Here is a 57,671-nt window from a genome sequence, read left to right on the forward strand (position 1 = left end):
CCGAGACGAACACCGCCTACCAGGCCATCGTGAACACCTTCAACCAGCATCCCGATCAAGAGTTCCGAGCCCGTGAGCTGCACGAACTCCTCGGCGTGCCCACCGACGAGGCATCCGTCAACATCACCCGCAGCCGCCTCGGACGCCTCACCCGCCAAGGCTTCCTCACTCAACCCGGACGAGGCCGCTACCAGAAGCGGACTTAACGTCCACTAAGACCGTCCACAGATGGGTGTGCCCCTACCAAGCGCCGATCCTGCGAGAGTCCATCGTCTTCCCGCTACGCTGCTGCTACCCGCCTGGGCACGTTGCCGTTCATACTCCGCCCGCACCTTCTCGGACACCTGGCAAGCATGCTCGACACAGTCCGGTCGCCACCTGATCAGCAGAGAGTTGTTCTCGCTGCGGTTGCAGTGGATGCACGCAAGAACCAGGTTCGCGGCTTCGTGTCGGCTGCCGAGCGTCAGGGACCAATGTGGTCGACGTCTCCGCCCGTCACCTGTCGGCCGCAGTAGACCCACTGGCCTTCAGCCCGGATCGCGGCGTACTCCTCTTCGGTCACGCGGTCCACCGAGGCGGTCCCGAAAATTCGTGCGCGGCTCGCGTTGCAATAGGCCCGGGAACGGTTGGTGCGAATCTCCGCTGGCACGCTCTGCCACTTGCATGGCCCGCATCGGCGATCGCGCCCCCAGAACGGGCTGTGACAGTCCACGCAGATCTTGTCCGTCGCTTCACAGCCAGGGCAGATGATCCGACTGCCCCGGAAGATTCGGTTGCCTTCCGGGCACTCCCGGCCCTTCGCCCGGCACGCGGAACACAGCCGGTGGGGAGCACATGGGCATCAGTCCAGCCACAGGTCCCGCGACGCTCCGTGATCAACAGGTCAGCCCGTCAGACTCAGCGGCGTTCGGGACGACGTCAACGTCGCACCCACCCCTCACCCATGAGGCCGGGCGACGGCGACTTCCAAGTATTGGAGGGCAGCGCAACCTCTCGGCGTAGGTCGGGCGGCGAGTCGCGCGAACGCGGAGTGGAGCGCCCCTCCTGGCCGACGTGTGGCGCATCGCTTCTCGCGGCGGCCAACTGCGGGAACACTGACGAGAAGACGCCTCCATCCCCTATCATCCGTTGCACGCTACACCTTTGGCCGGATCTAACGCCCCCTTGCCAGGATCAGAACACCCTTAAGGGTTCAACTCCCTTGGGGCATGTGATCAAATAGTGAAGGATGTGCGGCTATTCGCGCCTGGGGAGGGGCGAGCCGTGCGGGTACGTGGGGGGCAAGATCATGAACAACGGTGACGCGAACGGTTTCCGGCGCGGGGCTTTCATCCGGGTACCGGGCGGACCGGGAATCGGTAAGATCGGGGAGGTCGAAGGGGGACGCCTTCGCGTCGACTACTTCGAATCGCCGATCACGACGGTTGCGCACTCACAATGGGTGGCGGCTGCAGCGGCGCAGCGGGTGCTCCTCGACCGCGAGGAGCGTATCTGGTGGAAGAGCAGCAGCGGGGCGTGGAACGTGGGACGCGTCGTGCATGCCAGCGCGCTCGAGTACATCGTGCGGTTCCCCAACGCAGACTACGATCTGCCGGTTCCGGTGGACGATCTTTACGTCCGCTGGGATCGTCCGGTGCGGGATCCGGTGGCCAATCTCGCGGTGCGCGGAGGCAGCACAGCGCCCTTCCGGGACGCCCGCTTGCCGATGCTGCACAGCCTGGTGCGCCAACGGGGCGCAGCGGCCGGGATGAGCGCGTTCTTGTCCTCTTCGGTGGAGCTCTACCCGCACCAGGTAGAGGCTGCACTGACAGTGCTGTCCGATCCCGTCCAGCGGTATCTGCTGGCCGACGAGGTGGGTCTGGGGAAGACGATCGAGGCAGGCCTTGTCATCCGGCAGATTCTGCTGGACGATCTGGCTGCGCGAGTCGCGGTTGTCTGCCCCGCGGCGCTTCGCCGGCAGTGGCTGAGGGAACTGCAGGAGAAGTTCCTTATCGGGGACTTCCCGGTGGAGCGTCTGGTCGTCACCTCTCATGAGACTCCGCACAAGTGGCAGGCCTATGAGGGGTTTGCTCTCGTGGTCGTGGACGAGGCACATGCTTTGGTGGAGTCGGGCCCGCAGCAGTCGCCGTATCGGGAACTGTGCGCGCTTGCGCACTCGGCAAAGCGGCTGCTGCTGCTGTCCGCGACGCCCGTCACGTCGAACTACCTGACCAATCTGGGACTGCTGCACCTGCTGGATCCTGAGTTGTATGGGTGGGACCAACAAGCCGAGTTCGAGCAGCGTTATGCAATGCGCTCGGCCCTGGCAGACAGTGTCCAGTCATTGGATCCGGATTTGAACTACGTGATCCGCGACAGTCTCGAGGACATCGCGAAGCTGCTCCCGGACACCGATACTCGCTTTGCTCAACTCGCCCACGCTGTCGTGGCGTTGCTCGATGACGAGGACGAGTTGGTGGATGCCTCGGTGCGGGGTGAGTTCAGCTACCGAGTCGCGCAGGTGCGTGCTCATCTCAGCGAGACCTACCGCATCCACCGGCGGGTGATCCGCCATCGCCGCGAGGCGGTACTGCGGGAGAGCAGCGATCACGAGGTGGTAGGGCTGGCGTATGCGGTGCGCGGCCGAGCCCGCCCCACGCTCATCCCCGCTCCCGCCGGCGTGGGTGAGGCGGGGCCCGAGTTGGTCCTGCACTGGTGGAGTCAGGTGCGCGACCACTTGGACAACGAGGCAGCCGCGGACAGCAGGACCCCCTATGGCATGGTCCTAGCGGTCCTGACGGCGCGGGCGACGGTGCTGCGTGGCGACATCGTGGATGTGCTGCAGTGGCGCGTGCACGCTGACTCTGCGGCTGCAGAGCGAGCCGGTTTGAGCGCGCACGAGGTGGCCCTGCTGGCCGCGGCCCCGGTGGTGGCCGTCGAGCGCAGTGTGCTTAGCGACCTGGAAGAAGGAGAGCACTCCCCCACTCGGGAAGATCTGCGCGGGCTCGTCGATGCCCTGCTGCCGCAAATGCGGCACTTGAAGAAGTCGGTCATCTTCTGCGGTCCGGGGCAGTTGGCCGGCCACCTGGCCCAGTATCTGCACAGCCGTTTTGGTCGTCTGACGGTGGCCGAGCACACCCGGCGCCGGGAGCCTCAGGCGGCGGCGGATGCGCTCATGGCCTGGTCGGATGCCACGGGGCAAGCAGTGCTTGTGGCGGACGATTCCGCCGAGGATGGTTTGAACCTGCAGGTGGCCGACGGTGTGTTTCACCTGCGGCTGCCCTGGTCCGCCAACCAGTTGGAGCAGCGACTGGGACGCGTCGACCGCTACCCCGGCGTGCAAGGGAGCAGACAGGACGTGCCCGCAGCGCAGTTCCGTCTGGCAGACGAAAACGGCAGCGATGCCTCCTTCGCCGAGGCGTGGGCGACGCTGCTGACCGAGGGCTACCAGGTTTTTGACGCCTCCACGTCCACGCTGCAGGACGCCATCGCCCAGTCCCTTGACGGGGTGTGGGCGCAGGCCTTTGCCGCAGGGCCTGAAGGGCTGCTGGCCCAGCGGGAAGAGGTGCGTCGGCAGTTGCGGGCGGAGCAGCAGGAGATCGCCAAGATGGATCTTCTGGAGTCCATCCACACCGCGGGCCAGGGTCTGCGCAGTATCCCGGCCTCCTTGATCGATGCGGAAACGGACTGGAAGCAGTTCCAGTCGGCGCTGTTGCACTACTCCGACAGGGATGGCGGAGGAATCCGTCTGCCCCACGTGACGCGTTCGGTCGCTGGTACGCCGACGGTGCAGTTCGCGGTGGGCTCGGCGCACCCCTTGCTGGCGCCGCGGCATTGGCAACGGGTGCAGCAGCGGATCACCGATGATGCTCTGGCGTCAGGGGTGTTCAACCGTTCCGCCGCACTGCGCCATCCTGGCACCCGGTTGTTCCGGTTGGGCAATCCGCTGGTGGATCTGCTCAGTGAAGCCATCCTCAACGACGACCTGGGGCAAAGCGCAGCCTTTCGCCGCGTCGACCGTCACATGCCGCGCGGTCAGGAGCCTCAGCCGTACTACGGCTTTGACTTCCTCATAGAGGCCGATGTGGCCATCGCCCTGTCTTGCGTGGAAAGCAGTTCCGATGCACAGCGTGCGCTGCGTCGGCAGGCGGACCGCATCCTGGCTCCCTTCGTGCGCCGCATCTGGGTGGAAGGGGGCACCAACCGGGCGGTGACCAATCCGGCGCAGCTGGCATGGCTGAATGAGCCGTACAACAAGAGCAACGGTGACCGCAATTACAACAGTGCCCGTGCCGATGAGTACTTCGGCCTCTTTGGCGGGCAGGAGGCTGCCGCCTCCTTTGCCCGTGAGGCGTCGCAGGCAGCCCTGGGGGTCTTGCACCAGCACACGAATCTGGTGGCCACCTGCGAAGAAGCCAAGCAGCAAGCGTTGGAGGTGGCAGCAGTCCTCAACGCCCAGTGCGGTGCACGGCGCGCTGCCGGACACTTGGTGGGAGACACTGAAGGCCTGGTCACCGATGCAGCCACTTTGCAGGCCTTGGCCGAGGGACTGTCCCGTCCGGTGATCCGTATCGTGGCGGCCGTGTGTATCGTGCGGCGTGGCTTGGAGTACGTGCAGGCATGAGCACAGACGAGTGGGGACAGGCTCGGCGCCTGTTCGCGGCATGGCCTGCAGCAGGTGGGACCGCGGACCAGGCAGGCACAGTGCGCCGTCTGGGCGATGCAATGGCTGGACTCGGCAACGGCGAGAGCGGATGGCGTGACGTGGTCACGTTGACGCATCAAATCCTGCTGCGAGCCCGGGCCCTGGGCAACTCCAACGCCCTTCCGGTCCCTTTGCGTGCGGGGCTGCCGACGCGTGAACAGTGGCGCGAGGGCGGCTTGGACGTCGTCTTCGACGGCGAGCGGGTCTTGCTGCGTGGCGTGCCATGGGCGCCGGCGCAGGAGAGTACTGCGGCCGAAAAGGCAGCACTCGACCAGGTGCGTCACGCCGTCCTGGGGGCTGACTCCCCGATGCGGCGAGCGTTGGACAACACACCCTCCGACCCTTTTTGGACCCAGGTAAACGGCTACCACCACTACCTGTCCCGGGGGCAGCAGCAGGCTGCGCGTTCACTGGCGATGATGCCGCCGGGGGAAACGGCGGTCGTCTGTCTTCCCACCGGGCACGGCAAGACACCGGTGGCTCTGGCTGCGTGCTTGCTGGCCGGCGCCCACGGTGGCGTGTCGGTGCTCGTGGTTCCCACCGTAGTGTTGGCCATCGACATGGAGCGCCGCATCCGCAGCCTGCTCGCCCGCAGCAACCCCGAGGCCAAGCAGCGCCGGTATGCCTATGTCGGCTCGCTTGATGACAATGCCAAGCAGCAAATCCGCGACGACATCGTCTCCGGACGCCAGGGCCTGGTCGTGGCCTCCCCGGAAGCCGTGACCATGGGGTTGCAGGCAGCCCTGCTGGAGGCCGCCAGCGCAGGGCACCTGCACTACCTGGTTTTGGACGAGGCTCACCTGGTCGAACAGTGGGGCAACGACTTCCGCACGGCGTTTCAGTCCCTGGCCGCGCAGCGGCGCAACTGGATCAGCGCAGCCGGCCCACGGCGGGCCCCGCGCACCGTAGCCATGAGCGCCACCCTCACGCAGCAGCAGGTGAACACTCTAGAGAACCTTTTTGCCCGCCCGCGGCAGGCTAAATTGGTATGGGCGTCGGAGTTGCGCCAAGAGCCCGCCTACTTCATCGACTCCTTCCCCGTCGAAGAGGAACGCACCGAGGCTGTGCTGGAAGCAGTCACGCGTCTGCCCAAGCCCATGGCTTTGTATGTGGCCCGGCGTGAGGACGCCAGGCTATGGGTACAGCATTTGCGTGAAGCCGGGCTGCACCGCGTGGCCACCGTGCACGGTGATTCCACCGAAGACGAGCGGCGCACTGCTTTGACCGGATGGGCAGGAGGCAGCAACGACACCTCCGATGCCACGCAGTTCGACGTCATCGTGGGCACCTCGGCCTTCGGCCTCGGAGTCGATCTCACCGATGTGCGCACGGTGATCCACGCCTGCCTCCCAGAAACGGTGGACCGCTACTACCAAGAAGTCGGTCGCGGCGGGCGGGACGGCAGCCCCTCCCTGGCCTACCTCGCCACCACTGCGGCGGACCGAGGCATTGCCCAGAGCCTGAATCGCCAGAAACTCATCTCCGCCCCCACGGCGTGGGAGCGCTGGTGGGAAGGCATGTTCCTCCAGCGCCCCCGCACCGACAGCGACCTGTATCGGCTGAACATGACGCACCGGCCGGCACGCTTGGCCGAGGGCTACAAGCGCCACCGCAGTTGGAACGAGCAGATCCTCAACTTCATGGTGCGGGCCGGCCTGATCGAGATCCTGCCCCCCGCACCACCGCAGCGCACGCCGGGTGAGGACGACCAGGCGTGGGATCGACGGCTGGGCGCGTTCTACGAGGAGGCGCCCGATCTCGTCGACGTTGATCTCAAGGACGGGCAGACGAACAATCCCGCCTACTTCGCCGACGCCATCAACCGGGTTCGTCAAGACATCAAGGTGGCGCAGGACAGCGCGTTGCAACTGATGGAACAACTGCTCTTGCGGCGGCGGTGCCTAGCCGATGACTTGGTGGAGTACTACACCGTCCACGGGTATTTCACGATGCCAGCATGTCGCGGATGCCCTTCCTGCCGCCGCCAGGGCCTGCCGCCGGCTGGACCCGGGACGCTGTATCGCACTCCCCTGTCCCCCGACCCGGATATCGCCGAGTGGGCGCGCAGCAACGCTCCACTGCATGGGCTGCACCCTTACAGCCCGAGCCTGTGTCTGTACTGGCGCAGCGACGACGAGCGACGCACGGAACTGATGCCCATATTGGTGCGCCTGGCACGGGCCGGGGTGTCCTACTTCGGCGGTCCGGGTCTTAACCCGGCCCAGGCATGCGAGATCCAGGAAGAGGCCGGATCGACAGCTGTCGTGTTCGACTACGACGGCAGCCTCGTGCACGAGGTCCGGGGGCTGATGGTGTGGGTGGAGAAGGAAGTGGCAGCCGTCGTAAATGCTGAGGCGTGGACACGCCTGTCCGAGGGCGAGCCCGTCTATCTGCTGCACCCCGAGCAGGCGGAAGATCCTAGCCGGCCCGGCCGGCTTCTTCTCGACACGCACGTTACCGCGCTTCCTCTGCAGCATGCGAGAAAAGGGCTCTGATTATGCAGTTGCTCAACACTCCCACTCCGTCCCCGGCCATTATCTGGACGGTGGTGCGTTTCCTCGCTTCGGAAGGAAAACCCCTCCCCAAAAATGCGATCACCATGTATTTGGAGCCCGGAGAAGAAGCGAAGAACTCCGGCCCGGTCCATCATGCGCTGAGCACGCTGAGGGATCTGGGACTGGCTGTCGCAACCCAGGACGGCACATGGTCGCTGGCCGGTGGACTGGAAAAGATCACCGTCGACGACTACGCCAGATTCCAGAGACTCGCTCGTGCGGCAGTCTTGGGGGTTGAGGGCGAGGTGCCCGATCCACCGGAGGATATGCGCCGCGCCCTTGCCTGGATACTTACGAGGGACCCGTTCAAGGAGTCTTTCAACTGGGCCACCGTCGATCAACTGCACAATCGCTCCGCGCCGGATGGCGAACTGGTACTGACCAACGACACTCGGTGGCCCTCTTTTGCCACGTGGGGCACCGCCTTGGGCTTGATCGCGCCAGCGCCGTACACCGCCAGTCGGCACGTCCCGGACTGCACACGCGCCGTGCATCAGGTACTCACCGATGGACTCGAGCGCGGCCGTTCCACTGACTCCATGAGCGTTCTGCAACTGCTACGCCGACACCTGCCCGTGGTGGCCGGTGGGGAACTCGCCGCATCGCTGGGCTACACCCTTGATGCGCCAAAGGCGGTAGGTGCTGCTCTCTCCTTTGCCCTGATGCGCGGAGAGCACGAGGGATGGCTGTTGTTGGGGCAGGACTCAGACGCCTCCGTAGTCATCAACCTGCAGGACCCGGAGCGGTCGTCCGCACGTATTTGTTCATCCATCACCCTGCTGGAGGACGACGATGCCTGAGTTGCGCGACTACGTCTGCTGGGACATCGAGCGGGTCATCTCAACGATTCAGACCGAAGCGGTGGTGGCGTCCTCCGCAGTCTTCCTGGCTACACACACGCGTCTGCAGATCCAACGTGCGGAGATTGATGGCAGGTCGTTCAACAACACTGGCCAGCTGGTCAGGGAGAGGGACGTCCTGAAGGATTTTCTGGGACGGAAAACCGCAACGGGGACCGTGCTGATGCCGGTCGTCGGCGAGTCCGGTTCCGGGAAGTCCCATCTGGTCCGCTGGGTGCGGGAAAAACTCCCGGCCTCCGACAAGCGCAAGGTGATCTATCTTGAGAAGTCCAAGACCAGCCTGCGGCACGTGATCGAGTCGCTGCTGGACGGTGTCGACGACGAAGAGGTCGCCCAAGTCCGCGCGGATGTGAGCGCATCCACCAACAGCATCGACACGTCCACCTTGGCGCTGCGACTCATTAATGAACTGATGATCGCCCTGGCCGGGACCACGGCGGCCGAACTGCGGGGCAGACAGCGGCAACTGGCGGGCCCCAAGGGGCTGGCTCTGATCCTGCAGGACCCCGTCCTGCAGGATCAGATGCTGGCGGAAGGAGAGTTCATCCCCCGCTTCGCCGAGCACATGCTCAGCGACCGCGAAGCGGACGATGAACGCCCCGCCCACTTCACCGTTGATCACCTGCCACTGAATGTTACTGCCGCGATGGAGGGCGTGGCCGCACCCACCCGGGTCATGCTGCGGTTGCTGCTGTCGAAGCCGGAAATGCGCGAAGTAGCAGTGGGCATGCTCAACGAATACTGGGAAAAGTCCGTCCAGGCCACGTCGTCACTCGGCGGCGGCCGCGTCCTGGATGCGATGAAGAAAGTCCGTGAGATCTATGCACGGCGGGGCAAAGAAATTGTCCTGCTGGTCGAGGACTTCGCTCTGATCCAGGGAGTCCAACGCGATCTGCTGGATGCCATCACAGAGACGTCGCAGCGCGAAGGCCGGACTGTACTCGCCCCCATGCGCACCCTCATGGCGATCACCAGCGGTTACTTCCACGACTTGCCGGAAACAGCTATCACCCGGATCGAAGCGTCCACAGGCGGCCATGTCTACAACCTGGACCTCGTCCTGAACAACCAGGATGACGGCATAGAAGCGATCGCTTCCTTCGCCGGCCGCTATCTCAATGCCGCCCGCGTGGGACGGAAGGAATTGGAGGCCCACGCCGGGAAGTCGGTGCCCAACCAGTGCGATCAGTGCCCGGTTCGGGCCGCATGCCACGACGCGTTCGGGAAGTCCGCCGAAGGGTACGGCCTGTATCCGTTTAACCGGCCTGCCCTGCGCAGGACCGTCCACGCGGTCGCTCCGGCCGAGCAACCACACGCCTTCGTGCCACGGACCATTCTCAGTCGTGCCCTGATTCCGGTCCTGACCGAGGGTTACGACAGCATTCAGGAAGGCTCATTCCCCGACGAGCAATTCCGCAGTCGTTTCAAGAGCAACCGCGACGCCGACGATCTCCCTCTCGCCGGCCGAGTGCGCGAACAGATCGACGACCTCGACCAGGCCGAGGGTGCTCGCCGTGAAAAGCTCCTGGAATTCTGGGCCGACAGCCCCACCGAACTCATCAACCTCGAGCCTGGGATCGCCACCGCATTCTCCCTGCCTGATCTTTCTATCGACACCGATCGCACCAAACCACTCCCCCGGACACCCAGAACGACATCCACGCCCAAGCCTGCAGTGGACAGCCCCAGAAAAAGCGGGGAGCCGGCTCTATCGCGGAGCCTGCAAAAGCGTTTGGACGCGGTGGAGAGTTGGAGCACGGGCGATGGTCTGCCCACAACGGAAGCCTCTACGGTGCGTTCGGTGGTCTCACGTGCAGCCGTCTATCGTCAGGATTGGCTCAACCCGCCGGTGAAGCCGCTCGGAGTATCAGACGCTGTGCAGGCAGGCTGGAGTAACCGCGCCAACACCGTCTCCATCGAAGGAGCTGCCGCTCAGGCACTGGCAGGAGACGACTCACCTGTCATCTTCAAACGCACCGCCGCCAACTCTGAGTTCTTCAAGACTCTGATCCTGCTGAACGCTGAAACCCTTACGGCTGTACGCTCCCAGGATGTCGTGCGTTTGGCGAGCATGGCAGACCGCTACGCCCGCGTATTGCGCACACGGGTCACTGCTCAAGCCCAACTGAGTGACGACGATCTTGTATCAGGTTTGCGGGTGTCCCTGATGGGAGCGGCGCTCGCCGGCCACGCCCATCCCCACCTGCCCCTGGAGCAGTTGCACGCTGCCGCCTTCGATGCCGGTCAGTCCTGGCAGCGCGGCGACGGCTCGTCCCGTACCGAGATGTGGCAGCGGAGTCTGCACGCGCATCTGGCCAAGCGCGGGGCATTGATCGACACCCTGCGCGCAGCGCTCGGTGTGGGACAGGGCACGGGCGCGGTGCAGGTCATCGACGCCGCGCGGGCGTTGCCGTTGCTGCGTCGTGCCGCCGAGCAGTGGGAGTTGGACAGCATTGAACTGCCCCGGTGGGTGCAGGATGCGGCGCAACCGCTGGCAGGCTGGCGTGTACTGGTGCCCGCGCAGCATGCGCAGTTGGCGTCATTGCTGCACGACATACGGCAGTGCTTCCCGCGGGGCGAGCGCTCAGCAGACCTGCTCAGCCAATTGGACGCCTCACTACGGGTAGCAGCGGAGTTGGGGCTGGAAGGCGGTAGCCACATCCTGGCTATTCGGGCTCTCGTAGAGGAGAACGAGGGCGCGGACTGGTCCAGTTTGACGGTGCTGGAACGAGACCTGGCCAAGCTCACGGACGATCTTGAGGGGCCTGCCGCGTTGGCGGCTGCACTGCAGGGCGTCGTTCCCTCGAGAGACCCGCACCTTGCTGGCATGCATCAACTGTTGCGGTCAGCTGATGCGTTCCTCAGCGATGCGTTGCAGGCTGCCGAAGCGCGGGGGCAGACAGCCGCCAGTACCGCAAGTCAACAGATGGGAGCGTTGATGGATGCCTGGCAGCAGGTCGCCCAGGCGGCTTCGAGGGATGAAGCGTGAGCACGTCGGTGTTGGAGAAGGCGCGCGAACTACAGAATCAAGCCCGGCACATTGCCGAAGCGCAGAAGGATGCGGCGCAGCAAGAGCGTGTGGTGCGGCGTATCGACGAAGTCCGCATCGCATTGGAGAAGGCCACCGGCCAGGTGGGCATCGCCGGGCTACTCAAAGAGCGCACAGGGCAGTCGGTGGACTTGACGGCGTTGGTGAGCGCGTACCAGCGTTTTGAGACCAAGTCACGCGGCGGTCTTCCGGCCGACCGCGTGTTCACAGAGGCCCAAAAAGCGCTAGAGACCTGCGCCAAGGACATCGCCGCTGCGATCCGGGAGGTTTGGTGCGAGTGGGCTCGCACACGGATAAGCGGTGTGTCATCGGCACGTTTTGCGGCCCTGGCTCCGGCGGAGCGCCGGGAGGCCGAGACACTGTTGCGGGACATGCGCGGGTATGCCGAGCGCAGGAATGTCGACGGCACTGTGATCCGCTCCTTTTGCACTGCGTACGCAGACGTGCTGCGCCTGGTAGAGCATGCGCCCAGCGAAGTGCCCACAGAACTGGCCCAGTTGATCGAACGTGTCGACGCGGGCGGGTTGACGCTACGAGACCTGAGTTCGGATGACATCGAGTTGCTCCGCGCATACGATCAGGATGTTTGGATCTCTGTCACTCGAAAGGCGGACTGACGCTCGGTGGCTTCGCAGACGGCTCCCACCCGCGCGCTGCTTGGACGTGCGCTGACGGCACTGGAAGACCTTGAGTTGCCGCTTCTGTCCTGGGGGGTGACAGAGGGAGCCCTGGCCCGCGATGAGGTAGTGCGGGCGCTGTGGAACATGGCCGAGGCCGACCCCGAGGCCGCCGAGGTAGGGGGTGAGGGGCTGCTGGCGGCCCTGGTGCAGCGTCACCTGCTGTTCCGCCTGCCCGGTGGCCCCGAGCGCTACCGCACACGCCTGGCCGAAGGCGTGCGTTTGACGGCAACGCTGCGACAGTCCTTCGCCCCCCGGGGCTACCGGCCCGGGGGGCCACTGCCCAACCGGTGGTGGGAGCAAGGCCGGCGCCTGGTAGCGGACTATCGCCTACACGTCGCCGAACGCCGCTACCCCAAGCGAAACATTCCAGCAGCCGAGGCAATCGCCGAGTTGGCACAGATGCCCGGGTGGAGCGACCTGCACACTGAGGTGGCGCGCAGCCAGATCGGCACCTACGCGCTGTCCCGCTTCCAAGTCGACGCCACCAAAGCGGTCCTGCAGGGCCTACAGGCAGCCGACTCCCGCGGCATCGTGGTCAGTGCAGGCACCGGTAGCGGGAAGACGCTGGCCTTCTATCTGCCCGACTTCGCCGCCCTGGCCCACGACCGGCGCGCCAAGACCGTGCACACGCTGGCGCTGTATCCGCGAGTAGAACTACTGCGGGACCAACTGCGGGACGCAGTAGCAGGAAACCTTCGGCTTATCGAGCGAGGCTTGAGCGCGCCCCGCATCGGTGTGCTGTACGCCAGCACCCCTTGGGAGGGCAAGAACCTTACTGAGCCTGATCCCCGGCGCGCGGGGGCGGCCTGGCCTGCTTTGAGGGACGGATTCGTCTGCCCCTATCTCGCATGCCCCTCGTGCGAGGGCGGCCAGTTGGTGTGGTCGCGTCGCGACATCTCGCAGCAGCGCGAAGTGCTGCGGTGCGCGCAGTGCCGGGAATCCTTGCCCGCCGGGATGGTGGCGCTGACGCGGCAATCACTGTCCAACGACGCTCCCAAGTTGCTCTTCACCACCACGGAGATGCTCAACCGGGCCAGTGCCGGGTCTGCCTTGGGGCGGGTGCTGGGCTGGGTCCCGGGGGCGGGGCCGCGGGTGGTGCTGCTGGATGAGGTGCATACGCACGCCGGTTCAACTGGAGCACAGACCGGCTTGTTGCTGCGGCGCTGGCGCCACGCCCGGCGTACTCCAGTGACGTTTGTGGGTCTGAGTGCAACGCTGCGTCAGGCCGATCATTTCATGGCGCAGTTGACCGGTTTGGATGCGGAGAAGGTCACCTTGATCGAGCCGCTTCCGGCCGATATGGAAAGCGAGGGGCGCGAGTATGCGCTGGCGCTGCGGGGCGATCCGGTCTCGGGGGTGAGTTTGCTCTCGGTGGCGATCCAGACATCCATGCTGCATGGGCGTCTCCTCGACCACAGCGTTCCCCTGCAGCAGTCCCTGTTCGGCAGCCGCGGCTTTTTGTTCACGGACGACCTGGACGTCACTAACCGGCTGTACGACGACTTGCGGGATGCCGAGGGTGGCCAGATCGGCCGCCAGGGACGGCGCAAGGGCGGCGGCACGCCCAAACCGGTGTTGGCGGCGCTGCGCAGTCCGGATCTGCCGGCGCAGGATGCCCGGTACGAGGCCGGGCAGTCGTGGAACCTGCCTGAGCGCATAGGGCATCACCTCAGCCAAGATTTGACGCAACGGCCGCTGCTGATCGGGCGGACCTCCTCGCAGGACGCCGGGGTGGATGCGGAAGCCAATCTGGTCGTGGCGACCGCATCTCTCGAGGTGGGCTTCAACGATCCCCGCGTCGGGTTGGTGCTGCAGCACAAGGCCCCGCATGATGCTGCCTCCTTCCTGCAGCGGCGTGGCCGTGCTGGGCGTGAACGCGGCACGCGTCCCTTCACGGTGGTCACCCTGTCCGACTTCGGCCGGGACCGGTTGGCGTATCAGGGCTACGACGCGCTGTTCTCACCGGAAATCGCCGCACGAACCCTGCCTTTGGGCAACCGCCACATCGTCAAGATCCAAGGCGCCCAGGCACTCGTGGACTGGCTGGGCATCCGATTGCGTCAGCGTCGCATCGGGGTGGATGTGCGTCACCTGCTGACCGGGACCGCCGATCCCGATTCTGGTGAGAAGTACGTCCGCGCGCGGCAGCAGATCTGCACCGACCTTGCTGCCTTGCTGGACGGCGACGATGGGTTGCTGGCCGATCTGACCGTGCATCTGCAGCGGTCCTTGGCACTGGATGACGATGGTGTGCTGTCGCTGCTGTGGGAGCAACCTCGGTCGGTGATGCTGGCCGTGGCGCCGACGATCCTGCGGCGCCTTCAAGTGGGTCGGGACGCGGTGCACAATGATGCCGGAGCGGGCCCGTCCGCCTTCTTGCCAGAGTTCATCACCCGCTCGCTGTTCGATCCGCTGAATCTGCCGGAGGTGGAATTGACCCTCCCTTTCGCCACCGGCAGCGAAGAACGCCTCCCGGTGGGCCGGGCGCTGGCGGAGGCGGTCCCCGGTCGGGTCAGTCGCCGCTACGGCTATCAAAGCGACCGTCACCGTACCTGGCTGGAGGTGCCGGCCGGCGCGACGGACGTCACGATTGACCTCAAGGACATCGTCGAGCGCGACTTTCCCCAAGGCCGGTGGGACAGCGGCCGAGCAGACGTGGGTCGGGTGCTGGTCACGCGGCCTCACGTGATCAAGCTGGCTGCGCCGCCCGACGATGTGGCCAGCCACTCCCAGGGGCGTCCGCTGTGGGCGAGCGAGTTCGTGCCCAACTGGTCGGGTGGCCCCACCAAGGCTGCCGTGCCGGATCTGTCTGCCTGGCAGGGCCGGATTACGCAAGTGGGCTTCGCCACCCATGCGGCGGGCAACCCCCTTGAAGTGCGCCGAATGACCTACGGTGCCGCGTGCGACATCGCGCGGGGCACACCGACGTCGCGGGAGCAGGTGTCCGTGCGCTACCGCATGGACGGTGAAGCCGCTGCTCTGGGATTTGCCTCCTCCGTGGACGCTCTTCAGGTTCAGGTCGCGGCCCTTCAGGTCACCGCGCCGCGGGTGATGGAGCACCTTCGCTCACGACAGTGGCGTACGAAGGCGTTCACACGGGTCGTTGCTGAGGATGCGCGCATCGCAGCGCACGCCAATGTCTTCCAGCGGGGCTGGTTGGCACTTGTCTACCTGGCCGCGTTCGCCGTACGCGGCCTGCAGGACCACACGCCGCAGACGATCCATGCCGCCTTGGCGGGCGGGGCATGGCGCCAGGACGTCCCACAAATCATCCAGATGTTGTATCGGCAAGACCCGGCCACCGGCGCTACGCAGGCGGGAGCTGCTGACAGAGTGACGGCCGACTTGGTGGCGCTCAGCCAGCAAGTCGATGTGGTGCAGGCTATCGATGAGGCGGGGACGCTGCTCTTTTCTGCCGAGGTCGCCTCGGCCACCGCCGATCTGGCCCGTCGGGCCTACCGCGACACGTTGGCCGCAGCAATTCTCGAGACAGTGTTGCGTTCCTGTCCCGATGCGCAGGACGGTGACGTGACCATCGACGTAGAGGCCGGCAGCGACGGCGTCGACACGATCTGGATCAGTGAGACGTCGGAAGGCGGCCTGGGCATTGTCGAGGCGCTGGCCTACCGCTACGGCGAAGACCCCGCCCGTTTTTGGACGCTGGTAGCAACTGCGCTGCGCCCTAACGCGTACGAATACACCGATCGACGGCTGACCGATCTGCTGCGGCACGTCGTCGATGAGGAGTCAGGCGGGGAGTTGGCCCAGGCGATGGCACAGGTACGGGCTGCTTCGTCGGCTGGCCACGCGACCACGGCCCTGAAACAAGTGCGTGCCGCATGGGCGGCGTTGGATGGCTCTCCCCGGCATGCCGATGTCGCGGCGTTGGCGACGCGACTGCTGCGCCCAGGGTCGGATCGGACGACGGACGAGGCCGCATGGACGCTGATTCAAGCGTGGGACAACCTGGAAGAGATACTCGGCATCGAGGTGGACGCCCGGGTGGTGGCCTATACAGCGGGAGCCGGCGAGTTGTCGCTGGCCCGACCGCTGACGTCGGACCAGGCCTTCAGCATGCTGTGGCCACGCGGGGACCAGGCCCGCAACCATCATCTGGAGTCGTATCAGCCCTACCGCGACAGCGAGCAGCCCGCGGTACTGGATCGGCTACTGGTGGCGACGGTGCATGCGCAGGACATCCCGCGCATCGACGCTACGGCCGATGATTGGGTTGTGCAATACCAGAAGATGCTGGCCCACGAGCGGGAAGTGGACTTGGCACTGCCACTCAATCAGCCGGAGTTGTTGCGGAGCGTGCTGCTGCGGGTGCCGCTCATTCTGGTGGACCGTGAAGTGATGCGCCTGTTCGGCGAGGTCGTACAGGTAAGCCGCGATCATCAGCAGGTTCTGGTGCGGGTGGTCATCAAGGAGTCAGAACAGTGAGCCTGCCCAGCCGCACGCTGCGCACTAATGCGCGCAGCGCCTTGCGCGCGGACTCGCTGATCCGCACGGCACTGTTGGCGCAGTTGTCTGCGGGCGGCGGTGAGGTGTGGCTGGTGTCCGCGTGGATCAGTGACGTGGAGTTGGTGGATAACGGCGACGGCTCGTTCGACTACCTACTCGGGGAAGACCCGCCCGAGCGCTGCCGGTTGTCGGACCTGCTGTTGCTGCTGGCACGGGCCGGCGCAAAGGTGCGGGTGGTGACCCGGTCTGCCGCAGCGAATGAGGCGTTCGTGCAGCGGATACGGTCGGGGGCGGACGCCACCTGTGACCTGCGGGTCGTCGAAGATAATGATGTCCACGAGAAGTGCTTGGTGGGTCCCGGTTGGATATTCCAGGGCTCGATGAACTTCACCCGCAACGGCTTGGCCCGGAACAAGGAGCAGATCACGTACGCCGTGGACGAGCGCAGCGCAGCGCAGGCTCTTGTGGAGTTTCAGCACGAGTGGGGGCAGCTGTGAGGAGCGCGGGCACGGTGCAGCCGAACCCGGCCGAATCGCTCGAGACCTTTGTCGAGGTGTTTCTCGACCCGCGGCACAACGCGGCCGGGAAGCATCCCGACTGGTGTGCGCCATTTCGGGACAGTGCCCTGCAGTCCAAGCGTGCCCCCGTGGTGCTGCCGCGTCTGTGGGAGACGGTGGATGAGTCCGCGTACTACGTGATCGCTCGCCGGCCAAACGAGGCGGGGGTGGTGCGTGATCTACTGGTCGCCTTTGCCGGTCCTTCCTTGGTGAAAGTCGGCTATGACGTGCCCCTCGTATTGGATGACGGGGATGTGATTGAAACAGCTATCGCGGCCCGCTTCGGACCGTCCAGCACGTTCAAGTTGCGCGCTCCGCGCGAGAAGCGCAAGGAATTGCACGCGGCGCTGACCCGGATGCTGGGTTTAGTGGAACACAGCCCCCAGCGAGCATGGTCGGCGCCCAAGCCGTTGGGTCGGCTACTGACAGACTTCGAAGCTGCCCTGCTGGGCGGAGCCTCTCAGGTGGCTGCCGAACTCCTGGACCAGATAGGCCGACAGGGTGGACTGTCGGTGGCCAACCTCAAGCATCTGCAGATCAAGCGGCTCGCGGTCATGGGGCAAGCTCGCGAGTTGCTCGCGCTGCCGGGGCTGCGCGAGGTACTCCTGCAGGATCCTCCACAAGCGGTGAAGGACATGGTGCTTAGCGCCATCTACGCCGCCTGCATCGAGTCCGCGTTGGCCGAGGACGCCGTCGACCAGGCCTGCGCGGGGCTGGCGCAGCCATGGGTGCCGATCGCGCTACTGGCCGAAGAGAATCCGGTGCGCTTCAGCGACGCCGCGGCCGCTGCCCTTCTGCTCGGGCTGCTGGCGCGCGGGCAGGAGGCGGAGTTGGCTGGCGCGATCGCGACCCTGGATGAGGTGCAGCGTTCCGCGGTGGTGCCGACGGCACTGGAGAGTTACCGCGCCGCAGGCACCCACCCGATGCCGGCCGACGTCGATGCAGGGGCAGTCAGGCCCGGCACGGCTGGCCCGGCAGCCGACACTGGCGTCGCCTGGCAGCCAACCACGTGGCAGGAGTTGCTCGCCGCTGTGGCCGACGGCGATAAGGCCGCCGTGCGCCTGTGCCGGGACATGGAGGTGGACGGCGCAGCCGAAGCCGAGCTGCCTTTGGCCGCGGATACGGACGCGGATGCGACCTTGGCCGAGCTGCTGGCCACTCTGGGAGACGCCGCCTACGAAAACGTCTGGCGGTATGCGCTGTCGCCGTTTTTGCAGGAGGTCGCCCGCAGCGGACTTTCACTGCCGCTGACGTTGGCGCAGATCACAGCGAGCAGTATCGGCCAACGCCGAGATCCGGCGAACCTGGCCGTGCTGGATCTGCTGCTGGAGTTGTTCTTGCGGACCTCTCCGTCCGCGGAGGACTACAACGAGTTCCTCGAGCATCTGACCATGCGGGTGCAGGAGTGGGTCGCCTCGGAGACGGCCAGTCAGGCGTTGGACTTCGTCGACCGGTTGGCGGCCTTCGCCACGCCCGATCAGCCCGTGCGGGCGCAAGCAGCGCTTGAACTGCTGACACCGCTGTATCGGCATGCCCAGCGCCTGGATGAGGCCTGCCTGGCCTCGGCGCGTTCCTTGACGCACGAGTTGGACTTGGATCTTGACTGGCCGGCTTGGCAGCAGCCGGACACCGGCGAGGAGGCCCTCGCCATCGGTCCGGCAAACGTGCTGGTGTACGGCATGGATGCAGGCGTGCTGGACCGGGTGCAGCAGTGGATGGCGCAGCAGTACCCCCAAGTGAAGGTGTCGCTGTCGGCCGAGAAGGTGGGCTCCAGTCGGCTGCGGGAGGTGGCACGCCATGCGGATTTCAGTGTGCTGATCACCCAGTGTGCCACGCATGCCGCGACGAATTTCATCAGCCAGCACGCCCCGGCGGTGGTGTATCCGAAGGGGGCAGGGTCGGTGTCGGTGGTGCGCGCCATCGTCGATGAGTTGCAGAACCGCGCTCGCTCCGCCCAGTTGCCCGCAGCCCTCGGTGGACGCCGGCGGGGGCGGTAAGTCCCATCGGGCGCTGTGGTTCACCGTGTCTTGTCGGACACGGTGAACAAAAGGTCAGCCGCGGACGGCGCGTACCAGCAGGTCAGTGAGCAGGCGGACGTCGTTGGGGGTGTTTTGCAGGCCGTTCCAGCGGCGCTGCTCGCCATCAGGGAAGCGCCACATGCCCGAGGTCCAGGCGGTGATCGGCATCAGTGCCAGGACGGCGTTGCGGACCTTGTTGCAGTCGACGTCTTCGGCGCTCATGCCATCGGTGAGGCTGTCCATGACGAAGCCCATGGCCTGAATGCCGACGCCGTGAGTGAGGCGGGACTGGCGGGGCGGGAGTTTCCAGGCGTCGCTGAAGGTCTCCTTGACGATGGTCCAGTAGGAGCGCAGGTGCTTCAGCATGCGCTCGACGTCGCCGGAGCCGTCTTCGGGATTGCGGTACTGATAGAGAGCGCCTTCGAAGAGGCTGTGTTCCAACATACGCAGCAGGCTGGTGTCCTTGATGTTGCCGTTGGGCGAGGTGGGGCTGGCGATGCGGCCGTAGAAGGGGCCCTGGCCGTCGGTGTTGAGGCGGGTCATCAACTGGGCCGGCAAGCGCTTGCGGGCGTAGGCGGGCGGAAGGTGGCCGCTGGTTTCCGGTAGCAGTTCGTGGATGAGGCCCTTGGGCAGCGGCTTGGTGGAGTTGACCAGGATGAACTGGGAGCGCTGGTCTTCGTGATTGTCGGCGATGAATCCGACGGCGGCGACGGGGAATTCGGCCAGGTCCGCATCACGGATGGCGGCGCTGCGCTGCTGGCCGTCCACGATCAGGGCGGGCTTGTCCTGGTCGGCCACGGACTCGTCGACCGGGATGACGAGTTCGCCGGGGACGGAGTAACCGACACCGCCGGCGTTGCGGCGTGCTCCGGTTTCGAAGCGGACAGACTCGTCGAAGGCCAGAACCAGGGCGTTAGGGAGCATGGCGTTGTCGGACTCGAGGTAGCGGCGGATGCCGCGGATGTGGCTGAGGACTTCGGGGCGCTGGTAGCCCTTCAGATTGCTGCCTTCGTCGCGGCGGACGCGGGAGACAGCGGCGAAACTGTGGAGTTTCTTCCCATCGACGGCAAAGCAGTAGATTTTCCTATCGCCCTGGCGGACTTCGAGTGCCGGGAGCCTGAGTTCATATCGGTCGGCCATTACATCTCCTAACATAACAAAAGAACAGAGAATGGTTCGTTTTTAACCGAAAGCAAGGGAGCGCATTTTGGCCTCGAGTACGGTCAGGTTATGGAATCCGCGACGCTTGTTGCGTTCAGTTCCCCGGAATATTGCAATCTCAATACCATGTTTGTTGCACAGGGCGCAGGGGCATGTGCGCCAGGGTGCGTCGCTCAGTGTGCGTTCGTAGTATTCAAGGTAGCTTTTCTTTTTCGGTCCGAGCACGAGGGATTCGTAGGCTCCGAGTGCGGTTAGCACTTCTTCGAGGGGGGTTTCCTCGCGGTCGAATTCGCGTAGGGCGCGCAGGCAGGCACGTTCGGCGAGGATGGCTTCGGCCTGGGAGACGCTGCCGGAGAGGATGAGGCGTTTGAGGGCGGGGTTGCCGTCGACCTGGGGCACCCTGATGGCCGTGTAGGAGTCGGTGGCCGTGTGGTAGTTGTTGCGGTCATCCATGAAGGCCTGGCGGAAGACCGAGGTGCTGTCGAAACTGGTCACGCCGTGGCGGGCGAACTGCTCCATGCTGTCGACCCGGTTGATGCCGAGCAGGTGCAGTTCGATCTCGGGGGTGCGGATGCCGTCGATGGCGCGCAGGCAGGCGAGGATTTCATGTGATTTGAGAGGGACCATGCCGCCCAGTGCGATCCGCCGGTAGCCCATTTTCTGCAACTCTTGGACGCTGTGCGCGTAGCTGTCCGGGCCCCACCCCTGAGCTGCGCCGACCGGTTCGAACCGTGCGCCCGATGTTCGGGTTGCGGTGATGAAGTCTTCGGCAAGTTCGAGGGAGATCTGCTGGCGGTTGATCCAGGCGGCGTCGGGTTCGATGTCGGATTCTTGAGGGATGTAACCGAAGATGATGTGGTCGATGCTGATGCCCGCGTCGAATCCGCAGCGGCCGTAGAAGTCCAAAACTTCGTCGACTTCGTAGGGCGGGCGCTCTTCGTCGATGTAGTTGAAGGCGCCGCAGTCGCCGATGGTGGAGCAGGTCTCAGGCAAGCGGAAGAAGTTCCTGACGCCCAGGCGGTAGAAACGCTCGCGCTGAGGGGAGGAGTATTTTCCGGCGCCTTTCATGGATCCGTCGACTACCGCCTTACTGACGAGGATCCCGTCGTAGGGGATCGGTGTCACGGCCTGGTGGGCGTAGACGTCATCGCGTTGCCGTACTCGGTAGGGCGAGTACTCATCGTTGATGAAGTCGTAGGTGGGGCTCACCAGGTCCTGACTGTCAGGGAAGTAGAATTTCACGCGGCTTTTGCCTTTTCCTGCACATAGATACGGAGGAGGTAGTTCGACAGGGTACTGATGTGGCGAGGGTTGTTTTGAAGTTCGTTCCAGGGAATGTTCAGGTCGGGCCAGCGGCCCTTGGTCCAGTGGCAGTGCGAGGCGATTAGGGCGAGTTCGGCCCGTGCCTGCTCAAGGGCCCGGGGGGAAGCTGGGTCAATGGCCATCATTACGCGGTCCATCAGGCGCCCCATGGAGCGGATGCCCACCCCATGCATTAGCCGACTCTGTGTGGGGGGCAGGCCCCAGGCTTCAGGGAAGGTGTCGCGCACGGCACTCCAGTAGATGACGAGGATCTGGCGGATGGTGGATGTGTCCACGGTGCCGTTGGACAGGTTTTTGTAGGGGAAGAAAGCTCCCGATGGGGAGTTGAGTGATTCCTGAATAGCCGTGGTGAGGCTGTTATCGGTGACGACGGCGTCCGCTTTTTGCTCGGCGGTGGTGGAGGGGCGGCGCACCAGTCCGCGAAACGGTGAGTCCTTGTCCTGGTTGAGGGCTTCGACCAGGACGGAGGGGAGTTTGCGAGCGGACAATTTGGTCGGCAGGGCCGTGCCGACCTCCGGAAGGAGTTCGGTGACCAGGTTGGTAGGCAGGGGGGAGACCGTGTTCACGCGCAGGAACTGGTCGCGTTGGGTTTCCAGGTCTTCGGCAACGAAGCCGGCAATCGTGACGGCCAGCCGAGTGTTGCGGGTGCGGGCCAGCGCCAGGCTGCGCTGCTGGCCGTCGACGATCCAGGCCGGCCGGGGGGCATCGGGCGAATCGGGCAGGGGGATTTCCAACGTCCCGGAGGTACACAGGCCATCGCTGCTGCCCGGACCGGGGCTGGACTTGAAGCGCACCGTGGAGGGCAGCGCCAGGATCAGGCCGTTGGGGAAGAGGACCTCGTCACTATCGAGATACTCCAGGATCTGCTTCACGTGTTGCTTCTTTTCCGGGCGCTGGTAGCCGATGAGCTTACCGGCCTCGTCCCGGGAGATCCGGGCGACGTCGGCGACCTGATAGACCTCCTCTGCCGCCAGAGTGAAGACATACAGCGGGATCGTGGGGTGCTGCTCGATCCGCAGGGCCCGGCGCTTAAGCACAATGGAAGTCATCAGCGGCCAATCGTTGCTGTGTACAGGTCCGCGAAGCGCTTTTGTTCGCAGGCCATCCCCTTGTCCCTGAACAGGCGCAGCAGACGGGTGCGGGAGGATTGGGGGTGGAGGTTGTTCATCTCCCGGATGAAGGCGATCACCATCTCGTCCGACACGGGGGTGCGGGCGTAGCGTTCGGGACGGGCCGCCTGCATAGCCCAGGCATCCCACCGCGCCTGCGCTTCGCGGGTAATGAGACGACCCGGAGTGCAGTGCTCGAGCCAGGTGGCCGCCGTGCGGACGTTCAAGCTCGTGAGGGTGCCGCCCAGGGCGTGGCGCAGGGCGGCGTTGGCCGGCACGCGCAGCACCCCGTCCACCTCGCAGGCGCCGCCAATCAGCACCACGTCGGCGCCCGTGGCGGCGAGCGCCAGCAACTCGCGGTGCATGGCCTGGGCGTAGGTCTGCGACAGCACCACCAGTGCCTGCCCGGCAGCGGTGGCAATCTCGGGCAGATCACGGCTGCCATCCAGGCGTTGCAGGTGATCCCACCAGTGGGATGCCTGGGCGGTGGAGGAAGCGACGGAATCTACGTGTCGTGGCAGGAAAGTCGCCGCATAGGACGGCGCGAGGCTGGAGACTGGCCGCAAGCCCAGGCCAGCCGAGGCCACGTACAGGCGGGGGGTGAACCCTGCCCGGTATGCAGCGGTGGTGAGCGCGAGAGCGCGCCTCCACTGATCTCCCTGGTACAACTCCTGCAGCTGCCGCTGTCCCTGCGCGGCGCGCAGGCGGCGTACCCATTCCGCAGCGCGCTGCGGCAAGTCACCCGCCGGCAGCGCTCGGGCGTGCAAAGGGGCCGTGGGTGGTGAGGCCTTGCGGTCCGTGCACGTGACCACAATGGGCAACTGGTTCACTGCGGCTCGACCCCTGGCTTCCGTAACTCGGTTGTTGTTGTGGTTACTGTAGCCGGTAGTTAGCGAGGTAGGCTTCACCTGCCTCAACTGAGGCAACTAGCCTTTGGGTAAGGGAGTGACAGCATGGACCGTCCCGCGATCGTGTTGCTGAGCGGCGGCCTGGACTCGACCACGGTCCTGGCCATCGCCAAGGACCAGGGGTTCACTCCTTATGCGCTCAGCTTCCGCTACGGCCAGCGACACAGCATCGAGTTGGAGGCCGCGCAGCGCGTCGCCACGACTCAGGGCGTGGCCCGGCACGTCATCGCCGACATCGATCTGCGGGTCTTCGGCGGTTCGGCCCTGACGGCTGACATCGAGGTGCCCAAGCACGAGACGCTGGCGGACATGGAGGACACGGGGGTGCCGATCACCTACGTACCCGCCCGCAACACGATCTTCCTCTCCTTCGCACTGGCGTTCGCCGAGACGGTCGGCGCCAGCGACATCTTCACCGGCGTGACAGCGGTGGACTACAGCGGCTACCCCGACTGCCGGCCCGAATACATGGAGGCATTTGCCACCATGGCCAACCTGGCCACCAGGGCGGGCGTGGAAGGAACCTCCATGATCATGTTGCACTCACCCCTGATCGCGCTATCCAAGGCCGACATCGTGCGCGAGGGCCTGCGCCTGGGCGTGGACTACTCCATCACCTCCTCCTGCTACGACCCCGACGAGCAGGGCCGGGCCTGCGGCAAGTGCGACACCTGCCTGCTGCGCCTGAAGGGCTTCGCTGAAGCCGGCGTGAAGGACCCCGTCCGGTACCAGAGCGCCTGAGCATGAGCTACCTGATCAAGGAAATTTTCTACACGCTACAAGGAGAAGGTGGCCACGCAGGGCGACCGGCCGTCTTTTGCCGCTTCTCCCGCTGCAACCTGTGGACGGGCCGGGAGCGCGACCGCTCCCGCGCCATCTGCCAGTTCTGCGACACCGACTTCGTCGGAACCGATGGTGAGGGAGGCGGCCGCTTCCTCACCGCCGGCGACCTGGCCGACGCCGTTGAGGCCGCCTGGCCCACCGCTGATCGCGACCACCGGTTCGTGGTGTGCACCGGCGGAGAACCCCTGCTCCAGCTGGACGAGGAGGCCATCGACGCCCTCCATGCCCGCGGCTTCGAGATCGCGGTGGAAACCAACGGCACCCGTCCTGCTCCCCGGGGCATTGACTGGCTGTGCGTCAGCCCCAAGATCGGCTCCACCTTGATGCTCAGCCGCGGCGACGAACTCAAGCTGGTCTACCCTCAAGCGGGCGGTGATCCCGCCCAGTTTGAAGGGTTGGACTTCCGCCATTTCAGACTACAACCGCTGGATGATGCCCACCGCGAGGACCACACCCGCGCAGCTGTCGAGTACTGCATGAAGAACCCGCGCTGGACGCTTTCCCTCCAGACGCACAAGTATCTGGGAATTCAGTAATGGAAATCTTTCGCGAGTTCACCTTCGAAGCGGCCCACCGCCTGCCGCGCGTGCCCGACGGGCACAAGTGCGCCCGCCTGCACGGCCACTCCTACAAGGTTTCCGTGCATGTCGAGGCCCCCGTGGATCCGAGCCTGGGCTGGGTGATGGACTTCGGCGACATTAAGCGGGCTTTCAAACCGATCGACGCACAACTGGATCACTACTACCTCAACGACATCGAGGGACTTGAGAACCCCACCAGCGAAAACCTCGCCCGCTGGATCTGGGACCGGATGATCATCGAACTCCCCGGCCTGTCCGCGATCACCGTGCGCGAGACCTGCACCTCCGGCTGCATCTACCGAGGGGAGTAAGTCATGCATGACATCCAAAACGAACCCGACAGCCGCGGCATCGCTATCGACGAGGTCGGCATCAGCGGCCTGCGCTACCCCCTCACGTTCGACGACGGCCACACACGCCAGCAAGGCATCGCCGACATCAGCGTCACCGTCGCATTGCAAGCTGAGCGGCGAGGCACTCACATGAGCCGCATGATCGCGCTAGTGCACGAGGAAGTCGCCACCCTCACCCCGCAGGAGTTGCCCATCACTCTCAAGCGAGGCCTTACCCTGCTGGACGCCCCGGCGCTGACGCTCACCCTGGCTCTGCCCCTCGCCACGTCCGTCACCGCTCCCGCCAGCCAGCAGGAATCCTGGCAGACCCACGACGTCACCGTCACCGGCCGCATCGCCCCAGAGGACTGCACCGTCACCACCGCGGTGACCACCGATGTCACCAGTTTGTGCCCATGCTCTAAGGCTATCTCCGACTACGGCGCACACAATCAGCGCAGCGAGATCACTCTCCAGGTCACCGGCAGCGCCGACACCCCTTACCCCCTGCCCGTCCACGAGATGATCCACCTGCTGCGCGCCGCCGGCTCCGCCCCCGTCATTCCCCTCATCAAGCGGCCCGATGAACGCGTGGTCACCATGCAGGCCTACGACCACCCCGTCTTCGTAGAAGACATCATTCGCGACATAAGCATCATGTGTAGAAAAAAGGGGCTCTCTCACGTCGTCAAGGCGAGAAACCTGGAAAGTATCCACAGTCACGACGCCATCGCCGCCCTCCACTACACCTCCTGACACGGGCCTCGAATCAACGAAGCAACGGATCTTTGGACTCGTTGCCACCTCGGCGTAGCCGAGCCGGGTGGTTGGCGCACTGCACGACGACCAAGACTCTCGAATACGGCAGGTACGCATCCTCTCGGGCGATGACGTCGTCCAATGTGATGGTGTAGCCGGTCATTCGCCGGTGGCGCTCGGGTGTTGGGGAGTGCGACGGGTGGTGTGGTCGGCGTGTTAGGCGGCGTGGCTGGCGGTCATGCTGCCTTCGGAGAGGTAACCGCCGGGTAGGGCGATCCAATCGTCGTGCACCTCGCTAAGACGGTGTCCTACATGGCCAGTTGGCAGTTGTGCTGGACATGAGGAGTGGGCGGTGGGGGTGGATGGTTCCGGATGGCCTGTGGGAGATCGCGAAGCCGTTGCTGCCGCCGGCGCGAGCGCAGCCGCAGGGGGGCTGGGCCGCGAATATCGATGATGAGGCGTCTTCGTCGCTGCGATCATCTACGCGTTGGTCAGCGGCTGCGCCTGGCGGGCAGTGCCGCCGTGCTTCGGGGAGTCGAAGTCGACCGTGCACCGCCGCTTTGCCATCTGGTCGCGTGCGGGAGTCTGGGGGCGGCTGCATCAGAAGGGTTTGCAGCTCCTGGACGAGCAGAACTTGGTCGACCTATCCCGTGCAGTCCTCGACTCCGCGCACGTGAGGGCCAAAAGGGGGACGAACTTGTAGGTCCGGGCTCCGTGGACCAGGAGGTAAGCCCGGTTCCAAGATGTACGTCCTGTCCGGCGCGAACGGACCGCCCCTACGGGTCGGACTCCCTGCGGCCAACACTCACGACAGTCAGGCCCTGACGCCGATGCTGTCCCATTTCCACATGTGACACGAGTCCCACGCGGCCGATTCCATGCCTCAGCGCCTTCGTGCCGACAAGGCGTATGACGTGCGTCAACTGCGCCGATGGCTATGAGGCAAACGCATCGGCGTCCGGATCGACCGCAAGGGCATCGACTCCAGCGAACGGCTCGGCCGACTCAGGTGGGTCAGCGAGCGCACGATGTCCTGGCTGACCGGCTACCGCCGTCTCAACCACCGCTTCGAACCGAAACCAGGCAACTACCTTGCCTTTCTCGGACTGGCACGCTCTCTGCTGCTACAAACGGCTCCTCAGACTGACCATGTAAGACACGGTCTAAATCTCGATCGCCGCGTTCGGGTCTGCCCAGACAGAGCGAAGTTCCATGATGTCATTGAGTGGCGAGTGTTTGGTAACTTCGACGATCCCAGTGACGCAGGCCTGAATGGTTACGGGGTCGCGATCCTCGATGGCCTTGTCCAGCCTGGCGAAGAACCCTCGGTGGAGTTCGCGACGCTCCTCGAAAACGCGATCCAGATAGTCCCGCAAGCCCTTACTCGCGGCGTGAATTCTGGCAACCTCTCTGTCGCATTCTGCAGCAATTCGAGCACGTTCGGTGACGTTGGCGTCGATACCTCTGGCGACGTCGATAATTGCGAACAGAAATTCAGCAGCGTGCGCTTGTGTGACGGTGCCGCGGGCCGATTCGAGGGCACCTGTGACCATACGAATGTCAACCATTTGCCTGCTCCGGGTTGTAGTTGCGGTACTTGACCATCAGGTACTCACCGTTCGGGTCAAGCGTCAGATCCGGATTTACCACAGTCGCGGTGGTGATGTCGCCCACGCCCTTCATGACCAGGAGCGCCGTTTGGAGCCGGCGAGCGTGGTCGTCATTGTCCAGGTCAAACCCGCCAGGCTCGCGCTCTGTCGCTTCCAGGTAGCGAAGGGCCTCGCCCGCCTGAGAAACCAGCCCTGCGAGCACGTCTCGCAACTCATCCACTCGTCTGTCCACGCCGCGAAGAAGCATGTTGCGGTGTTTGTAGGTGGCGATTGCCTTCTTGACTTCCGCGTCGTACTTCGCGACGGCCTTGTCAGCGTCAGACTTTGACTTGATCATCAACCCGACGGTCAGCGCAACCGCTGGGATCGCAGTGATGACGTTGAGCCTGAGCACACCTGCAGCAATGCCACCACCGCCAGCGGCCTTGGCCCCGCCTCCGATTGCCGCGAGGGTGGCATTTCTTGCAGCCGCTCCGCTCAGGGTATTGATCGCGGTACCTGTGGACGCGGTAGCAAACTTGGTCGCGGCCGCGTAGGCCGCGCCACTCAGCCCACTGCCAGCAAAGGCCGAGCCGACACCAGCCGATGCGCTCGGGGCGGCGCTGGGGTGTGAGACGTCTGGGGATGCGTCGATCTCGCGATTCGCGGGCGCTTCGCCGCCGTCGACGATTTCGCGCGCAAGTATCCGCAACTGTCGCTTGTTGCGTTCTGCAAAGGCCTTAATTCGAGGCAACACGTCGTCGAGCGCAGCCTGTTGCTTGTCACCGAGACTCTTCAACTCGGCTGTGGTGGAGTTCGCGACATGGCGATGCTTCTCGTACTCGTTGTCGTGGTGCGCCTGCCGGTCTGCAATCTGGTTCTTTGCATGATCCGCGATGATCTTGTTGCCGACCAGATTGACGACCGTCGTGCCGACGCCGACTGCTACCAGGATCACGGGGAACGGCATCGTGAACCTCTGGTTCTTCGATCGGTTGACGGCAGCGTATTATCTCACATGCGACCGCAGCCGCACGCCGAAACACCTACGGTGATCGTTACGTGACTCCATTCGCGAGCAGCGGCTGACATCGATGGACACCCAGCGGACGCCGGGACTCTCGCGGTGGGGAACCCTTGCGCCCGTCGTTGTCTCTCGCGGGTGTGGTGTGCGCGGTTGCACGGGTTTTTCGGCCATGCGGGCGGCGAGTTCGGCATCGCGGCTCCCTGCGTACTGGTAGCGCATGGCGGCGACGGTGGAGCGCCCGGCGCGGGCTTGGATTTCGGCGAGGGTGACACTGGTCATGGCATAGCAGGTCGTCACAAATCGGACAATCAGGCGACTATGCCGAGGTTCTGCCTTACCGACGCATCTCTTCCTCGATAGCACGAGCGATCTCTGGCCACGGTGCGCGTAGGACGCCGACGAGCGACCAGTAGCTGTACATCCCCCGGACCAGGGCTCCGACGCCCAGGCGCGCGGCGTCGTGGTCGATTGTGCCTATGACCCGCCGGGTGATTCCTCCTGCTCCCCGGGCGGTTGGGGTGATCCCGTGCCCGAGCAGGAGCGTGGCCGTGCGAATGGCATCCAGTGTGGTCGGCGGCGCAGCCTCGGCGAAGCTGCCGTAAATCAGTGGGTGCCAGCGTTCCTGGGTGCGAGCCCATGCCAGGCGTTCCAGTCCGCTGCCGAGGTCTACCGCCATGCGGCCTGGGTGTTCGGTGTTCCATAGGAGGACGATGTCGCCAAGGGTGCGGTCCAGGTGGTGGAAGCGCAGTGTGATGCCCTCGACCTGTCGTCGGCGCCACGGGGACAGCTTGCCCATGATGCTCAGGTGCCGTGCGTGGAAGCCGAGTTGGGAGAGGACTGTCAGCCATCCGTCGAGGACGGCACCGTACTCGTCCAGGCTGCCTATGCGTTGGACCCGGGAGATGTTGACGAAGGAGGTTAGAAAGCCGTCCTTCAAGTGGCCGATGGCGTCGCGCTGCCCCGTGAAGCGAACGACTGGTTGGGGAAGGAACCCGCTTCGGTACGTGCGGGGTTGGCCGTCCTTGAGGAGTGGGTCGAGTGCCTGGACCGCGGAGATGGTCAGTTCGGTCTCCCGGCCCCAGCGGAGGGGAAGGCAGGCGTCTCGTGCGGCTCCGTCCTGCGCGAAGCCACTCTCCAGGGAGTCGAGGAGTTCCCTCCATGAGGGCCGCCTACGCGGTGGTCTGTAGGGGGCAACGCGGTTCGAGTGGCGGACCGCGATGTGGCGGCCGTCGGCCGTGAACTCCCAGTGCGGGCCTAACGCGGCACGCAGCACACCAGGAATCTGCTGGGCCAAGTCGTCCCCGACCGTGCGGGTTAGCACGGCCGGGTCGCCATCATCTGGAAGTGGCGGACCGGGTCGAAGCGCTGGATCCCGACAGCCTGGACCCGGCGGTGGTCGAGGTGTTCCGCCTGCTGGATCGAGTCGGCGAGTCTCCGCGCCGCCGTCTCATCGTCTTCCCGCGGGTCGACGACGGTGACCGCGCCGGTCTCGTGGCACAGGGCCGCTTGGGCGCATGTCCCTTCCCGCCAGGTGAGGGCGGCCATGGGAGTGCCAGCGCGGAGGGATTCACCGAAGACGGCTGCACCGGCCTCCACGTACGCACGGGCGTACGTATAGACGAACACAGACGCCTCGGCGATCGCGGCCGTCTTGGCGGTGCCGCCGAGTTCCCCCACCCACTCCACATGCTGGGCCCCGAGAAGGTCCTCTTGGCGGCGCACGTACTCCTTGTCGAAGACCGGACCGACGATTCGGATCCGGCGGCCAAGGATCTGTGCCGCCCGCACCGCGATGTGCGGGGCCTTCTCCTTGTCGATCCGGCCGAGCCAGACGAGGTCGGTACCGGCGGTGGCTGGAAGCTCCTCCTCCTGGAGGCCGAGGTGAACGGCGAGCTCGGGAATCGGTCGGTGGTCGGCGTAGCGCTCGATCATCTCGGGCGAGTAGCAGTAGAGCCGCGACCGCCGGCCGTCGAAGGCGGTGTCGGCGTGTTGGAAGACCGGCGAGTGCTGGAACGTGGCGACATCGCAGTCCAGCCCGCTCCATGTGCGGGTCCAGGCCGGAAGCGATGGGTATTCGTGGCCCACGACCAGGAAGTCGTACCCGCTGGCGCGCAGCTCGCGCTCGGCGAGTGTTCCGGGAGTGATGTCCTCCAAACGGACCGGCTTGCGGACCCAGTCGTGCTCCAGGTCCGTGAGCCAGCCCGGCCCGAGGAGGTGTACGTCGGCGCCTGCGGCTCGGGCGCCTGTGGCGACCGCCCACAGCCATCGTTCGATTCCGCCGTAGCCGGCGGGTGGAAAGGCGTAGCTACCAGGGAAGTCGCAGACGCCGACGAGCACTATGCCTCCGGTGTTCCGTCCGCCGAGATACGGCGGAAGCCGAGGTACGGGACGAGGGATTCGGGCAGGAGGATGGAACCGTCCTGCTGCTGGCACTGCTCAAGGAGAGCAGCCAGAGTGCGGCCCATGGGCAGGCCGGAGCCGTTGAGCGTGGCGACGAGCTTGGGCTTGCCGTCCTCGCCGCGGGTCCGGATGTTCGCCCGGCGGGCCTGGAAAGTGCCGAAGTTGGAGACCGAGGAGATCTCGCGGTACGTGTTCTGGCTCGGGATCCAGACTTCGATGTCGTAGGTGAGCTGGGCGGAGAAGCCGGTGTCGCCGGCGGCCAGCTTGATGACGCGGTAGGCGAGGCCGAGTTCCTTCAGGCACGCCTCGGCGTGTCCGATCATCTTCTCCAGCTCGGCGTCGGCGTCGGCCGGGTCGACGATGCGGACGATCTCGACCTTGGCGAACTGATGCTGGCGGATCAGGCCGCGGGTGTCGCGGCCGTACGAGCCGGCCTCGGACCGGAAGCACGGGGTGTGCGCGGTGAGTGCGAGCGGCAGTTCCGCCGGGGGGATGATCTCGTCGGCATAGAGGTTGGTCAGCGGGACCTCTGCCGTCGGGATGAGGAACAGTTCGCGGTCGGCGACGCCGGTTTTGAACAGGTCTTCCTCGAACTTCGGGAGCTGGCCGGTGCCGGTCATGGTCTTGCGGCTGACCAGGTAGGGGACCGTGTATTCGACGTAGCCGTGCCGGCGGGTGTGGAGGTCGAGGAAGAGCGTGGCCAGGGCGCGCTCCAGGGCGGCACCGGCACCGCGAGAGACCGCGAAGCGCGGGCCGGACAGCTTCGTGGCCCTGCCGAAGTCGAGGATGCCGGTGGCCTCGCCGAGATCGACGTGATCCTTCGGTTCGAACGGGAACGCGGGGGGCGTGCCGACGCGCCGGATCTCGACGGCGAACTCCTCGGAGTCGCCGTCGGGGGCCGAGTCGTCCGGCAGGTTCGGGATGCTGAGGAGCAGGTCGCGAAGCTGGGCCTCGATCTGCTCCTGGCCGGCCTCGATCTCGCGGATCTGGTCCTTCAGTTCGCGGGCGCGCTCCTTGAGCTTGGTGATGTCACCGCCCTGCCTGGCCGCCTGTTGGACCTCGCTCGCCACTCGCTTGGACTCTGCCCGCAGCTCGTCGGCCGAGCGGATGTTCTGGTTGCGCCGAGAGTGGAGGGACTCCAGCTCGGACAGGTCCAGGGTGTAACCGCGACGAGCGAGCCGACGAACCGCTTCGGCACCCATGTCGATCAGGGCGCGGGCATCATGCATGAGGAAGATCCTTCTGATCCTGCGAGTGGGATGGGGATGCGGAGTCGACGGTAGCAACCGCCGAGCCGTCCCTGTTCCGGAATATCCTCCCGCCGCTGTTGTCGGCGACACGGCCTTCAGCGTCGACTTCAAGATCGCTCATCAGTGTCCCGATGAGTCCCGGCAGCTCCTCGTCAGGGATTGCGATGGGCTCGACGTACGGAGCCTCGGAGAAGAACAGGGGCATGACCGGGTCCGGAGTCCGTGCGCGGTGCCACAGGAGTAGGGAGACCAGCAGTCCGTGAGCCACGAGGACGCGAGGGCCTGGGTGGTCCAGAGCAGCGAGGACCCCCGTGAGCATCCTGCGGATTCCCTCGCTCTGCGACTCGGTGCTGCCGGGCGGTCGCTCGTCGGCGCCGTGCCCATCGAGCCAGGCGGCGTATTCGAGGAACGGACCTCCTTCGAATTTCCCGTAGTCGAGTTCGTTCAGCCGCGGGTCGATGATCAGTTCCGGTCCAGGAACTCCCATCAACAGGTTCGCGGTCTGCTGGGCGCGGGGGAAATCGCTGGCCACCCACGTACTCACGCTATGGAGAGGCAAGCTGTTCCACCCCCTGGTCAGCGCCCGCCGGCCGTCATCATTCAGGTGGATGGGTTTGGCCGGGTCGCCGTTGACCAGGTAGCGCCGGCTGTAGTCGGTTGGTCCGTGGCGAAGGACGTAAGTCGTCATGGTCGGTTCCCTGGGGTCGGCGCCGACAACCGCGTGAGGACGTCGGCCATCCGTGGTGCGCGTGGATCAGCGGTTTCGATGTAGTAGAGGAGACCGTCCACTGCCAGGGCTCGGCACCACGGCGCGAGCACGGGGACGGGGATACGGGTAACCCGGGCAGCTGTGGCCAGGCGAGCGTCCGTGCCGTGCCCGAGGTCGTAGTACACGCTCCAGAAGGCCCAGTCGAAGGCAGCATCGCCCACCATCGGAAGGGGATCGATGAACCGCGGGTGCCCCAGCCAGTCGAAGAGCACGTTCTCGCGGTAGAGGTCCGTGTGCAGGACCGTCGCACGGCCGTGGTCCTCCTCTAAGGCCAGGACGTCAGGGAGGATCGCGTTGACGAGGTCGTGCCATGGGCCCAGCTCGACCGCTTCCAGTCTGCGCCGCACCCGCGGGCGTATTTCTTGGTCTAGGTATGTGGCCAGTTGTGTGAGGTCACGCGGTTGGCTACGGCGACGGCCGAAGGTGTGGAGGCCGTGGAGGGCGGCAGCAACTGTCTGCAGCTCCCTTGACGGCCGTTCGCCGCCGCCTGGCTGGCCGCCGATCATCTCCAGGGCCGCCGTGGCGAGATCGTCCGCCACCTCGACAACGTCCGCCGCGGGACCGCCCGCCCAAAGGCGCAGGGCGGTCACCTCGTTGCGGAATCGGCTTGGATCAGCCCACACCTTGAGGAGCAGCGGACGCCCGTCGAGGGTGCCGGCCGTGGCGACCACGGAAGCATGTCCGGCGTCGTGGTAAGCGCCGAGCGTGAGCTTCCAGCGATCAGCCGCCTGGTCCAGCAGAGCGGGCACGATGTCGAGCCACCCGGAGATCTCGCGGCCGTAGTGGGTGATCAGGCGCTCCCGGCACTCCGTGGAGACCTCTCCAAGCATCCGCTTCACCATCAGCTCAGCACGATCCCGTCGGAGATCAACTCGTCGGTGAGGGCGGGGAACTCTCCCAACGCTTCCTCTACCAGCGCCAGGACCTTGTCTACCTCGGCGTCTGGAGACGACAGACGGACAAGGACGCGCCACGGCTGGTCGAGGCGCTGGCCGGTAGCGCTCACCAGGTGGACCTCGGCGTGCTCCCCGGTCGCCTCGTGCAGTCGCTCGGCGAGCCGTCGCGCGGCGATGTTGTAGAGCTTGCCCACGTGATACACGGGATTCTTGCCGTTGGCGCCCTCCAGGTTCATCGGCCGCAGTGGCGTGATGAGCCCGTTGACCCGGTTGCCGCGGCCGACGACGCCTTCGTCTCCGGACTCGATCGAGCTGCCGGTGTAGGTGAGGTACAGCTCGTCCTTCTCCGGGACGTCACGCGCATTGAGCCGGAACCGCGTCTCCGCACCTGGCAGCCGGAGCGCGGCCAGTCTGTGGCACTCGGCGAGCACGCTCTCCGTGTTCCGCACGTACTCGGCCCGGCTGGCGACGAACCGCGACTTCTGCGGGACGCAGAGTACGACGTCGGCCTGCTCCCCGTCCCAGTAGCCCATGAGCTTGACGTCCGATCCGCACCAGGCGTGGGTGCGGGTGAACTCGCTGTCCCCAGAGAAGTGGTTCACCAGCTCGCGCACGAACGCCTCGAAGGTGTTCTCCGGTGCCCAACCGGTTCCCAATGACGTGTCGTTGGACAGCCGTACCCGTCGCTCTCGCAGGTCCTCGATCGACCGCGGGCTGAACCAACGCGTCCGGTCGGGCACCTCGTCACCCGTCAGAACGGCACCCGGGCTCGAATTGCTGGTGATGTTGAAGACGATGTCGAGATGGTCGGAGACCTCGGGGAGCCGCTCGTCGAAGAACGCCCGCACCTCGGCCTCCACAATCTCCTCGACGGGAATTCGCTGCCCGCCGCACATGGGTGCTGCACGGCCGTTGACGAGCACCCTGACCGGGGCGGTCATCCGGCCGGCGCCATACCTCACCTCGCTCGCGCCTCCGAGGAGGGCGAGCTTGTCGAAGTTGTGGTGCAGCACGGCGCCGAAGCGCTCGACAGTGTGGTGGCTGTAGGCGCGGGAAAGCCGCTCGGCGAGGTGGTCGGCCAGGGTGTCCGGATGACCGAGGCCCTTCCGTTCGACGATGGTGGTCGCGTCCGGTCTGGCCATGGCGGTGTCGATGACGAGGTGACTCTTGCCAATGGTCGTGCTGGTACGAGGCATGACGAACTCCCGTTTGGTGTGGGCGAAAGGTGGATGAGTGCAGGCGCCGACCCGCGTGGGCGAGCAGGGGCGAAGATTCAGTGCGGGACGCCGGCGGCGCGCATGGCCGAGACAGCCCGAGCCAGCGACGCGTAGGCGGCTGGAGCGTGGTCCTCGGCGGCAAGCCGGTGGACATCGAGCGCCGGGATGAGGTCGATGTCCTGAGGGCGACGGCGATCAAGCCAGAGCAATAGGCGCCAAGCCAGAACAGGACCGCTGAACGGCAGTCGATTCATGAGATCGATCGGGACACGGCCGGTTTTCATGCCCGTGTACAACAAGTCACGTACGAGGTGGAACACCACGTCGGCGTAGTCGACGACGGCAGGCCCGCGGGCACTGGCCTCCCAGTCAACGACGCTCAGCTGGTGGTCGTCGACCATGAGGTGCTCGGGCTTGAGATCACCGTGGAGGTAGACGACGGGATGGGATTCAAGCGGTTGGAGGGCCTCGGCCAGCGCTGCCCACCACGGCCGTTCCCGGCAGCGAGGGGAGAGCTGGTCGAGCAGGAATTGGTACTGCGTCGCACGGCTCCCTCGTTCACCACTCCAGCCGGAGCCGGGTGCGAGATCGGGCGAAGATCGATGCAGCCTGCCCGTCAGTCCAAGGACGTGATCGATGTACTCCTCGATCGCCCGGTCCGTGCTCACGCCACATGACACGCCCGGCAGCATGCGGAACACCGACCAAGATCCAGCGTCACACCTGCCTGTGGCCAGGACTTCCGGCACCGAAAGACCCCAGTGAGCCGCACGCCGAACCGCATCCGCCTCACGGTGCCGCCGGCCCTCGGGATCAACCCCCGCGTAGACCTTGAGTAGAGAACCGCCGTCGACTGCCCGCTGCATCATGGCGTACGGCTTGACAGACGCACGGTCGAACGGACCGTACAAGGTCTCGGCCTCACGTACCGTCACGTCGCCATCGAGCACAGGTTGCCTCCTTTCCGTGGAGTCGTTCCAAGAGCTGGACGAGTGCGGAGTTATCGACGAGCTCACAGCCTCAGCCCCGACAGCAGGTTCGCGACCGACGCCGTGACGTCCTTCACGAATGGGCCGACGTTGTGGGTCCCGGCGAGATAGAGACCGAAAACCGCGCACACCACGGCGTGACCCGCCTTGAGCCCACCTCCGCGGCGCAAGAAGACGATCACGATGCCGAGGAGCAGCAGGACAGCAACATCAACAGCCACCGCGGAGCCCTCTCCGATCTCGGACGAATAGTGGTGACCGAGGCGGGTACTTGGGATGACCGCGTCGGTGTGACCATGACAGCGGCTCGGGGGTATGCGGAGTATCACAAGTTGTTGCCGAAGCTGCTCATCAGCAGCTCATGGCCGGTTGGTCTGACTTTTCAACATCGGCTTACACACGGGTTCATGACAGGCAGACTTAGGCTCCGGATCATGACCAGGGATGGGCAGGCGGTAAGCGCGGTGGGTAAGAGTCGCCCGGGGTGGCGCCCTGACAAGTTGAGGCAGCAACGCGAAGCCCACGGCCTGACGCTCGAAGGTGCGGGTGAGCAGCTGCGCGAGGTGGCCCGAGCTGCGGGGCTCACGGTGCCAGCCGCGAACTTTCAGACGCTCTGGCAGCACGAGCAGGGTGAGGTCTATCCCGGACCGCACTACCGTCGCGCGTACTGCCTGCTGTACCGCGCGACTGAGCCGGAGCTGGGCTTCCGTAGCGCCCTGCCCGACGAGGCCAGGAAGCTCAAGTTCACAGAGTCGAGCGAATCGCACAGCGGCGCCCACGTGCTGGCTGTGGAGCGCGCGTTGCTCCAGCTCGCGCCCGGTACGGAAGACACTGACGGGCGGGGCGTACAGCAGCGAATCCTGGATGCCTGGAAGCGCCGGCACACCGGCGGCGACCCCAACAAGCCGACGCTGATGATGGTCGGCGGCTATGCGGGCAGTGGGAAATCGGAGTTCGCCCGCTTCATATCTCAGCTTACTGGCTGGCCCGTCCTCGACAAGGACCCGATCACGCGCCCCCTCGTTGAACGCCTCCTCGTAGAGATGGGCAGCGAGCCGAATGACCGGCACACCGACCTCTACCGGGAGAAGGTCCGCCCGCTGGAGTACCAGTGCCTGCTGGAGACCGCGTACGCGAACGTCGACTGCGCGATCAGCACCGTACTCAGCGCGCCCTTCATCGCCGAGGCCACCGATCCTCGGTGGATGCGGCGCCTGATCAACCGCTGCGAAGCGCGTGGCGTCACCGTGGCAGTCGTCTGGATTCAGTGCGACCTCGACACGATGCACGAGTACATCAGCTTCCGGTCCGCCGCCCGGGACAGCTGGAAACTCCAGAACTGGGTCACGTACGCCTCCGGGATCGATCTGGAGCTGCGGCCAGTGGTGCCGCACATGGTTGTCGACAACCGGCTTGGCTCCGCAATCTCGCTCACGGATCAGGTGCGCCAGGTCTTCGGGACGGTGTTCCAGTGAGACAGGGCATCCTGCTGTACGGGCCGCCGGCGGCAGGCAAGGACACGATCACGGCGGCGCTCACGGAACTCGATGCGCGGTACGCGCCGTTCACCCGCCTGAAGATCGGGAGCGGGAAAACCGAGGGCTACCGGATGGGCACGCCGGAGCAGCTGGCCGGCCTAGAGGCACGCGGCGATGTCATCTACCGCAACGATCGGTACGGCAACATTTACGTCGTCGACCGGCCCGGCCTCGACCAGGCCATGGAAGGCAGCAGGACCCCCGTCGTCCACCTCGGCCAGATGGTGGGGATGGAGCAGGTGACCGCCCTCTACCCGGCGCGCTGGGTGCGCGTTCTACTGTGGTGCTCCAAGGAGACAACCGCCCGACGCTCACCGCAGCGGGGCGACACCGACACAGCAGCCCGACTGGCCGCGTGGGACGCCACCCAAGCCGATCTTGCGGCTCATCCGCGGGCGCAATGGGAGCTGCGCGTGGACACGGACGCGACGGCGCCCCGTGAAGCCGCACAGAGGATCGACGACATCGTCCGCACCACGTCACCTCGCTCCTGACGGTGTTGGCACTCGGTCACCTGGGGCAGCTGAGGGGTTGACCGCAGCAGGGCTACTGGGCTGCCCGCACATTCAGCGCATAGCAGGCTCCCTCGCTGTTGCCGTACTTGGTGGGGTTCATCGGGAAGCTGATGACCTTTGAGTCGTGGGGCGCGATGGTGAATCGCGCCGGGTTGCCGTCTTGGCCCTGCAGAGTCACGCCGTCGACTTGGGCCGCGAAGCTCTCCGTGTCGTTGGCGTCATTCGTAAACTGGATCTGCGCAACCCTGGCAGGCAGCATCGGCCCGCCGTCCTTGGGCGAGTAGAGCTGCGTCTGCGAGCAATCAACCACCGTGACGGCGATGTTGCTGTTCCCACCGCCGCCGTCGTCGGAGACGGCCCAGTAGACGATCCCTGCCACGGCCAGTGCCGCAGCAGCGCCCATCCCCACGTACCGAACGGCTGTGGGGCGGCGGGATGACGGCGACTACGGGGGCATGGGCGGAACCCCCGCAGGCAAGCTCTCCTGCGCTGCCGCCCAGCCCTCGATATACGTGTCGATGCACTCCTGGCAGGTCGCCTGCTCGGGCTCCTCCGCCCGCGGAGCTCGACGCTCCATCAGTGCGTTGCACATCGCGACTGCGTCACCATCCAGAGCGATGTGCACAACCTCCGCCACGGCCCCGCGTCCCCGATTCCAGCTGCGAACCTTCACGTAACAGTCATATTCATATTAATCAGTGCACAACATACATGCGATCTACGTTTATAGGGAACGGACGCTCAACTTTGGTTGTCCAGGTCCCGCTCAGCTTGCAGGGCTCCCAGCGCCTCGGCGATACCCAGCCGCTCGTCCCTGTTGCCGTCCCACCGGGCGAGCGTCGTGGCGGCGGCATGCACAAGGGAGTCCGGCAGCCCGGCGTCGGCGAGGAGAGCCGCCGCGTCCTCAAGCTCTGGGCCCCAACGCCAGGCACGGGCAGCGGCCTTGGGGATGTAGTCGGTTTCCACGAGGTAGCTGCGGGTGCGCTTGGCTGCGATCACCAGCAGCTCGTCCGCGACACCGTACGATTCGGCCGCCCCGTACGCCACGGCGGCCAGCACGCGGGAGACCTTCTGGTAGCTCGAGTACGCGAGCTTGAGTGCGGAGGCTTTGCCGATGGTGTCGCCCAGGACGTGGGTCTGCACATCCGTGCCCGCGAAGAGTTCGACGACCCGGTCGGCCTGCTTGCCGGGACCGGACAGATAGAGCGTCGGGGACTTGCCGCCCACGGGAGGCGATCCAACCACCGCGGCATCGATGACCGGCATCGGGGTCAGGCAGCCGGCGATATTCACCACGCGCGACGGCGCGACGGCGTTCGCTTCAACATAGATCGTGTCCGCGCCGGCCATGCCGAGCTCGGCTACCTGGGCGGCAGTCTCCTCCGCGGCGGCGGGAGGGCACAGGGAGAGCAGCACGTCGGAGCGGGAGACGAGCTCGGGCAGCGCCTCGGGTTCGAGGCCCGCGCACTCGGCCCGGCGGTGGGTTGTGGCGCTGCGTCCGTCAGGACACCACAGCACGATGTGACCGCGGGCACGCAGCTGGGCGCCGAAGGGGGATCCCATGCTGCCAGGGTGCAGCAGTCCAACCGTATTCGTCATGCCGTAGCCTTCCAGTGATCAGCAGAGTGCAGAAGCAGCATGTCTATGGCCGCGCGTGCATGCGGCACCGTGTGGTCCGGCCGAGGATCGTCCGGCGGCCAGGAGCGGCCGTTGCCGATCCAAATGGTCTTCAGCCCCGCGGCGCGTCCGCCCCCGATGTCGTTGACCGGGTTGTCGCCGACCATCCAGCCGCCGTCGCCCAGCACAGCGCCGCAGCGGGCCGCGGCCAGGGCGAAGTGCCGGGGCTGGGGTTTGCGCGCGTCGGCATCCTCGGAGACGAAGACGCCGTCCAAGCGCTCGGAGATACCGGTGGCCCAGAGCTTGGCGCGCTGGATGTCGGCCGCACCGTTGGTGGCCACGCCCACTCGCCAGCCGGCCGCACGCAGGTCGTCCAAGCCGTCGAGGACCTCAGCCGGGCACGACACCCAGGCCGCGATGTCGGTGCAGTACGCGCGCCACAATTCGTCAGTCGGCGTGGGCAGCCGGTACCGGGTGCGGATCGCATCGAAGGTGGACGGATAGGCCCGCTCGGCCACCATGCCCAAGACGTACGCCTGCTCCTCGTCGTCCAGGCTGTACCGGGCGGTGAACTCGGCGGCCCAGTCGGCGAGCGTTCCCCGCCGATCCACGAGCGTGTTGTCGAGGTCGAAGAGAACCAGGAGGCGCTGCACATCCCGCACCTTAGTGCGCGAGGGTCAACTCTGTGACGCGCCCCGGCTTGCAGGCACTGGTGCGGTTGCGAGGGCCCTCTTGCCGGAGCCCAGGCGAGGTCTCGGTCTCCTGCCGAAGCCCGTAAGGACTGCCGCTCGCGTACGGGCTGGCTGTCGCCCGTGTGGGATTTCTTTAATAGAGAGGGAAACGAATGAGTGTGCGGGGTCAATCAGGTGTGAGTCAGGCCTGCGATACCCCACCCCCCCTACCTGGGCACCCTTTTACCCGCGCGCGTTGATGCGATGGGGCGAAGGGATCCCTCGCAGTTCCCTCATTCGTTGAATAAGACTGGCCCCTTGGACTCTCACATGGATGGGTCAGGCAAGGGAGTCCTTAGTGTGGCGATGGATCCCTCAAGGCCGCGGGCCAGTCTTGCCTACTCGTTTGCTCGGCCGCGGCGTGGGCGGACGCGACGGAGCGTGCCGCGTACTGCTCCGGACCCATGAGTTCGGTCTGATCTTGCAGGTCGTCGATACTTTTGATTCGAACGGCGACAACAAACCGACTCGAAGTTCTTGCTCGCTTTCCTTTCGCTGTGTGTGATGAAGACGATGGAAATACAAGGACAGAACGGATATCAATAGCAGGTGATGGAGCGGCATCATGTGATTGGTGGTAACAGTCGGCCTGACAGCCATGTCACGCTGACCGATCTCACCTCAGACTCTGCGATCGGCGTCACGGGCGACACGAATCGCCGATTCGCGGCGGCACTCCAGCCGCTGGAGCTTCCGCCGGGCGGTGATCAGCTTGGACTCCGCCTCGGCCAGGGCTTTCCTTGGCCTGCACCTCAACCTCAGCGGCCTGGGTCTTCTCGACGGGCGTGGACCGAAGGCGCACAGACCTCCCGGGCATCATCAGGACCGTGTCAGTTTCGACACCCCGACGCGCGCACTCTAGGAGCGACTCGAAGTGCGCAGACTGGGCCTTGGTGAAGACGGCCAGGGCCTCATCAACGGCCTTCTCGGCCCGAGCGATCTGACCCGCGTACTTCTCGAGGACCTTCTGTTCGGCCTTGCCTACCGGGTCCGGCTCAGGGTAGACGATGAAACCCTCCGCCCACTCATAGAGACCCGGCGCCTTACAGTAGCTTCCGGCCCTGACGACCCGGCATCCAGACGCGGTCCGCTCCTGGCCGCACCGAGGGCAGTTACCCCTGACCGCTGGCCTGACCAACTGCCTTGTTCCTAGCTGAAGTCCGCATTATTACTTGCCTTCCTTGCTCTTGCTGACGGCGATGCCCTTGGCGCGGTTGATGGCGTCGATGAGGCACTGGCTTTCCTCAATGTCGAGGCAGAGGATGCGGGTCTTCAGCGTGTACGCCTGGTTGGGATACGTGTCGCGCGCCAAGTCCCCGATTTCGAGGGCGTCGTGCAGGAGTTCGCCCTGCTTGGCTTCGGTTTCACTGCCGTACTCGCTCATACCCATCCCATCCTTTCCAGCCGTGCGGCGTCTTCGTACGTGCGGGCCTCCTCTTCGGAGCCGCCTGCGAGATGCCGGATCTCATGAGCCGCCACCGCCCAGGCCTCATCCGATCCGAGAGCAGCATGAAGCCAAATCACGTTGGGCTCGCCCTTCGGGCGGCAGCGGCCGAGGAGGGGAACGAGCGAGTGGAAGTCGACGAATTCGCCGGGCACCCACGCACCCTCGTCGTTCTCGACTGAGAAGAACTTGATCTCGATCTTGTCGGCGTCCAGCCCGAACTGTGGTGCGTACGTCCGAACGGCGGCGTAGGCGGCCGACTTTGTTTCCTGCGGCACGGCACGGTCCCCGTGACGGCTGTAGAGGATGCCCTGGTCCCGGACCATTTCCTCGTGGAGAGACTCGACTTCCTCCCGGAACATGCAGTCCCGGTTCCGCTCCGCGATTCGCTCCAGCTCGTCGCGCACCAGGCCGTCATGGATCCGCTTCAACTCCGCGCGCGTGAGGTGGGCGATAGGCGACCGCCGCCCCTGCTTCACGGCGAGCGTCCGAGTTCCTACCGCCGCCCCCATGAGGACCGGACTTACCTCGACCACGACGGCCCCGGGAAGGCCGTTCTTGAGGGTCTGGACGAACCGGACCCGCTTGCCTTCGAATTCGCCGGGCCGGGAGCCGCCAGAGCACGGATGGTGAACCCGTACGAGTACTCCTGGATCGAAGGGGTGTTCAGGAAGTCGCGCTTGATCGCTTCGTACCAATCCACGGCCGCCGGGATCTTGAGGTTGAACTGGAGATCGACGATGGCCTCGTTCCCGGCCTCGCGCACCGTGGCCTTCCCGAGGGGCACGTGCGACCAGTCGTGCGCTGGGACGACTTGAACAGTCTGTGTGCCGAAGAACCCCGGCAGCATGACGTCCCCGTCCTTGTCGATCTCGTTCAGCGTCGCGACGACGATGCCTACCCGCCCAGCGCCTTTCACACCCGGACAACGGGAGTGAACCCTTTATGTGGGTCTTCGAAGTTGAGCGGTGCGCTGGTTCGGCTTGCTGACACGGCGTCACGCTCCGTGTTGGGTCGGGCGGCTTGGCCCTGGACGCAAGGTGCCCGTGGCCCTGCGTGATCATTTCTGTTCTCTAGGCAGAACGATCATGCAGGAGCCACGGGCTTGCTCAACGATACGACGTTGCTGCTCGACCTCGACGGGGTGTCCGTCGTCCGGGTCGAGCGGCTGGCGGACGGGACACGCCGGGTCCACCTGGCCACGGCCGATGAGAGGGCCCGGGCGTGCCCGGCCTGCGGGGTGTTCGCCACCAGGGTGAAGGGCTCGGCGGTTACCCGGCCCCGCGATCTGCCGTACGGCGAGAGCGGGCTGGAGTTCCGCTGGCACAAGCGCCGCTGGTGGTGCCGGGAGGCCGGCTGCCCGCGCCGGTCCTTCACCGAGCAGATCCCGCAGCTACCGGCCGGCGCACGGATCACCATGCGACTGCGCGGTGCTGCCGGGCGGCGAATACGCGACGCCGCCTCCACCGTCATCCAGGCCGCCCGGGATCTGCGTCTGTCCTGGCCAACCGTGATGGACGCCTTCCGCGCCGTCGCACACGAGGTCACCGAGGCCCCGCTGCCCGAGGTGAAGGTGCTGGGCATCGACGAGACCCGGCGCGGACGGCCGCGCTGGGAACAGGACCCGGCCACGGGCAAGTGGATACTGACCCGCGATCGGTGGCATACGGGGTTCGTCGACGCGCTCGGCGCCGGCGGCCTGCTCGGCCAGGTCGAGGGCCGCACCGTCGCCGATGTGCTCGCCTGGCTCGCCGCCACCCCGCTGACCTGGAAAAAGAGCATCGAGTACGTGGCCATCGACATGTCGGCCACCTACCGCGCCGCCGTCCGGCTCGGTCTCCCGCAGGCCACCGTCGTGGTCGACCACTTCCACGTCGTCCAACTCGCCAACAAGATGCTGTCCATGGTCCGGCGCCGCACCACCGCCGAGATGCGCGGCCGACGTGGACGCGCCAGTGACCCGGAACGGAAAGCCAGGCGGCGCCTTCTGCGCAACCGCGAGGATCTCACCGACGAGCAGTTCGCCACGATGTGGAACACGCTGCTGGGCGAGGGGACGATCGGCCAGCCTGCTGACGGCATGGATCGCCAAGGAGAACCTGCGCAACCTCCTCGCCCTGGCGAGAACCGGCGCCGACCGCCATCAAGTCGGCCACGCCCGCTGAAAGTTCCTCACGTGGTGCGCGGACTCCGACATCCCCGAGGTGCGGCAGCTCGCCGTCACCGTGGACCGCTGGCGGGCCGAGATCACCGCATTCATCGACACCGGGCACAGCAACGCCAAGAGCGAAGGCATCAACCGCGTGATCAAGCTCGTCGCCCGCAACGCGTTCGGCCTTCGCAATGCCGACAACCAACGGCTACGGACACGCTGCGTCACCACCCGCCGAGCACGCGGACACCTCCGCACCGCTCAACTTTGAAGACCCCTTTATGTTCCATCAGCCCCTCCGCTGCTCCGCTTCGAGGAGGACAGCCGCCCTGTCGGCCGTCCAGCGGTTGCCGTGTTTGACGGCTTCCCAATCGCCCCGGCTGCACCGTTGGCGGGCCCACACCTCGGAGATGCCGAGGAGTTCCGCTATCTCAGCGGTGCCGATCCGGCCGGGCTGGTTCGAGACTGCCCGACGGGCCGGCACGTCGTCTTTCGCAGCATCGCCCAGCCATCGCGCGCCGATGGCGTCGCTCTCCCGGATGACCGCCTCAACCTCGCGTCGGACCGTGAGCAGCAGCCTGGCGTACTGGAGGTCATGCCGGATCGCGAACTTGAGCAGCTTGGCGACGCTCAGTGCGACCAGGCCGGAGACGTTCACGCCGTGGGGGACGATCATGCGGTACCCCCCGTCCAACCCATGGCCCGCAGGGGCGTCTGCGAAGCCAACGGGGGTGCCGTGCGTTCCACGGCGTCCGCGAGGCGCTCCAGGGCAGTCGCCTGGCGCTCCTGCAGGACGACCAGCGCGCGCAGCGAGTCGTCTAGCGAGAGGAGCGCGTGTACAGCGCCACGAGGGGAGCTGGCCATGAAGGCGGCTTCAGCATGGTGGTCGCCCAGGGCCATCCCGTCGAGACGGCTGCAGTCGTTGATCATGATCTATTCCTTCTTTGATCTTCTTCGGGGTCTCCTCTCCTCCGGTAGGGACTGATTGGTAGCGGAGAGTAACTCACGACCTGGAGATGACCGCCCCCGATCCGCCTTAGCGAGACAAGCGAGACAACCGGTACACCACAGGTCAGAGAGTTTTGGCTGTACCACTCGAGGCAGGTAAGTGGTACAAGCGGGACAACGAGAGAGCCCTGACCTGCGGTGCCCCGCTTGTACCACTTGGCTCGCTAGGGCGGGAGCGGAACGATCCATCACTCCTCCTTCGGGGACGGACAGTAGCGACCCCAGGCGTCCTCGAACTGCGACCGGAGGTACCCGCGAACCTTCGTCTGGTCGGAGAACCGGATCTGCTTCGGCCGGATCTCGTACGGCGCGAGCAGCTTCCCGAGCTGGTGCGGGTTGAGCCCGTCGCGCCCGTACGTCGCCCACTGCGAGTGCGGGTCCCGCTTCAGGTACTGCAACAGCGTCTCGGTCTTCATCTCGTTGGGGTTGTCGGCCTTGGCGAAGGCGTCGCGGCAGTCCGTGAGGATCGCGTTCTCCGCGCCGTCCTCCGCCTCCTTGTGGGCCTTCTCCAGTTCGTCTGCGGCCTGCCGAGCGGCGTCAGGCCACCGGCCCCCGGCAAGGTCGGCCACCAGGAACAGCGGCTCCCACGTGTCCGCGGCCCGGTCCTCAAGGGGGTGCATGTCGGGGTAGGTGTCGGCGATGTCCGCGGCACCCAGCCAGCGCGCAAGGTCATCCCTGATGGCGTTGAACCGCGGTGCGTCACGGCGTGCCCGGAACGGCTTCACCTGCTCGCCGTGGTGCCGACGGCGCATCCTGATGACGACGGCGCGGTCCATGATCGTGTCGGGCAAGTCGCCGATACCGGCCAGGGCCGCCATGGCGAACGTCGGGAACTGCTTCACCTCGTGGTTCGGCCCAGAGCACCGGGTCGCGGGCCTCCCGCGCTGATGACCCGCGTTGAGTAGTCCGCGGAAGTCCTCGTTGTTCTCCGCGGCCTTCTTCGTGCCGAAGATGGAGTCCGCCTCATCGACCAACAGCGTCGGCGGGTCGTGCTCGTCGATCGACCGGAACACCGCTGCCACGGTCGCGTTGACCGTCAGCAACGGCTTGTGGGACGCCTCGTGCACCACGTCCAGGAGACGGGACTTCCCGCACCGCTTCTTCGGGGCAACCACAGCGAGCCGCGGCGCGTGAAAGCTGTGCCGCTGCGTGTGCGTGGCCACGATCCACAGGGTGACGGCGACCGATGCGGCGTCACTGGGGAAGACAACGTACTCACACATGGCGTTGTGCAGCTCATCCAGGATCTGGGCACCGTCTACCGGCGCCGTGTACTCCTCGGACGGGGCGGGAGCGGTACCGAGGCCGTCCGGGCACCCCGCGCGCATGCACTTGCCCTTGAGCTGGTCGTGCTCGCACCGGTCGGATGCGGTACTGCCCATGAACGCGTCCGGTGTAGTCATGCCGCCCCCTTGTACGCGGAGCGCAGGTGGCGCTGGATGTCGCGTTCGGTCCACGGGGTCCCCGAGCAGGACCACGCAAAGACGACCGGTCGCAGCTGGTCGCCTGCCTCTTGCGGGCTCAGCCCCTTATCGCGGAGCTTCCACACCGCCCAGGTCAGGGCGTTGTCCTGGCCGCCCGGCTGGACGCTGGCGAGCCACCTAAGAACACCGCCGACATCTCGTGGCGGGGACGTCGGCCCCTTGCTCCGCGGCGCCGCCGGCCTCATCAGGGCGGGCCGCAGCAGACCGAGCAGCCACACAGGAGCGGCGACAGGCGGCCGGCGATCGAGCACGACGTACGCCATGGTGTGCGCGGGGTCGTCGACCCTTGACGGGGGCGCGACGACCTGGCCGCCTTCGGCCCTGATGTCGAGACCGGGGCCAAGCTTGCCAGCCGAGTTACCGAGGTGGAAGTCGACGCCGTCATACGCGAAGTAGTAGTGAACGCCGCCGCTCCCGGTACCTACGGCGTACGTCATTGGGAGATCCCCGTACTGGCGCTCCAGGGCGGCGAGGGTGGCCGATCCACCGGCGCCGTTCTTGTCGTCGACGTCGAGTACCCAAAGGTTGGACGGCTGGCCGGTAGCGATGCAGACATTGGCGCCGGGGTGCTGCGTCCACCACCGCTCGATGGTGTCGGTGTCGGTCGTGGCGCGGTCCGGCCAGCCCCTCACAAACGGCCGCTTGCGGCCGCGCGGCGCCAAGATCACCCTGTATCCGGCGGCGGCGTAGGACAAGGCGGCAGCCTTCGACGTTACGCTGGAGTCGATTGAAGCCATCGCCAGGTTGTTGATCGTTGCGGAGCCGTTGCCCATGCCCGGGGTGGCGGCTCCGGTGCTGTTATGCGGCATCTTCGCCGCCTCCACCCTTGGCACGGCGGGCGATGGCCTTTGCTCTGCGGGCCCGGGATGAGGCCAGGGCGAGCCTTGCGAAGTACGCCTTGCGCGCGTGTTCAGCACGGCGTGCGCGCTCTTCCGGGCCGAGGGTTCCGCCCGGGTCGACCTGCCGCTCGAAGCGGCTCATAAAGGCTTGACGTGCGGGAAGGGTGTGGGCGGCAGGGTCGTCGCAGTTGGCCCACATCTGGTGGGCGCCGCTCTCGGCGCGCAGGCGCCGCTGTTCGGGCGTGAGTGCCATATCGCAGGACTCCGAATGTGAGTGTCCTGCGAACGGCAGAGGGACTATGCCTTCGCTCGGGCCCCGCGCGGGCCTCGTACCGATCTCCCGGGATTCCCGCCCCGGTCGTGCCTACCGGAAAGTTCCGCTCTCTGGGCGGCCAGACGGGCCCTCGTGTGGTCGCACCGTGCTCTCCACGGTGGCTTCCCGGACCTCAGTCCGGACGGTCCACGGGGAGACCGTTGTAGTTCGGGTCATGCCCTCACGAAAGCACAGCGCAAACACATAGCCCGCATGACCCGTATCACAGATCGCCGAGGTTGAGCCGTCGCGCCTCTTCGGCGGCGCGCTGCTCCGATGACGCCCTGGTGTACCTGTCGAGCATGTCCCTGCGGCTCCATCCCGCCCTCGCCATGAGCCCGCCCTCGGAACCACCCGCGGCCAGCCAGCGGGTAGCCGCGGTGTGGCGGAGCTTGTGCGGGTGGAAACCCGCGATCTCTGCCTGCCTGGCGCGGTAGCTCAGAGCGTTGTACAGACCCTGGTACGAGAAGTTCTTTCCGCGGTCGCCGAGCCAGAGCGTGGGCGAGCCGGCGAGGCGGTGGGTGCGGCGGACCCGTATGTACCGGTCGATGGCCTGTCCCGTCTGGGGCCCGAACGACACCGTGCGCCCTTTGCCGCCCTTGCCGCGGCGGATGACCGCGGAGCCTGCCGCAACGTTGACGTCACCGACGGCCAGGTCCACAACCTCGCCAGCGCGGACGCCGGTCTCGGCCATGAGGCGAATGATCGCTGCGTCGCGGCGGTCGCGCAGGTCCCGGCCAGCACACGCCTTGAACAGGGCCCGGAGCTGATCGTCGTTGAGGGCGTCGACGACCTTCACGTCCAGCTTCGGCGGCTTCAGATTCTGCAACTGGTCGGTGTCGATCTCACCCTCGTCGGCCAGCCAGGCGGAGAACCGGCGCAGCGAGAGCTGCCGGGAGCGGGCGGTGGACGACTCGGCGCCGCCCTCGATGAGTGCCGCCACGAAGGCGTTGACTGTAGGGCGGTCCAGGGCGGGCGGCGTGCCTGTCGCCGCGGCCCACCGCAGGAAGGCACGGACGCCATCGCCGTACGTTTTCAGGGTCTGAGCGGACTTTCGCTCGGCGGCCAGATGGATCACCCAGGAGTCCAGAAGCGCACGCATGTCCGATTCGTCCATATCGTAAGCATATGCCAACGCGGGATTGATATCTGGCCTAGGAGCGCTGAGCTTGGCAACAGAAACGCCCCCGGCCCGCATAAGTGCAGATCAGGGGCGTTCGGTGGCGCCTGACTCAGTCGAGGTAGTCGCGCAGCACCTGCGAACGGGACGGGTGGCGCAGCTTCGACATCGTCTTGGACTCGATCTGGCGGATCCGCTCACGCGTGACCCCGTACACCTTGCCGATCTCGTCGAGGGTCTTGGGCTGACCGTCGGTGAGACCGAAGCGCATGGAGACGACGCCCGCCTCGCGCTCGGACAGGGTGTCCAGGACGGAGTGCAGCTGCTCCTGGAGGAGCGTGAAGCTGACCGCGTCGGCCGGGACGACCGCCTCGGAGTCCTCGATGAGGTCACCGAACTCGCTGTCGCCGTCCTCGCCCAGCGGGGTGTGCAGCGAGATGGGCTCGCGGCCGTACTTCTGGACCTCGATGACCTTCTCGGGGGTCATGTCGAGCTCCTTGGCCAGCTCCTCCGGAGTGGGCTCGCGGCCCAGGTCCTGAAGCATCTGGCGCTGGACGCGCGCGAGCTTGTTGATGACCTCGACCATGTGCACCGGGATACGGATGGTGCGGGCCTGGTCGGCCATGGCGCGGGTGATCGCCTGACGGATCCACCAGGTGGCGTACGTGGAGAACTTGTAGCCCTTGGTGTAGTCGAACTTCTCGACCGCGCGGATCAGACCGAGGTTGCCTTCCTGGATGAGGTCCAGGAAGAGCATGCCGCGGCCGGTGTAGCGCTTTGCCAGGGAGACCACCAGACGGAGGTTGGCCTCCAGGAGGTGGTTCTTGGCGCGGCGGCCGTCCTCGGCGATGATCTCCAGCTCGCGCTTGAGCTTGGGGGCGAGCTTGTCGGCGTTGGCCAGCTTGTCCTCGGCGAACAGACCCGCCTCGATGCGCTTGGCGAGCTCGACCTCCTGCTCGGCGTTGAGCAGCGGGACCTTACCGATCTGCTTGAGGTAGTCCTTGACCGGGTCGGCGGTGGCTCCAGCGGCGGCGACCTGCTGAGCAGGCGCGTCGTCCTCGTCCTCGTCGGAGAGCACGAAGCCCGCGTTCTCAGTGCCCTCGGGCTCCTCGCCGGCCTTGCCGGGGGCTGCCTCCTCGAGCACCTCCTCCTCGATGAGCTCGGCGTCGTCCTTCTTGGCGCTGGTCTTCTTGGCCGCCGTCTTCTTGGCGACGGTCTTCTTCGCGGCCGCCTTCTTGGCGGTCGTCTTCTTCGCGGCCGCCTTCTTGGCGGGCGCCTCTTCCTCGACGGCGGGCTCGTCGGCGGGGGCGGCCGGCGTCGCGCTGGCGGTGGCCTTCCGGGTGGTCACCGCCTTGGCCGCGACCGCCTTGGTGGCGGTGCGCTTGGCGGGACTCTTCGCTGCGACGCTCTTTCGGGTGCGCTTGGGCTCTGCGGCACTGACCATCAGCGTCACACCCTCTTCCTCGAGGATCTGGTTGAGGCTGCGCAGTACGTTCTTCCACTGAGTGGCCGGAATCTGGTCAGCTTCGAAGGCCCGACGCACGTCATCGCCGGCGATCTGCCCCTCAGCCTTTCCCCGCTCAATGAGCGCCATGACAGAGACGGACTCGGCGATCTCCGGCGGGAGCGTACGGGATGTGCTGGCCGACACGAACAACCTCTCGGAACGTTGGAAAACGGCTTCCGGCCCCGTCCACGGGGGCGGGAGCCGACCGCCGGCTTGGGGATTGGGCCGACGGCGCGGGCGGGGGCCGGGGAGATGCACAGCGCCGTGAACGGCGTCCGTATTCCTTCCGCGGCTGTCACCTCTTAGGTCATCGCGTTCTTCCCGCGAGCGTTACGCCCAATCTGCGTGGCCCGAGTCACACCCCGTAAGCGAACAAAAGCGATCAGACGCGGGCAGATGATGTCACCTACGGTACCTACCCGGCCGATCCGGCGGATCTGCGGCCCCGTAGCGACGGCGGACCCCGCGGGATCACGAGGATCCCGCGGGGCCCGGCGGGAGGCGGTTACCGGTCGGGGGCTGCCACAGAAGGGGGGTGGCACACCCGGCCGCGCCGCCCGCGGAACGCGATCAGTGCTCGCGCGGGGCGGGCACCACCCGCTCCACCTCGGGGTGGACTGTCAGAAGTTGGCGCATCGCCGCCTCGGCCGCCGCTCCGTCACCGGCTGCGAGGGCATCGCAGATACGGCCGTGATGCGCCAGCGACGCCTCGTTCGGCCGGTCACAGCCGGTGATCGGGCTGCCGGAGACCTGGAGGGCGGCGGAGACGATCCCGGAGAGGTGCTCCAGCATGCGGTTTCCGGCGATCTGGATGAGCATCGAGTGGAACTCGGAGTCGGCGCGGGAGAAGGTGAGCGCATCACCCTGGGCCATCGCGTGCCCCATGATCTCGACCATGTCCGCAAGGCGCTGCTGGATGTCCTCCCGCCCGTGCCCGGCGGCGAGGCGGGCGGCGAGCGGCTCGATGGTCCAGCGCAGCTCACTCAGCTCGCGGCGCTGGTCGTCGCGCTGCGGCCCGAAGGCTCGCCACTCGATGATGTCCGCGTCGAGGAGGTTCCAGTCACTGACGGGGCGCACGCGCGTGCCCACGTTCGGGCGGGCGCTCACCAGGCCCTTCGCCTCCAGGACGCGGAGCGACTCGCGGACGACGGTGCGGGAGACCTCGAAGCGCTGGCCGATCTCCTCCGGCACCAGCGGGCGGTCGGCGCCCAGGTCGCCGGAGACGATCATCTGCCCGAGCTGCTGTACGAGTTGGCCGTGCAGCCCGCGTCCGCGGCTGCCCGCGGCGCGTCGGCCCACACGGCCCAGCTCCTGGTCCGCGCTGTCCCAGACAGGGGCCCCGACGCGGTCGACGGCAGGCGCCTCGGCGTACGGGTAGCGGTCGAGTTCGCCCGGGCTCGCGAGGCCGGAGTCAGCAGAGCGGGCGGCGGTCATCATGGTGTGCGCAAGGGTACTCACGCATCCTTTGTCGGCGCCGTCGCCAACTCCCTTGAGGTCTTTGGTGAAAAGCACACGAAAGGGTGATCGCTCACCCCGTCGCAATTGACGCCTTATCGGAAAGAAATGGGCGTTCTGCGGGGAGTTGTGCGCATGGCCGGACCAAGGGTTACGGACAGTCGTCACCGGAGTCTGCCGCGCAGGGCGGTGAGCAGGTACGCGCAGAGCAGTGTGGCCAGCGACAACGTCAGTGCGCCGCCGACGGGTTGGGAGATCACACTCAGCGCGGCCTCCAGGTAGCGCTCTCCCCCGAAGGGCCACCGCGGCAGGAGGGCCTCGCGCAGCCGCATCGGAAGTCCGGCCGCCGTTCGCACAGACGGTCCGTCCAGGAGCTTGTGCGCCAGGGGTACGACGACGAGTGGCACGGCGGCCACCGCGGCCAGGCCGGCCGAGGTGGAGCGGAAGACACCTGCGGCCAGCACCCCCGCCCAGGCGCAGCCGACCACGAGCCCGATCCAACTCAAGCTCAGCGCAAGCCAGTCGGTGGGAACCTGCGCGATCTCCCGGCCGTAGACGAGATAGAGCACTTCCGCGTCGCAGCCGACGGTGAGGACGGCCAGCATCAGGGCGGTGGCCGAGGAGACGATCAGTTTGGCTGCCAGCAGCCCCAGCCGGCGGGGCACGGTGCCGCGGTCCGCTGCCAGCGTGGGGTGGCGGAACTCATCGCCGAAGGCAAGCGCGCCGAGCAGCCCCGCACCGAGTGCAGCGGGCGGCAGAGGCAGCTCCTGCGGCCACGCGGCCAGCAGGCGCGGCTGCGGGGTGTGCCCGATCCTGGCGAGCACGACGGCGGTGACAGCGGACACGACGAGCACGACGGCCCCGGTGAGGAACCCGGTGCCGATGCCGACAGCACGGCGGATCTCATAACGGAGGGGACGGAGAGGGCTGGGGGCCGGGCGGACGGAGATGGGAGGCGGCAGAGGGGGCAGTGTGTCGAGGGTGCGCGCCGGGCGGGGGCGCGGCGTGAGGGTCGGGGAGGGGGTGGAGGACCGGGGAGGGGCGGTGGCGCTGGGCGAGTGGCCGGGCGTGAGGGTCCCCGAGCGGTCGTGCGGCGCGGCCGCGGGCTGGGATGCGCCGACGAGCGGTTGCGACTCTTCGGCCACGGGTTTCGAGACATCAGTGGGTCGTGGCTCTTCGGTGAGTGGCTTCGAGACATCAGCCGGGGGGCGTGACTCTCCGGCAGCTGACTGCAAGACATCAGCGGAGGGGCGTGGCTCGAGTGTGGGGCATGACTCAGCAGCGGTGGTGGCCACGGGGAGCGTGTGCGCGGGCCTCGACACGTCGGGGGAGAAATCCGCCTCATCAGGCTGGAGCCCAGCGGTTGTCCGGTGCGCGCCCGCAACCTGCCCTGCCTCGGAACCGGAACGCCCCGGCTGGTCGACGGACACGCCCACCACCTCGGGAGCGAATCCCGCGCCGGGCCCCATGTCGCCGATCTCGTCGGCCAGTTGATGGACGACAATGCCGTGCCGGAATGCGGTCTCGCCGATGTCCGCACAGGTACTGCCGTACACGGAGAGGCGGTTGCCGCCCTCTCGGACAACTTCGACGGAGCGCTGCGCGGTGCGGGCCTGTTTGGCCAGGAGAGCTGCCAGACGGGCCGCGTGCGGGCTCCGTACGGCGACCCGGGGCCGGAGGCGGGTGCGTGAGAACTCCACGGCCTCCTGGTCGGCCACGAGCCGCCCCTCCTCCAGCGTGACGACACGGTCGGCGGTGCGTGCCGCCTCCTTGGGGTCGGCGGTGGTGAACAGGATCGTGCCGCCCTGGGCTGCGTGTGCGCGCAGCGCGCCGTGCAGCCAGTTGCTCTCGCGGGTGGAGAGTCCGTCGGCAGGGTCGTCGAGGACGAGGGTGTGCGGGTCGGCCAAGAGCACGCAGGCCAAGCCGAGACGGCGGTCCATTCCACGGGAGAGCGTGCCGAGACGTTCGTCGCGCAGGCTCACCAGCCCGACCGCCTCGAGGACTTCGTCGGCGCGCCGGACCGAAACGCCCGCGGCGGCACACAGCATGCGCAGATGGCCGCGGACCGTGCGGGCCGGGTGCCCTGGCACGTCGCCCAGCAGTACGCCGACCTCGCGGGAGGGGTGGGCGATGCGATGCAGGGGGCGCCCCCGGAAGTGGGTGACACCCCTGCCCGGTTGGAGCTCGAGCATCAGTCGGAGAACCGTCGTCTTGCCCGCGCCCGGTGCTCCGAGCAGCGCGGTGACGCGGCCCGCTCGCGCCTCGAAGGAGACGTCGTCGGCTGCGGGCGGAAGCTCTTTGCGGGGGTTGCTGGTCAGTCCGAAGGCCTGGATCACCCGCAGCAAGATAGCGCGCTATATCCGGTTTTTCCGGTACCGCACGGCCTACCTGGGCATGGCAGTCAGGCCGGCACGTGCTCGGGTGGGTCAGGTTCCGAGCTCGGCCGTCGGTACCCGTCCCACGATCACACCTCGGGGCGCAGCATCGGGGGGTTGAGCAGGGTCGCGCCCCCGGCGCGGAAGAGCTGGGCCGGGCGGCCGCCCTGGCGGGTGGTGGTCCCTCCGGTGGGGACGAGAAAGCCCGGCGTGCCCGTGACCTTGCGGTGGAAGTTGCGCGGGTCGAGCGCCACGCCCCACACCGCTTCGTAGACCCGGCGGAGTTCCCCGACAGTGAACTCGGGCGGGCAGAAGGCGGTGGCCAGCGACGAGTACTCGATCTTGGCGCGGGCGCGCTCCACTCCGTCCGCCAGGATCTGCGCGTGGTCGAAGGCGAGCGGTGCGACCGGCTCGGCGTCCCGACCGTAGCCGCCCCGCTGCAGCAGTTCCTCGACCGGAGCCCAGCGCGCGTTGCTGGCGTCGCCACCCGCCCGGGGCGCGGGCAGGTCGGGAGCGAGGGCGAGGTGCGCGACACTGACGACCCGCATTCTGGGATCTCGCTTGGGGTCGCCGTAGGTGGCGAGCTGTTCCAGATGCGCGCCGTTGTCCTGGGCGGGGACGGCAGGGTCATGGACGCGCAGTCCGGTCTCCTCGGCCAGTTCGCGCGCCGCGGCCTGCGCCAGGTCCTCGTCGGCCCGTACGAATCCGCCGGGCAGCGCCCAACGCCCCTGGAACGGCGGTTCGCCCCTGCGTACCGCCAGTGCGCACAGGGCATGGCGGCGCACGGTCAGCACGACCAGGTCCACGGTGACGGCGAAAGGCGGAAACGCTGACGGGTCGTAGGGCATGCGGCGATCATAGTCGTCTGCCTGACGATAAACACTCCCTTCACTGGTTCCCTCGGATGCTGATCCGCTTCGGACCGGCAAGGTCCCCCTGCCCGTTCGCGACGGTCCGGCGATGACGAGTCGTGGCAGGTCACACCCCTAGTTGCAGTCCGTCGGCTGCCTCTTCGACCATGGCGAGGCCCAGTCGCCCGACCCGGACGGAGAACGGTGCGCCGGCCACGCGCAGCCCCGTGAAACCGATCTCGCCCAGGGGTGCGCTGCGGACGGGACGCAGAGTGACCGTCCCTGCCGGGGCGTCGGGACGAATGCCGGCGAGCGTGGTCAGCAGCAGGACACCGGCGGCCGCCGGTGTGGCCGCGGGGCGGCAGGCCGCCGGGTGCGGGAGGGGAGCGCTCCCCTCCGTGCGCTGCTCTCCCGCGTACATCTCGGGCAGCCGGTGGGCGAAGGTCTCGGCGGCCTCGACCACGCCGCGCAGCAGCGAGCTCGCCTCCTTCTCGTAGCCGGCCGCGGCCAGGCCCGCGACGGCGAGCGCCGTCTCGTGAACGCGGACGGCTCCCGCGCGGTGGCCGAACGGATTGAATCCCGGTTCCTTCGCGCCCAGCCCGCGCAGGCCCCAGCCCGAGTCCATGGCGGGGCTGCCCAGCAGTCGGGCGAGGTTCTCCGTCTGGACCTTGTCGAGCAGACCCGGTGCCAGCTCGCCCCCGCCCAGCAGGCCGGTGTCGAGGAGGTGGACAGTGGCCGCGACCAGGTGGGGTACGGGTCTGCCGTCCGGGGCCCGGGCTGCCGCGGGCCGACCGCCCCCTCGGTCCTCGACCCAGAATTCGTGGCGGAAGGCGGTCCGTAGGGTCTGTGCCCACTGTCGCAGTGACGCTCCGCCCGTCCGGCCGCACCCGTCGAGCAAGTCGGCGCCGAGCAGTGCGGCACGGTGGGCATGGGCCTGTGTCTCGCAGCGGACGGGGCCGTCCGGGTGCGGGTCCCGCAGGTACATGTCGTCACCCACGGTGGTCCGAAGCCAGGTCAGGCACCGCTCGGCAGCGGGCAGCAGCTCCTCCGTCTCCTGCTCGGAGAGGCCCCAACGGCGGGCCTCGGCGAGCAGCGCGGGGAAGAGCAGCGTGGCCTCCGTACCGGTGCACTGCGGTGGGAGGTGCGGACCGGCGTCGCGTCGCGGGCCGGGGATCATCCCGGAGTGCGGTCCTGGGCCGGTGAGCTGCGTACGGGCGAGGATCCGCAGGGTTCCCGCGGCCAGGCCGGTGCCGAGGGGAAGCGTCATCCGGGCGGCGACGAGGGCATCCGCTGGGGCCAGACCGCAACGCCAGGGTGCCCCGGCTGCGAGGTGGGTGTCGGCAGGGTTCTCGGCGTCGCGCAGCAGAAGGGCCTGGAGGTCTTCGATACTCGTCCGCAGAAGGGCGGGGACTCTGGCGTCGTCGCCTTCCGCACGCGCTGCGGCGAGAGGGCTGGTCGCGGTGCGCCCCACGGCTCGGAGGGGACCCGCGCCGTCCGGCCGTACTCGCAGTTCCACGCTTCTGCTGCCGCCCGGGAGCAGGTCGACTTCCCATCGCAGCAGCCCTGCCGCGGCCAGGGCGTCCGAGGGAGGTGGCTCGGCCGTGACGGACGCGTTGCCGGTGGTGCAGGACCAGCGCAGTCCGGAGCCGTGGACGCTCGCGGGGAGTTCGGGCCCCGCGTTGCCCGACGCGATCGCCCCGAGGTGGGCGAGGTCCGTACCCAGGGCCACTTCGACGGGCAGTCGTAGAGGGTGGTGGGCCGCACTGTGCAGAGTGATCCGCTCCGTACCGTCCGCGAAGCGGATGCGTTCCACCACCACGTCCGGGTCCGGGCCCGCCTGAGGGGTGGTGCGCAGCGTTCCGACGAATCTGGCGCGGTCGGCCGCGGTCCTCCGTGCCTGCAGGGCCAGGGGTTCTCGTCCGGCCACGCGGATCTCACACCGGGACAGCACACGCCGCCCGGCCCGGTAGAACCCCTCCAGCCCTCGGCCGGTCAGCTGTCCCTCCTCGGTCGAGATGGCCAGTCCGGGAAGGGCGACACAGATCATCACGGTGTGAGCGGGCGGCAGGTCGGCGGACCAGCTCAGTCCGGGGATCGTGGCGCCCCGGGGCGGGGGCGCTTGCCCGGAGAGGGTTGGAGGCCGCCCCTGAGCCGGGAACGCGGGAGGTGCCCCGTAGCCCGATGGGGAGCCGGACCGACGCTTCGAGCCCGCCCGGGGAGACGGACGACCCGGGCCCGGCGGCGAGGGCGGGCGCCAGTCCGGGCCGGTGGGCGACGAGGCGTTGGGAGTGCCTCCGGGGAACCTGGGCCCGTAACCGTCGAGACGGGCCACAGGTCGCGGAGGGACAGCCTGGTCCACCGACTGCGGTGTCTCGGCCCGGGGCGGGCCGAGGGGCGGCGTGGGTCCGCCCGGGCAGTGGCGGTTGTCGGCGGCGGAAGAGGGCGGAGTCGGCTGCTGCATGGAAAGGCTTCCTCTGCGCTCGGTGCGCCTCGATCGGGTTCGGCGCCGGTGCCGGAGGGCTCCGACGGGGCCGGGGCAGTGCGGCGTCACGGCCTGTCCGGGCGTTCCGCCACTCAGGTGAACGGCGTGGACGTCCACCGAGTCACGCTCGTGGTCCGGTCCCTCCTGGGCAGGCACCGCGATTTCGGCACTCACTCCTCCCCCTCGGTGGGCTGCTCACCTTCCTGGACCGCCTTCCGGC

General features: G+C 66.7%; 46 protein-coding genes and 2 pseudogenes (1 of these 48 running past the window's edge). 17 read left to right on the forward strand and 31 right to left on the reverse strand.

The window, feature by feature from the left end; genetic code table 11:
* From ACZ5TL_RS32195 to ACZ5TL_RS32235, 9 genes and pseudogenes are all read left to right on the forward strand, one after another.
* Positions 1 to 206 (forward strand): annotated as a pseudogene (locus tag ACZ5TL_RS32195) (hypothetical protein); the annotation flags it as partial.
* A 1,082-nt stretch (positions 207 to 1,288) separates the two neighbouring features.
* Positions 1,289 to 4,603, forward strand: coding sequence for a protein DpdE (dpdE, locus tag ACZ5TL_RS32200; protein WP_468594256.1), 3,315 nt, complete (start codon positions 1,289 to 1,291; stop codon positions 4,601 to 4,603).
* On the forward strand, positions 4,600 to 7,179 hold the full coding sequence (dpdF, locus tag ACZ5TL_RS32205; RefSeq protein WP_468594257.1) for a protein DpdF: 2,580 nt from the start codon (positions 4,600 to 4,602) through the stop codon (positions 7,177 to 7,179). Before dpdE ends, dpdF begins: the two co-directional genes overlap by 4 nt.
* A 2-nt stretch (positions 7,180 to 7,181) precedes the next feature.
* Complete coding sequence (dpdG, locus tag ACZ5TL_RS32210) at positions 7,182 to 8,039, forward strand: protein DpdG (protein WP_468594258.1); 858 nt, start codon at positions 7,182 to 7,184, stop codon at positions 8,037 to 8,039.
* On the forward strand, positions 8,032 to 11,088 hold the full coding sequence (dpdH, locus tag ACZ5TL_RS32215; RefSeq protein WP_468594259.1) for a protein DpdH: 3,057 nt from the start codon (positions 8,032 to 8,034) through the stop codon (positions 11,086 to 11,088). Before dpdG ends, dpdH begins: the two co-directional genes overlap by 8 nt.
* Positions 11,085 to 11,765, forward strand: a complete 681-nt coding sequence (locus tag ACZ5TL_RS32220; RefSeq protein ID WP_468594260.1) for a hypothetical protein — start codon at positions 11,085 to 11,087, stop codon at positions 11,763 to 11,765. The genes dpdH and ACZ5TL_RS32220 overlap by 4 nt, the downstream gene beginning before the upstream one ends.
* 6 nt (positions 11,766 to 11,771) lie before the next feature.
* Positions 11,772 to 16,271 carry a protein DpdJ gene (gene dpdJ / locus ACZ5TL_RS32225; RefSeq protein WP_468594261.1) on the forward strand — a complete coding sequence of 1,500 codons (4,500 nt, stop codon included), beginning with the start codon at positions 11,772 to 11,774 and terminating at the stop codon, positions 16,269 to 16,271.
* Positions 16,268 to 16,789: a phospholipase D-like domain-containing protein DpdK gene (dpdK, locus tag ACZ5TL_RS32230; RefSeq protein WP_468594262.1), complete on the forward strand. Its 522-nt coding sequence runs from the start codon at positions 16,268 to 16,270 to the stop codon at positions 16,787 to 16,789. Before dpdJ ends, dpdK begins: the two co-directional genes overlap by 4 nt.
* A gap of 14 nt (positions 16,790 to 16,803) precedes the next feature.
* Complete coding sequence (locus ACZ5TL_RS32235) at positions 16,804 to 18,846, forward strand: hypothetical protein (RefSeq protein WP_468594264.1); 2,043 nt, start codon at positions 16,804 to 16,806, stop codon at positions 18,844 to 18,846.
* 54 nt (positions 18,847 to 18,900) lie between these two features.
* Here ACZ5TL_RS32235 and dbpB (ACZ5TL_RS32240) read toward each other — a convergent pair whose 3' ends face one another.
* Genes dbpB (ACZ5TL_RS32240) through ACZ5TL_RS32255 form a run of 4 tightly spaced genes read right to left on the reverse strand, consistent with a single transcriptional unit; the run spans position 18,901 to position 23,290 of the window.
* Positions 18,901 to 20,007, reverse strand: a complete 1,107-nt coding sequence (gene dbpB, locus ACZ5TL_RS32240; RefSeq protein ID WP_468594265.1) for a DGQHR domain-containing protein DpdB — start codon at positions 20,005 to 20,007, stop codon at positions 18,901 to 18,903.
* Positions 20,008 to 20,049: 42 nt separating this feature from the next.
* On the reverse strand, positions 20,050 to 21,270 hold the full coding sequence (dpdA, locus tag ACZ5TL_RS32245) for a tRNA-guanine transglycosylase DpdA (protein ID WP_468594267.1): 1,221 nt from the start codon (positions 21,268 to 21,270) through the stop codon (positions 20,050 to 20,052).
* Positions 21,267 to 22,400, reverse strand: coding sequence for a DGQHR domain-containing protein DpdB (gene dbpB, locus ACZ5TL_RS32250; RefSeq protein WP_468594269.1), 1,134 nt, complete (start codon positions 22,398 to 22,400; stop codon positions 21,267 to 21,269). Before dbpB (ACZ5TL_RS32250) ends, dpdA begins: the two co-directional genes overlap by 4 nt.
* Positions 22,400 to 23,290: a hypothetical protein gene (locus ACZ5TL_RS32255; protein ID WP_468594271.1), complete on the reverse strand. Its 891-nt coding sequence runs from the start codon at positions 23,288 to 23,290 to the stop codon at positions 22,400 to 22,402. The genes dbpB (ACZ5TL_RS32250) and ACZ5TL_RS32255 overlap by 1 nt, the downstream gene beginning before the upstream one ends.
* 123 nt (positions 23,291 to 23,413) lie before the next feature.
* On the opposite strand from ACZ5TL_RS32255, the gene queC reads away from it, so the two are divergent.
* The 5 genes and pseudogenes from queC to ACZ5TL_RS32280 all read left to right on the forward strand — a co-directional run bounded on the left by queC (position 23,414) and on the right by ACZ5TL_RS32280 (position 27,038).
* A complete protein-coding gene (queC, locus tag ACZ5TL_RS32260) occupies positions 23,414 to 24,109 on the forward strand; it encodes a 7-cyano-7-deazaguanine synthase QueC (RefSeq protein ID WP_468594272.1) in 696 nt (231 codons plus the stop codon).
* Positions 24,110 to 24,111: 2 nt separating this feature from the next.
* Entirely contained in the window at positions 24,112 to 24,747 is a 636-nt protein-coding gene (gene queE, locus ACZ5TL_RS32265) for a 7-carboxy-7-deazaguanine synthase (protein ID WP_468594273.1), read from the forward strand.
* Entirely contained in the window at positions 24,747 to 25,103 is a 357-nt protein-coding gene (queD, locus tag ACZ5TL_RS32270) for a 6-carboxytetrahydropterin synthase QueD (RefSeq protein WP_468594274.1), read from the forward strand. The genes queE and queD overlap by 1 nt, the downstream gene beginning before the upstream one ends.
* Before the next feature lie 3 nt (positions 25,104 to 25,106).
* The gene (locus ACZ5TL_RS32275) at positions 25,107 to 25,880 is read left to right on the forward strand and encodes a GTP cyclohydrolase, FolE2/MptA family (RefSeq protein WP_468594275.1); all 774 of its coding nucleotides are present in this window, start codon (positions 25,107 to 25,109) and stop codon (positions 25,878 to 25,880) included.
* 341 nt (positions 25,881 to 26,221) lie between these two features.
* Positions 26,222 to 27,038: pseudogene (locus tag ACZ5TL_RS32280) on the forward strand (IS5 family transposase).
* A gap of 8 nt (positions 27,039 to 27,046) precedes the next feature.
* On the opposite strand, the gene ACZ5TL_RS32285 reads toward ACZ5TL_RS32280, so the two are convergent.
* The 9 genes from ACZ5TL_RS32285 to ACZ5TL_RS32325 all read right to left on the reverse strand — a co-directional run bounded on the left by ACZ5TL_RS32285 (position 27,047) and on the right by ACZ5TL_RS32325 (position 35,981).
* Positions 27,047 to 27,451 (reverse strand): hypothetical protein, encoded by a 405-nt coding sequence (locus ACZ5TL_RS32285; RefSeq protein ID WP_468594277.1) that lies wholly within the window; start codon positions 27,449 to 27,451, stop codon positions 27,047 to 27,049.
* A complete protein-coding gene (locus ACZ5TL_RS32290) occupies positions 27,444 to 28,430 on the reverse strand; it encodes a hypothetical protein (RefSeq protein ID WP_468594278.1) in 987 nt (328 codons plus the stop codon). Before ACZ5TL_RS32290 ends, ACZ5TL_RS32285 begins: the two co-directional genes overlap by 8 nt.
* 403 nt (positions 28,431 to 28,833) lie before the next feature.
* Positions 28,834 to 29,772: a hypothetical protein gene (locus ACZ5TL_RS32295; protein WP_468594279.1), complete on the reverse strand. Its 939-nt coding sequence runs from the start codon at positions 29,770 to 29,772 to the stop codon at positions 28,834 to 28,836.
* A 41-nt stretch (positions 29,773 to 29,813) separates the two neighbouring features.
* Positions 29,814 to 30,836: a glycosyltransferase gene (locus ACZ5TL_RS32300; protein ID WP_468594281.1), complete on the reverse strand. Its 1,023-nt coding sequence runs from the start codon at positions 30,834 to 30,836 to the stop codon at positions 29,814 to 29,816.
* Positions 30,836 to 32,128: a serine--tRNA ligase gene (gene serS, locus ACZ5TL_RS32305; protein ID WP_468594283.1), complete on the reverse strand. Its 1,293-nt coding sequence runs from the start codon at positions 32,126 to 32,128 to the stop codon at positions 30,836 to 30,838. The genes ACZ5TL_RS32300 and serS overlap by 1 nt, the downstream gene beginning before the upstream one ends.
* A complete protein-coding gene (locus ACZ5TL_RS32310) occupies positions 32,121 to 32,837 on the reverse strand; it encodes a histidine phosphatase family protein (protein WP_468594284.1) in 717 nt (238 codons plus the stop codon). The genes serS and ACZ5TL_RS32310 overlap by 8 nt, the downstream gene beginning before the upstream one ends.
* Positions 32,834 to 33,760 (reverse strand): aminoglycoside phosphotransferase family protein, encoded by a 927-nt coding sequence (locus ACZ5TL_RS32315; RefSeq protein ID WP_468594286.1) that lies wholly within the window; start codon positions 33,758 to 33,760, stop codon positions 32,834 to 32,836. Before ACZ5TL_RS32315 ends, ACZ5TL_RS32310 begins: the two co-directional genes overlap by 4 nt.
* Positions 33,760 to 35,010 carry a methionine adenosyltransferase gene (locus ACZ5TL_RS32320; protein ID WP_468594288.1) on the reverse strand — a complete coding sequence of 417 codons (1,251 nt, stop codon included), beginning with the start codon at positions 35,008 to 35,010 and terminating at the stop codon, positions 33,760 to 33,762. The genes ACZ5TL_RS32315 and ACZ5TL_RS32320 overlap by 1 nt, the downstream gene beginning before the upstream one ends.
* A gap of 77 nt (positions 35,011 to 35,087) precedes the next feature.
* Positions 35,088 to 35,981 carry an aminoglycoside phosphotransferase family protein gene (locus ACZ5TL_RS32325; RefSeq protein WP_468594289.1) on the reverse strand — a complete coding sequence of 298 codons (894 nt, stop codon included), beginning with the start codon at positions 35,979 to 35,981 and terminating at the stop codon, positions 35,088 to 35,090.
* A gap of 473 nt (positions 35,982 to 36,454) precedes the next feature.
* Between ACZ5TL_RS32325 and ACZ5TL_RS32330 the strand changes: the two genes are divergently transcribed.
* Positions 36,455 to 37,495, forward strand: coding sequence for an AAA family ATPase (locus ACZ5TL_RS32330; RefSeq protein WP_468594387.1), 1,041 nt, complete (start codon positions 36,455 to 36,457; stop codon positions 37,493 to 37,495).
* The gene (locus ACZ5TL_RS32335) at positions 37,492 to 38,052 is read left to right on the forward strand and encodes a phosphotransferase-like protein (RefSeq protein ID WP_468594291.1); all 561 of its coding nucleotides are present in this window, start codon (positions 37,492 to 37,494) and stop codon (positions 38,050 to 38,052) included. Before ACZ5TL_RS32330 ends, ACZ5TL_RS32335 begins: the two co-directional genes overlap by 4 nt.
* Positions 38,053 to 38,104: 52 nt before the next feature.
* Here ACZ5TL_RS32335 and ACZ5TL_RS32340 read toward each other — a convergent pair whose 3' ends face one another.
* The 6 genes from ACZ5TL_RS32340 to ACZ5TL_RS32365 all read right to left on the reverse strand — a co-directional run bounded on the left by ACZ5TL_RS32340 (position 38,105) and on the right by ACZ5TL_RS32365 (position 42,784).
* Entirely contained in the window at positions 38,105 to 38,476 is a 372-nt protein-coding gene (locus ACZ5TL_RS32340) for a hypothetical protein (RefSeq protein ID WP_468594293.1), read from the reverse strand.
* Positions 38,477 to 38,814: 338 nt separating this feature from the next.
* A complete protein-coding gene (locus ACZ5TL_RS32345) occupies positions 38,815 to 39,636 on the reverse strand; it encodes a DUF1932 domain-containing protein (RefSeq protein ID WP_468594294.1) in 822 nt (273 codons plus the stop codon).
* Between the two features lie 32 nt (positions 39,637 to 39,668).
* Complete coding sequence (locus ACZ5TL_RS32350; RefSeq protein ID WP_468594295.1) at positions 39,669 to 40,343, reverse strand: HAD family hydrolase; 675 nt, start codon at positions 40,341 to 40,343, stop codon at positions 39,669 to 39,671.
* Positions 40,344 to 41,589: 1,246 nt separating this feature from the next.
* On the reverse strand, positions 41,590 to 41,805 hold the full coding sequence (locus ACZ5TL_RS32355; RefSeq protein ID WP_468594297.1) for a hypothetical protein: 216 nt from the start codon (positions 41,803 to 41,805) through the stop codon (positions 41,590 to 41,592).
* Positions 41,802 to 42,401 (reverse strand): hypothetical protein, encoded by a 600-nt coding sequence (locus ACZ5TL_RS32360; RefSeq protein WP_468594299.1) that lies wholly within the window; start codon positions 42,399 to 42,401, stop codon positions 41,802 to 41,804. The genes ACZ5TL_RS32355 and ACZ5TL_RS32360 overlap by 4 nt, the downstream gene beginning before the upstream one ends.
* On the reverse strand, positions 42,389 to 42,784 hold the full coding sequence (locus tag ACZ5TL_RS32365) for a hypothetical protein (protein ID WP_468594301.1): 396 nt from the start codon (positions 42,782 to 42,784) through the stop codon (positions 42,389 to 42,391). The genes ACZ5TL_RS32360 and ACZ5TL_RS32365 overlap by 13 nt, the downstream gene beginning before the upstream one ends.
* Positions 42,785 to 42,970: 186 nt before the next feature.
* Between ACZ5TL_RS32365 and ACZ5TL_RS32370 the strand changes: the two genes are divergently transcribed.
* Positions 42,971 to 44,377, forward strand: coding sequence for an ISL3 family transposase (locus ACZ5TL_RS32370; protein ID WP_468594302.1), 1,407 nt, complete (start codon positions 42,971 to 42,973; stop codon positions 44,375 to 44,377).
* On the opposite strand, the gene ACZ5TL_RS32375 is transcribed toward ACZ5TL_RS32370, so the two are convergent.
* The 12 genes from ACZ5TL_RS32375 to ACZ5TL_RS32430 all read right to left on the reverse strand — a co-directional run.
* Complete coding sequence (locus tag ACZ5TL_RS32375; RefSeq protein ID WP_468594303.1) at positions 44,307 to 44,693, reverse strand: hypothetical protein; 387 nt, start codon at positions 44,691 to 44,693, stop codon at positions 44,307 to 44,309. The two genes, ACZ5TL_RS32370 and ACZ5TL_RS32375, sit on opposite strands and share 71 nt — an antisense overlap.
* Complete coding sequence (locus ACZ5TL_RS32380) at positions 44,690 to 44,947, reverse strand: hypothetical protein (protein ID WP_468594304.1); 258 nt, start codon at positions 44,945 to 44,947, stop codon at positions 44,690 to 44,692. Before ACZ5TL_RS32380 ends, ACZ5TL_RS32375 begins: the two co-directional genes overlap by 4 nt.
* 266 nt (positions 44,948 to 45,213) lie before the next feature.
* Complete coding sequence (locus ACZ5TL_RS32385) at positions 45,214 to 46,428, reverse strand: DUF3631 domain-containing protein (RefSeq protein WP_468594305.1); 1,215 nt, start codon at positions 46,426 to 46,428, stop codon at positions 45,214 to 45,216.
* On the reverse strand, positions 46,425 to 47,333 hold the full coding sequence (locus ACZ5TL_RS32390; protein ID WP_468594306.1) for a bifunctional DNA primase/polymerase: 909 nt from the start codon (positions 47,331 to 47,333) through the stop codon (positions 46,425 to 46,427). The genes ACZ5TL_RS32385 and ACZ5TL_RS32390 overlap by 4 nt, the downstream gene beginning before the upstream one ends.
* The gene (locus tag ACZ5TL_RS32395) at positions 47,308 to 47,601 is read right to left on the reverse strand and encodes a hypothetical protein (protein ID WP_468594307.1); all 294 of its coding nucleotides are present in this window, start codon (positions 47,599 to 47,601) and stop codon (positions 47,308 to 47,310) included. The genes ACZ5TL_RS32390 and ACZ5TL_RS32395 overlap by 26 nt, the downstream gene beginning before the upstream one ends.
* 283 nt (positions 47,602 to 47,884) lie before the next feature.
* A complete protein-coding gene (locus tag ACZ5TL_RS32400; RefSeq protein WP_468594308.1) occupies positions 47,885 to 48,778 on the reverse strand; it encodes a tyrosine-type recombinase/integrase in 894 nt (297 codons plus the stop codon).
* Positions 48,779 to 48,893: 115 nt separating this feature from the next.
* The gene (locus ACZ5TL_RS32405; RefSeq protein ID WP_468594309.1) at positions 48,894 to 50,432 is read right to left on the reverse strand and encodes an RNA polymerase sigma factor; all 1,539 of its coding nucleotides are present in this window, start codon (positions 50,430 to 50,432) and stop codon (positions 48,894 to 48,896) included.
* A 426-nt stretch (positions 50,433 to 50,858) separates the two neighbouring features.
* Positions 50,859 to 51,746 carry a FadR/GntR family transcriptional regulator gene (locus ACZ5TL_RS32410; protein ID WP_468594310.1) on the reverse strand — a complete coding sequence of 296 codons (888 nt, stop codon included), beginning with the start codon at positions 51,744 to 51,746 and terminating at the stop codon, positions 50,859 to 50,861.
* Between the two features lie 161 nt (positions 51,747 to 51,907).
* The gene (locus ACZ5TL_RS32415; RefSeq protein WP_468594311.1) at positions 51,908 to 54,079 is read right to left on the reverse strand and encodes an ABC transporter ATP-binding protein; all 2,172 of its coding nucleotides are present in this window, start codon (positions 54,077 to 54,079) and stop codon (positions 51,908 to 51,910) included.
* Between the two features lie 128 nt (positions 54,080 to 54,207).
* Positions 54,208 to 54,966: an NUDIX hydrolase gene (locus ACZ5TL_RS32420; RefSeq protein ID WP_468594312.1), complete on the reverse strand. Its 759-nt coding sequence runs from the start codon at positions 54,964 to 54,966 to the stop codon at positions 54,208 to 54,210.
* 130 nt (positions 54,967 to 55,096) lie between these two features.
* Complete coding sequence (locus tag ACZ5TL_RS32425) at positions 55,097 to 57,016, reverse strand: glycogen debranching N-terminal domain-containing protein (protein ID WP_468594389.1); 1,920 nt, start codon at positions 57,014 to 57,016, stop codon at positions 55,097 to 55,099.
* A 605-nt stretch (positions 57,017 to 57,621) separates the two neighbouring features.
* Positions 57,622 to 57,671, reverse strand: partial view of a DUF4192 domain-containing protein gene (locus ACZ5TL_RS32430; protein WP_468594313.1) — the final stretch only. It continues 1,588 nt past the right edge of the window; 50 of the gene's 1,638 nt are visible here — the last part of the coding sequence; its start codon lies off the right edge, out of view; its stop codon occupies positions 57,622 to 57,624.

This window comes from Streptomyces sp. NPDC033136 (assembly GCF_055578235.1).

Coding starts and splice junctions, on each gene's coding strand:
- dpdE (WP_468594256.1), top strand. CDS start 1,289: ATGAACAACGGTGACGCGAACGGTTTCCGGCGCGGGGCTTTCATCCGG.
- dpdF (WP_468594257.1), top strand. CDS start 4,600: ATGAGCACAGACGAGTGGGGACAGGCTCGGCGCCTGTTCGCGGCATGG.
- dpdG (WP_468594258.1), top strand. CDS start 7,182: ATGCAGTTGCTCAACACTCCCACTCCGTCCCCGGCCATTATCTGGACG.
- dpdH (WP_468594259.1), top strand. CDS start 8,032: ATGCCTGAGTTGCGCGACTACGTCTGCTGGGACATCGAGCGGGTCATC.
- dbpB (WP_468594265.1), bottom strand. CDS start 20,007: ATGGCCGACCGATATGAACTCAGGCTCCCGGCACTCGAAGTCCGCCAG.
- dbpB (WP_468594269.1), bottom strand. CDS start 22,400: ATGACTTCCATTGTGCTTAAGCGCCGGGCCCTGCGGATCGAGCAGCAC.
- queC (WP_468594272.1), top strand. CDS start 23,414: ATGGACCGTCCCGCGATCGTGTTGCTGAGCGGCGGCCTGGACTCGACC.
- queE (WP_468594273.1), top strand. CDS start 24,112: ATGAGCTACCTGATCAAGGAAATTTTCTACACGCTACAAGGAGAAGGT.
- queD (WP_468594274.1), top strand. CDS start 24,747: ATGGAAATCTTTCGCGAGTTCACCTTCGAAGCGGCCCACCGCCTGCCG.
- ACZ5TL_RS32275 (WP_468594275.1), top strand. CDS start 25,107: ATGCATGACATCCAAAACGAACCCGACAGCCGCGGCATCGCTATCGAC.
- ACZ5TL_RS32285 (WP_468594277.1), bottom strand. CDS start 27,451: ATGGTTGACATTCGTATGGTCACAGGTGCCCTCGAATCGGCCCGCGGC.
- serS (WP_468594283.1), bottom strand. CDS start 32,128: ATGCATGATGCCCGCGCCCTGATCGACATGGGTGCCGAAGCGGTTCGT.
- ACZ5TL_RS32310 (WP_468594284.1), bottom strand. CDS start 32,837: ATGACGACTTACGTCCTTCGCCACGGACCAACCGACTACAGCCGGCGC.
- ACZ5TL_RS32315 (WP_468594286.1), bottom strand. CDS start 33,760: ATGGTGAAGCGGATGCTTGGAGAGGTCTCCACGGAGTGCCGGGAGCGC.
- ACZ5TL_RS32320 (WP_468594288.1), bottom strand. CDS start 35,010: ATGCCTCGTACCAGCACGACCATTGGCAAGAGTCACCTCGTCATCGAC.
- ACZ5TL_RS32330 (WP_468594387.1), top strand. CDS start 36,455: ATGACCAGGGATGGGCAGGCGGTAAGCGCGGTGGGTAAGAGTCGCCCG.
- ACZ5TL_RS32340 (WP_468594293.1), bottom strand. CDS start 38,476: ATGGGCGCTGCTGCGGCACTGGCCGTGGCAGGGATCGTCTACTGGGCC.
- ACZ5TL_RS32345 (WP_468594294.1), bottom strand. CDS start 39,636: ATGGGATCCCCCTTCGGCGCCCAGCTGCGTGCCCGCGGTCACATCGTG.
- ACZ5TL_RS32355 (WP_468594297.1), bottom strand. CDS start 41,805: ATGAGCGAGTACGGCAGTGAAACCGAAGCCAAGCAGGGCGAACTCCTG.
- ACZ5TL_RS32375 (WP_468594303.1), bottom strand. CDS start 44,693: ATGATCGTCCCCCACGGCGTGAACGTCTCCGGCCTGGTCGCACTGAGC.
- ACZ5TL_RS32380 (WP_468594304.1), bottom strand. CDS start 44,947: ATGATCAACGACTGCAGCCGTCTCGACGGGATGGCCCTGGGCGACCAC.
- ACZ5TL_RS32385 (WP_468594305.1), bottom strand. CDS start 46,428: ATGACTACACCGGACGCGTTCATGGGCAGTACCGCATCCGACCGGTGC.
- ACZ5TL_RS32395 (WP_468594307.1), bottom strand. CDS start 47,601: ATGGCACTCACGCCCGAACAGCGGCGCCTGCGCGCCGAGAGCGGCGCC.
- ACZ5TL_RS32400 (WP_468594308.1), bottom strand. CDS start 48,778: ATGGACGAATCGGACATGCGTGCGCTTCTGGACTCCTGGGTGATCCAT.
- ACZ5TL_RS32420 (WP_468594312.1), bottom strand. CDS start 54,966: ATGCCCTACGACCCGTCAGCGTTTCCGCCTTTCGCCGTCACCGTGGAC.
- ACZ5TL_RS32425 (WP_468594389.1), bottom strand. CDS start 57,016: ATGATCTGTGTCGCCCTTCCCGGACTGGCCATCTCGACCGAGGAGGGA.